General features: G+C 34.5%; 70 protein-coding genes, 5 tRNA genes and 8 pseudogenes (1 of these 83 running past the window's edge). 15 read left to right on the top strand and 68 right to left on the bottom strand.

Features of this window, described 5'->3' with window-relative positions:
* The 13 genes and pseudogenes from JCM14209_RS10585 to JCM14209_RS10500 all read right to left on the bottom strand — a co-directional run.
* Positions 1-4, bottom strand: a pseudogene (locus JCM14209_RS10585) (hypothetical protein) (its annotated part extends 74 nt beyond the left edge of the window); the annotation flags it as partial.
* A gap of 42 nt (positions 5-46) precedes the next feature.
* Entirely contained in the window at positions 47-304 is a 258-nt protein-coding gene (locus JCM14209_RS04130) for a hypothetical protein (RefSeq protein WP_025022316.1), read from the bottom strand.
* 403 nt (positions 305-707) lie between these two features.
* Positions 708-893 carry a hypothetical protein gene (locus JCM14209_RS04125; RefSeq protein WP_025022315.1) on the bottom strand — a complete coding sequence of 62 codons (186 nt, stop codon included), beginning with the start codon at positions 891-893 and terminating at the stop codon, positions 708-710.
* 206 nt (positions 894-1099) lie between these two features.
* On the bottom strand, positions 1100-1324 hold the full coding sequence (locus JCM14209_RS04120) for a hypothetical protein (RefSeq protein WP_025022314.1): 225 nt from the start codon (positions 1322-1324) through the stop codon (positions 1100-1102).
* Between the two features lie 6 nt (positions 1325-1330).
* A pseudogene (locus JCM14209_RS09880) lies at positions 1331-1459 on the bottom strand (polymorphic toxin type 50 domain-containing protein); the annotation flags it as partial.
* 19 nt (positions 1460-1478) lie between these two features.
* The gene (locus tag JCM14209_RS10510; RefSeq protein ID WP_081774056.1) at positions 1479-1652 is read right to left on the bottom strand and encodes a YjcQ family protein; all 174 of its coding nucleotides are present in this window, start codon (positions 1650-1652) and stop codon (positions 1479-1481) included.
* Positions 1621-1836, bottom strand: a complete 216-nt coding sequence (locus JCM14209_RS04115; protein WP_025022313.1) for a hypothetical protein — start codon at positions 1834-1836, stop codon at positions 1621-1623. The genes JCM14209_RS10510 and JCM14209_RS04115 overlap by 32 nt, the downstream gene beginning before the upstream one ends.
* Entirely contained in the window at positions 1823-2080 is a 258-nt protein-coding gene (locus JCM14209_RS04110; protein WP_155830675.1) for a hypothetical protein, read from the bottom strand. The genes JCM14209_RS04115 and JCM14209_RS04110 overlap by 14 nt, the downstream gene beginning before the upstream one ends.
* A gap of 427 nt (positions 2081-2507) precedes the next feature.
* A complete protein-coding gene (locus JCM14209_RS04105) occupies positions 2508-2717 on the bottom strand; it encodes a hypothetical protein (RefSeq protein WP_025022311.1) in 210 nt (69 codons plus the stop codon).
* Positions 2718-2851: 134 nt separating this feature from the next.
* Complete coding sequence (locus JCM14209_RS04100; RefSeq protein WP_155830674.1) at positions 2852-3055, bottom strand: hypothetical protein; 204 nt, start codon at positions 3053-3055, stop codon at positions 2852-2854.
* A gap of 24 nt (positions 3056-3079) precedes the next feature.
* Positions 3080-3268 (bottom strand): YjcQ family protein, encoded by a 189-nt coding sequence (locus JCM14209_RS09870; RefSeq protein WP_025022309.1) that lies wholly within the window; start codon positions 3266-3268, stop codon positions 3080-3082.
* A gap of 147 nt (positions 3269-3415) precedes the next feature.
* Complete coding sequence (locus tag JCM14209_RS04090; RefSeq protein WP_025022308.1) at positions 3416-3634, bottom strand: hypothetical protein; 219 nt, start codon at positions 3632-3634, stop codon at positions 3416-3418.
* Entirely contained in the window at positions 3631-3849 is a 219-nt protein-coding gene (locus JCM14209_RS10500) for a polymorphic toxin type 50 domain-containing protein (protein WP_025022307.1), read from the bottom strand. Before JCM14209_RS10500 ends, JCM14209_RS04090 begins: the two co-directional genes overlap by 4 nt.
* 309 nt (positions 3850-4158) lie before the next feature.
* Here JCM14209_RS10500 and JCM14209_RS04080 point away from each other — a divergent pair, with 309 nt between their 5' ends.
* Entirely contained in the window at positions 4159-4362 is a 204-nt protein-coding gene (locus tag JCM14209_RS04080) for a CPCC family cysteine-rich protein (RefSeq protein WP_035519894.1), read from the top strand.
* A gap of 116 nt (positions 4363-4478) precedes the next feature.
* A pseudogene (locus tag JCM14209_RS10495) lies at positions 4479-4559 on the top strand (IS3 family transposase); the annotation flags it as partial.
* A gap of 150 nt (positions 4560-4709) precedes the next feature.
* Here JCM14209_RS10495 and JCM14209_RS10380 read toward each other — a convergent pair.
* The 7 genes and pseudogenes from JCM14209_RS10380 to JCM14209_RS10485 form a co-directional block, all read right to left on the bottom strand.
* Entirely contained in the window at positions 4710-4835 is a 126-nt protein-coding gene (locus tag JCM14209_RS10380) for a hypothetical protein (RefSeq protein WP_263640350.1), read from the bottom strand.
* Between the two features lies 1 nt (position 4836).
* Positions 4837-5061, bottom strand: coding sequence for a hypothetical protein (locus tag JCM14209_RS04075; RefSeq protein ID WP_025022305.1), 225 nt, complete (start codon positions 5059-5061; stop codon positions 4837-4839).
* A pseudogene (locus JCM14209_RS10580) lies at positions 5061-5138 on the bottom strand (hypothetical protein); the annotation flags it as partial. The pseudogene JCM14209_RS10580 and the gene JCM14209_RS04075, both read right to left, overlap by 1 nt.
* Before the next feature lie 57 nt (positions 5139-5195).
* Complete coding sequence (locus JCM14209_RS04070; RefSeq protein ID WP_025022304.1) at positions 5196-5465, bottom strand: hypothetical protein; 270 nt, start codon at positions 5463-5465, stop codon at positions 5196-5198.
* A complete protein-coding gene (locus JCM14209_RS04065; protein ID WP_155830673.1) occupies positions 5458-5775 on the bottom strand; it encodes a hypothetical protein in 318 nt (105 codons plus the stop codon). Before JCM14209_RS04065 ends, JCM14209_RS04070 begins: the two co-directional genes overlap by 8 nt.
* 421 nt (positions 5776-6196) lie before the next feature.
* Complete coding sequence (locus tag JCM14209_RS04060; RefSeq protein ID WP_025022302.1) at positions 6197-6406, bottom strand: hypothetical protein; 210 nt, start codon at positions 6404-6406, stop codon at positions 6197-6199.
* Positions 6403-6606 carry a polymorphic toxin type 50 domain-containing protein gene (locus JCM14209_RS10485; RefSeq protein WP_225349683.1) on the bottom strand — a complete coding sequence of 68 codons (204 nt, stop codon included), beginning with the start codon at positions 6604-6606 and terminating at the stop codon, positions 6403-6405. The genes JCM14209_RS04060 and JCM14209_RS10485 overlap by 4 nt, the downstream gene beginning before the upstream one ends.
* A 170-nt stretch (positions 6607-6776) precedes the next feature.
* Here JCM14209_RS10485 and JCM14209_RS04050 point away from each other — a divergent pair, with 170 nt between their 5' ends.
* Together JCM14209_RS04050 and JCM14209_RS04045 are read left to right on the top strand one after the other, a co-directional pair.
* The gene (locus tag JCM14209_RS04050) at positions 6777-7064 is read left to right on the top strand and encodes a hypothetical protein (protein ID WP_025022300.1); all 288 of its coding nucleotides are present in this window, start codon (positions 6777-6779) and stop codon (positions 7062-7064) included.
* A 1-nt stretch (position 7065) separates the two neighbouring features.
* Positions 7066-7269: a hypothetical protein gene (locus JCM14209_RS04045; protein WP_025022299.1), complete on the top strand. Its 204-nt coding sequence runs from the start codon at positions 7066-7068 to the stop codon at positions 7267-7269.
* A 292-nt stretch (positions 7270-7561) separates the two neighbouring features.
* On the opposite strand, the pseudogene recQ reads toward JCM14209_RS04045, so the two are convergent.
* The 21 genes and pseudogenes from recQ to JCM14209_RS03935 all read right to left on the bottom strand — a co-directional run bounded on the left by recQ (position 7562) and on the right by JCM14209_RS03935 (position 24359).
* A pseudogene (recQ, locus tag JCM14209_RS09010) lies at positions 7562-9348 on the bottom strand (DNA helicase RecQ).
* A 127-nt stretch (positions 9349-9475) separates the two neighbouring features.
* Complete coding sequence (locus tag JCM14209_RS04035; protein ID WP_025022298.1) at positions 9476-10114, bottom strand: SDR family oxidoreductase; 639 nt, start codon at positions 10112-10114, stop codon at positions 9476-9478.
* Positions 10115-10278: 164 nt separating this feature from the next.
* Entirely contained in the window at positions 10279-13284 is a 3006-nt protein-coding gene (locus JCM14209_RS04030; RefSeq protein ID WP_025022297.1) for a DEAD/DEAH box helicase, read from the bottom strand.
* Positions 13274-13696, bottom strand: coding sequence for a (deoxy)nucleoside triphosphate pyrophosphohydrolase (locus JCM14209_RS04025; RefSeq protein WP_025022296.1), 423 nt, complete (start codon positions 13694-13696; stop codon positions 13274-13276). The genes JCM14209_RS04030 and JCM14209_RS04025 overlap by 11 nt, the downstream gene beginning before the upstream one ends.
* Before the next feature lie 468 nt (positions 13697-14164).
* Positions 14165-14331, bottom strand: a pseudogene (locus JCM14209_RS10240) (PBSX family phage terminase large subunit); the annotation flags it as partial.
* Complete coding sequence (locus JCM14209_RS10235) at positions 14318-14443, bottom strand: terminase small subunit (RefSeq protein WP_225349680.1); 126 nt, start codon at positions 14441-14443, stop codon at positions 14318-14320. The gene JCM14209_RS10235 and the pseudogene JCM14209_RS10240, both read right to left, overlap by 14 nt.
* Positions 14444-14560: 117 nt before the next feature.
* Complete coding sequence (locus tag JCM14209_RS10480) at positions 14561-14713, bottom strand: terminase small subunit (protein ID WP_225349682.1); 153 nt, start codon at positions 14711-14713, stop codon at positions 14561-14563.
* A gap of 591 nt (positions 14714-15304) precedes the next feature.
* Positions 15305-16141, bottom strand: a complete 837-nt coding sequence (locus tag JCM14209_RS04000) for an alpha/beta fold hydrolase (RefSeq protein WP_025022295.1) — start codon at positions 16139-16141, stop codon at positions 15305-15307.
* A 1-nt stretch (position 16142) separates the two neighbouring features.
* Positions 16143-17153, bottom strand: a complete 1011-nt coding sequence (locus tag JCM14209_RS03995) for an NADP-dependent oxidoreductase (protein WP_025022294.1) — start codon at positions 17151-17153, stop codon at positions 16143-16145.
* Positions 17154-17228: 75 nt separating this feature from the next.
* Complete coding sequence (locus JCM14209_RS03990) at positions 17229-17654, bottom strand: Rrf2 family transcriptional regulator (RefSeq protein ID WP_025022293.1); 426 nt, start codon at positions 17652-17654, stop codon at positions 17229-17231.
* Between the two features lie 95 nt (positions 17655-17749).
* On the bottom strand, positions 17750-18493 hold the full coding sequence (locus JCM14209_RS03985; RefSeq protein WP_025022292.1) for an ion channel: 744 nt from the start codon (positions 18491-18493) through the stop codon (positions 17750-17752).
* Positions 18490-19170, bottom strand: coding sequence for a DNA alkylation repair protein (locus JCM14209_RS03980; RefSeq protein WP_025022291.1), 681 nt, complete (start codon positions 19168-19170; stop codon positions 18490-18492). Before JCM14209_RS03980 ends, JCM14209_RS03985 begins: the two co-directional genes overlap by 4 nt.
* A gap of 146 nt (positions 19171-19316) precedes the next feature.
* A complete protein-coding gene (locus JCM14209_RS10375) occupies positions 19317-19451 on the bottom strand; it encodes a hypothetical protein (protein WP_263640349.1) in 135 nt (44 codons plus the stop codon).
* Between the two features lie 79 nt (positions 19452-19530).
* Positions 19531-19980 (bottom strand): phBC6A51 family helix-turn-helix protein, encoded by a 450-nt coding sequence (locus tag JCM14209_RS09000; protein ID WP_025022290.1) that lies wholly within the window; start codon positions 19978-19980, stop codon positions 19531-19533.
* Between the two features lie 134 nt (positions 19981-20114).
* Entirely contained in the window at positions 20115-20516 is a 402-nt protein-coding gene (locus tag JCM14209_RS03965) for a hypothetical protein (protein ID WP_025022289.1), read from the bottom strand.
* Positions 20506-20928 carry a DUF4417 domain-containing protein gene (locus tag JCM14209_RS08995; protein ID WP_476703329.1) on the bottom strand — a complete coding sequence of 141 codons (423 nt, stop codon included), beginning with the start codon at positions 20926-20928 and terminating at the stop codon, positions 20506-20508. Before JCM14209_RS08995 ends, JCM14209_RS03965 begins: the two co-directional genes overlap by 11 nt.
* Before the next feature lie 40 nt (positions 20929-20968).
* Positions 20969-21196 (bottom strand): helix-turn-helix transcriptional regulator, encoded by a 228-nt coding sequence (locus JCM14209_RS08990; protein ID WP_225349679.1) that lies wholly within the window; start codon positions 21194-21196, stop codon positions 20969-20971.
* Between the two features lie 651 nt (positions 21197-21847).
* On the bottom strand, positions 21848-22462 hold the full coding sequence (locus tag JCM14209_RS03950) for an MmcQ/YjbR family DNA-binding protein (protein WP_025022288.1): 615 nt from the start codon (positions 22460-22462) through the stop codon (positions 21848-21850).
* Between the two features lie 94 nt (positions 22463-22556).
* Positions 22557-22742 carry a hypothetical protein gene (locus tag JCM14209_RS03945; RefSeq protein WP_025022287.1) on the bottom strand — a complete coding sequence of 62 codons (186 nt, stop codon included), beginning with the start codon at positions 22740-22742 and terminating at the stop codon, positions 22557-22559.
* On the bottom strand, positions 22739-23059 hold the full coding sequence (locus JCM14209_RS08985) for a hypothetical protein (protein ID WP_025022286.1): 321 nt from the start codon (positions 23057-23059) through the stop codon (positions 22739-22741). The genes JCM14209_RS03945 and JCM14209_RS08985 overlap by 4 nt, the downstream gene beginning before the upstream one ends.
* Positions 23052-24359, bottom strand: coding sequence for a Y-family DNA polymerase (locus tag JCM14209_RS03935; protein WP_025022285.1), 1308 nt, complete (start codon positions 24357-24359; stop codon positions 23052-23054). The genes JCM14209_RS08985 and JCM14209_RS03935 overlap by 8 nt, the downstream gene beginning before the upstream one ends.
* A 199-nt stretch (positions 24360-24558) precedes the next feature.
* Between JCM14209_RS03935 and JCM14209_RS08980 the strand changes: the two are divergent.
* A pseudogene (locus tag JCM14209_RS08980) lies at positions 24559-26495 on the top strand (GTP-binding protein).
* A gap of 173 nt (positions 26496-26668) precedes the next feature.
* Here JCM14209_RS08980 and JCM14209_RS03925 read toward each other — a convergent pair.
* Positions 26669-27889 (bottom strand): RNA-guided endonuclease TnpB family protein, encoded by a 1221-nt coding sequence (locus JCM14209_RS03925; protein WP_025022284.1) that lies wholly within the window; start codon positions 27887-27889, stop codon positions 26669-26671.
* Positions 27890-28121: 232 nt separating this feature from the next.
* On the opposite strand from JCM14209_RS03925, the gene msrA reads away from it, so the two are divergent.
* Both msrA and msrB read left to right on the top strand, forming a co-directional pair.
* A complete protein-coding gene (gene msrA / locus JCM14209_RS03920) occupies positions 28122-28610 on the top strand; it encodes a peptide-methionine (S)-S-oxide reductase MsrA (protein WP_025022283.1) in 489 nt (162 codons plus the stop codon).
* A gap of 22 nt (positions 28611-28632) precedes the next feature.
* The gene (gene msrB / locus JCM14209_RS03915) at positions 28633-29064 is read left to right on the top strand and encodes a peptide-methionine (R)-S-oxide reductase MsrB (protein ID WP_025022282.1); all 432 of its coding nucleotides are present in this window, start codon (positions 28633-28635) and stop codon (positions 29062-29064) included.
* 47 nt (positions 29065-29111) lie between these two features.
* Here msrB and JCM14209_RS03910 read toward each other — a convergent pair whose 3' ends face one another.
* A complete protein-coding gene (locus tag JCM14209_RS03910; protein ID WP_035519892.1) occupies positions 29112-29924 on the bottom strand; it encodes a Cof-type HAD-IIB family hydrolase in 813 nt (270 codons plus the stop codon).
* Positions 29925-30003: 79 nt separating this feature from the next.
* Positions 30004-31443: a 6-phospho-beta-glucosidase gene (locus JCM14209_RS03905; protein WP_025022280.1), complete on the bottom strand. Its 1440-nt coding sequence runs from the start codon at positions 31441-31443 to the stop codon at positions 30004-30006.
* A 156-nt stretch (positions 31444-31599) separates the two neighbouring features.
* Between JCM14209_RS03905 and JCM14209_RS03900 the strand changes: the two genes are divergently transcribed.
* Positions 31600-32313 carry a GntR family transcriptional regulator gene (locus JCM14209_RS03900; RefSeq protein ID WP_051523381.1) on the top strand — a complete coding sequence of 238 codons (714 nt, stop codon included), beginning with the start codon at positions 31600-31602 and terminating at the stop codon, positions 32311-32313.
* A 340-nt stretch (positions 32314-32653) separates the two neighbouring features.
* On the opposite strand, the gene celB is transcribed toward JCM14209_RS03900, so the two are convergent.
* The 7 genes and pseudogenes from celB to JCM14209_RS03865 all read right to left on the bottom strand — a co-directional run bounded on the left by celB (position 32654) and on the right by JCM14209_RS03865 (position 39060).
* The gene (gene celB, locus JCM14209_RS03895) at positions 32654-34030 is read right to left on the bottom strand and encodes a PTS cellobiose transporter subunit IIC (protein WP_025022278.1); all 1377 of its coding nucleotides are present in this window, start codon (positions 34028-34030) and stop codon (positions 32654-32656) included.
* A gap of 16 nt (positions 34031-34046) precedes the next feature.
* Positions 34047-34532 (bottom strand): hypothetical protein, encoded by a 486-nt coding sequence (locus JCM14209_RS03890; protein WP_025022277.1) that lies wholly within the window; start codon positions 34530-34532, stop codon positions 34047-34049.
* 115 nt (positions 34533-34647) lie between these two features.
* Positions 34648-35012, bottom strand: a pseudogene (locus JCM14209_RS08975) (PTS lactose/cellobiose transporter subunit IIA).
* 39 nt (positions 35013-35051) lie between these two features.
* Positions 35052-35384 (bottom strand): PTS sugar transporter subunit IIB, encoded by a 333-nt coding sequence (locus JCM14209_RS03880; protein WP_025022276.1) that lies wholly within the window; start codon positions 35382-35384, stop codon positions 35052-35054.
* A gap of 288 nt (positions 35385-35672) precedes the next feature.
* Complete coding sequence (locus tag JCM14209_RS03875; RefSeq protein WP_025022275.1) at positions 35673-37070, bottom strand: SLC13 family permease; 1398 nt, start codon at positions 37068-37070, stop codon at positions 35673-35675.
* Positions 37071-37073: 3 nt separating this feature from the next.
* On the bottom strand, positions 37074-38057 hold the full coding sequence (locus tag JCM14209_RS03870) for a hydroxyacid dehydrogenase (RefSeq protein ID WP_025022274.1): 984 nt from the start codon (positions 38055-38057) through the stop codon (positions 37074-37076).
* Positions 38058-38178: 121 nt separating this feature from the next.
* Positions 38179-39060 (bottom strand): LysR family transcriptional regulator, encoded by an 882-nt coding sequence (locus JCM14209_RS03865; RefSeq protein ID WP_025022273.1) that lies wholly within the window; start codon positions 39058-39060, stop codon positions 38179-38181.
* Positions 39061-39185: 125 nt separating this feature from the next.
* Here JCM14209_RS03865 and JCM14209_RS03860 point away from each other — a divergent pair, with 125 nt between their 5' ends.
* Positions 39186-40517 carry an enolase C-terminal domain-like protein gene (locus JCM14209_RS03860; RefSeq protein WP_025022272.1) on the top strand — a complete coding sequence of 444 codons (1332 nt, stop codon included), beginning with the start codon at positions 39186-39188 and terminating at the stop codon, positions 40515-40517.
* 89 nt (positions 40518-40606) lie between these two features.
* On the opposite strand, the gene JCM14209_RS03855 is transcribed toward JCM14209_RS03860, so the two are convergent.
* The 7 genes from JCM14209_RS03855 to JCM14209_RS03825 all read right to left on the bottom strand — a co-directional run bounded on the left by JCM14209_RS03855 (position 40607) and on the right by JCM14209_RS03825 (position 42887).
* Positions 40607-41305: a TIGR00266 family protein gene (locus JCM14209_RS03855; RefSeq protein ID WP_025022271.1), complete on the bottom strand. Its 699-nt coding sequence runs from the start codon at positions 41303-41305 to the stop codon at positions 40607-40609.
* Positions 41306-41577: 272 nt separating this feature from the next.
* Positions 41578-42276: a YjjG family noncanonical pyrimidine nucleotidase gene (locus tag JCM14209_RS03850; protein WP_025022270.1), complete on the bottom strand. Its 699-nt coding sequence runs from the start codon at positions 42274-42276 to the stop codon at positions 41578-41580.
* Between the two features lie 179 nt (positions 42277-42455).
* A tRNA-Ser gene (locus JCM14209_RS03845) sits at positions 42456-42543 on the bottom strand.
* A gap of 9 nt (positions 42544-42552) precedes the next feature.
* A tRNA-Ile gene (locus JCM14209_RS03840) sits at positions 42553-42627 on the bottom strand.
* Between the two features lie 14 nt (positions 42628-42641).
* Positions 42642-42712: transfer RNA gene (locus tag JCM14209_RS03835), tRNA-Gly, on the bottom strand.
* Between the two features lie 4 nt (positions 42713-42716).
* A tRNA-Asp gene (locus JCM14209_RS03830) sits at positions 42717-42790 on the bottom strand.
* 7 nt (positions 42791-42797) lie between these two features.
* A tRNA-Ser gene (locus JCM14209_RS03825) sits at positions 42798-42887 on the bottom strand.
* A gap of 240 nt (positions 42888-43127) precedes the next feature.
* On the opposite strand from JCM14209_RS03825, the gene JCM14209_RS03820 reads away from it, so the two are divergent.
* From JCM14209_RS03820 to JCM14209_RS03805, 4 genes are all read left to right on the top strand, one after another.
* Positions 43128-43754 (top strand): Pr6Pr family membrane protein, encoded by a 627-nt coding sequence (locus tag JCM14209_RS03820; RefSeq protein ID WP_025022269.1) that lies wholly within the window; start codon positions 43128-43130, stop codon positions 43752-43754.
* Positions 43755-43826: 72 nt separating this feature from the next.
* Complete coding sequence (locus JCM14209_RS03815; RefSeq protein WP_025022268.1) at positions 43827-44768, top strand: sugar-binding transcriptional regulator; 942 nt, start codon at positions 43827-43829, stop codon at positions 44766-44768.
* Positions 44769-44818: 50 nt separating this feature from the next.
* Complete coding sequence (locus JCM14209_RS03810) at positions 44819-45130, top strand: hypothetical protein (protein WP_025022267.1); 312 nt, start codon at positions 44819-44821, stop codon at positions 45128-45130.
* Positions 45131-45249: 119 nt separating this feature from the next.
* Entirely contained in the window at positions 45250-46110 is an 861-nt protein-coding gene (locus JCM14209_RS03805; protein WP_025022266.1) for an aldo/keto reductase, read from the top strand.
* 43 nt (positions 46111-46153) lie between these two features.
* Here the strand turns inward: JCM14209_RS03805 and JCM14209_RS03800 are convergent, their stop codons facing one another.
* From JCM14209_RS03800 to JCM14209_RS08970, 10 genes are all read right to left on the bottom strand, one after another.
* Positions 46154-46423, bottom strand: a complete 270-nt coding sequence (locus tag JCM14209_RS03800) for a hypothetical protein (RefSeq protein WP_025022265.1) — start codon at positions 46421-46423, stop codon at positions 46154-46156.
* A 156-nt stretch (positions 46424-46579) separates the two neighbouring features.
* The gene (locus JCM14209_RS03795) at positions 46580-47371 is read right to left on the bottom strand and encodes a LytR/AlgR family response regulator transcription factor (protein ID WP_025022264.1); all 792 of its coding nucleotides are present in this window, start codon (positions 47369-47371) and stop codon (positions 46580-46582) included.
* Positions 47371-48648, bottom strand: coding sequence for a sensor histidine kinase (locus JCM14209_RS03790; protein ID WP_162148750.1), 1278 nt, complete (start codon positions 48646-48648; stop codon positions 47371-47373). The genes JCM14209_RS03795 and JCM14209_RS03790 overlap by 1 nt, the downstream gene beginning before the upstream one ends.
* Positions 48649-49128: 480 nt before the next feature.
* Positions 49129-50025 (bottom strand): ABC transporter ATP-binding protein, encoded by an 897-nt coding sequence (locus tag JCM14209_RS03780; protein WP_025022262.1) that lies wholly within the window; start codon positions 50023-50025, stop codon positions 49129-49131.
* A 2-nt stretch (positions 50026-50027) separates the two neighbouring features.
* Positions 50028-50219 (bottom strand): hypothetical protein, encoded by a 192-nt coding sequence (locus JCM14209_RS03775; protein ID WP_155830670.1) that lies wholly within the window; start codon positions 50217-50219, stop codon positions 50028-50030.
* 203 nt (positions 50220-50422) lie between these two features.
* Positions 50423-51277 (bottom strand): ABC transporter permease, encoded by an 855-nt coding sequence (locus tag JCM14209_RS03765; protein WP_025022260.1) that lies wholly within the window; start codon positions 51275-51277, stop codon positions 50423-50425.
* Between the two features lie 11 nt (positions 51278-51288).
* Entirely contained in the window at positions 51289-52026 is a 738-nt protein-coding gene (locus JCM14209_RS03760) for a hypothetical protein (protein WP_025022259.1), read from the bottom strand.
* Positions 52027-52092: 66 nt separating this feature from the next.
* Complete coding sequence (locus JCM14209_RS09995) at positions 52093-52254, bottom strand: hypothetical protein (RefSeq protein WP_155830669.1); 162 nt, start codon at positions 52252-52254, stop codon at positions 52093-52095.
* A gap of 492 nt (positions 52255-52746) precedes the next feature.
* Complete coding sequence (locus tag JCM14209_RS03750) at positions 52747-53772, bottom strand: threonine aldolase family protein (RefSeq protein ID WP_025022258.1); 1026 nt, start codon at positions 53770-53772, stop codon at positions 52747-52749.
* 21 nt (positions 53773-53793) lie between these two features.
* Complete coding sequence (locus tag JCM14209_RS08970) at positions 53794-54246, bottom strand: MerR family transcriptional regulator (protein ID WP_025022257.1); 453 nt, start codon at positions 54244-54246, stop codon at positions 53794-53796.
* Positions 54247-54535: 289 nt separating this feature from the next.
* On the opposite strand from JCM14209_RS08970, the gene JCM14209_RS03740 reads away from it, so the two are divergent.
* Together JCM14209_RS03740 and JCM14209_RS08965 are read left to right on the top strand one after the other, a co-directional pair.
* Positions 54536-55171, top strand: a complete 636-nt coding sequence (locus JCM14209_RS03740; protein ID WP_025022256.1) for an IS607 family transposase — start codon at positions 54536-54538, stop codon at positions 55169-55171.
* Positions 55146-55373, top strand: a 228-nt coding sequence (locus JCM14209_RS08965; RefSeq protein WP_035519888.1) for a helix-turn-helix domain-containing protein, incomplete at its 3' end; no start/stop codon positions are given. The genes JCM14209_RS03740 and JCM14209_RS08965, both read left to right, overlap by 26 nt.

Raw genomic sequence — 55373 nt, 5'->3', positions numbered from 1 at the left:
AAGTATTTCAAGATTTTAGTGGCTACTTGTTCGTAAATTGTCATGTTTAATTATCATTTTGCGTTGAACTTAATTCTATTGATTGGATTTGATAAAAAGGAAGTGCTTCATCAGCGTAATCATTAGCTCCGCTATTATTATAATAAATAGCACTTCCAGCATAATTATCGTCTTCGTAATCATTATCTACACTAACAACAAATACACGAAAGGGGGATTTATTATCTAAAAAAGAAATATTAACCCACTTTCCTTGAAATTTCTCTCTAACCACATCTTCGTTGCTAAAAATTGTAATTTCCAATATTTTCACCTACTCTAATTTATATCGTAATATTGTTGGAACTGCATGATATTGGTTATTTTTAGCCATATGGACTTTGATATATCTCGTAGGTTCCTCAACACCTTGTTTACTAATGCTTATTACAATAATTTTACCTGCATCTATATAAAAATAACTCTGATTTTTTTCTCATCTGCATGTTTCTTTACTATATCATCCAATGAATTTTCTGAAATAATAAAATAACTGGGGGTTAAACACAAAAATTTACTATTCGGATTCTTAGTAGCTTGTATACGATTATTATACTCTTTAATTCCTTGAAGATGATACTATTCCAGCAACCAAAGTTTTCTTACGTCTATTATCATTATCATCTTCTTCAAGTTTAACCGGATCTCCCCAACTAAGTTGTCATAATCTATAATATTTTCTTTATTTGCTCTAAAGAAACTGGTTTACCTTTTAACGTTAAATTTTCTAATTCTTCATTTTTATTTCCATAATCTGCTAAAAAATGAGAATCATCTAATTTGTCCAATAGAGTGACGATTTTTCCATCGATTAACTGAACCTCATCATACTCCTTAGGTTGTCTTTCTTTCATCTTTAGATAGCTCCTTGATATATGCTGTTACTAGTTTTGTTACATCTTCCTTACCCTTTGGCACAATATTTGACACAAATAAATTATACGGTTTTTCATTATCATACAACATTATCTTCTGTTCATAAAGTACGCCAAAACCATTATCGCCCTTTTCTTTTTAAGTATTTCAAAATTTTAGTGGCTACTTGTTCGTAACTTTCATACTAGTTACCTTTGTTATATTCAGAGTCAAACTCTATTGATTTGATTTCATGTTCCGTCAAATTAAACGGTCCTTCGGGATACTGTTTTGTGCCTACTAAATCAATTTCGTAACAATTTTCATCCGAATCACCTGGAATAGTTACAGCTTGAACAAATCCTTGATACACTTCTCCGTCAATATCAATTATATTTACATGTTTCCCCCAATATCCTGTTAAATTCATAATAAACTACTCCTCTTTAGACTTATAAGGCACAATGTGCGTTCTCTTTTTAGAATGGTGTATCTTTATCCAGTCGTTTTCTTTGTTGACATTATAATCTAATCCAATAATGCGGTCAACTTGAATAGTTTCTTTATTTGTTTTACTCCCAAAGCTAGGTTAAAGGAGACCAATCTTTAATTTCCTTTCGTTGCTTATATGTTTTTGTGATTAAACTGTTTTCTTTAAAATACTCAATTCCTAATCGAGTTATCCACCAATTAATTGGATCACTTACCCAGGTATCATTAGTCTTGTTAATATTTTGGATTATCCCGGAGCTTATCAATCATATCTCCAATAAACGTGCCTTCTTCGGTTTCGGTGTAACCGAGGTCCTCTTCGAGTTTATCGAGATTTTCATCTAAAATATCAATTTTATCATCAGCATATTCTTTTGTGTATTCTAAATGCGGTATATATGATTTTAATTTTTCAAACTCACTCTCAGTGGCAAAATCACTTATCTTCATCTTGATACACCCCATGTCTCTTTCTTATATTTCTTCTTGTTGGGTGCGTTGTTATAACATTTCCTGTATCTGGGTTGATTACAACCATTGTTATAGCACCACAATATCTTTTATTTGATTTGCCATCAGTAAATCTAGTAGGAGAAATTTCCAACGGATTAACTAATACGTCAATCATTGTTGATACGTCTCTATCTCTTTGTATTGTCCGTTCAACTAGATGCTTGGATATATTGCTAATCATGATTCCACCTGATGTTTCGAAGCCTATTAGAGCACTTTTTATCTCATTAGTTTGGAATTTCGAGTTAGCTGATACCATCCCAGCTAATAAAGCCTTGCTCCTTATATCTTCATCATCAACATAGTCAGACGGAACTCTCCGACAACGACAATTAGGGTGTGTGTCCTTGGAAATTCTTGCAAACTCATCTAGTAGATATACTCCTTGAAGTGGAATGCACTTTTTACATGATCCAGGTTCGTTAACAAACTTTATTTGTTTTACTCCCGAAGCTAGGTTACAACTTCAAAATGTCATCATACCGCTTGCCTGTAATTCGTAATGACTTAGCATTCAGAGATTTAACCCTAGGAACTTGCCCTGTTTTGTAACAGTCATTTAAGTATTTGAGTATCTTAGTGGATACTACTTTCATAACTTGTCATAGTTATTCAATCACTTCAACATTCACAACCTCATGTTCAAAACAACATACATATTTACCTTTCAGTTTTCCTTCAGTTGGAATGACAACAAGGTTTGCTCCATCTTCATCATCACATTCTTGCATAAAATCGGACGGTCTTCCGATTAACATTTCACCATCTGTAAAAGTTATTCTAATTAAATTATTTTTTAGGTATCTCTCTAGTTCCATTTTTTCCTCCAATCCAAGGTACTAAATGCTATCCCGTCTTACTATAATGTATATTCATTCCTATATTATCAATACCAACAACACGGCGAATATATACTCGCTCTATATTTCGTAAGTTTCCATTTTTGTCCGTTTCAAATGTAGTCGATATAAAGATCACGAACACCATAAATTAGCATGATTGTCATGATCAATTTAAATAAAGACCATACAAAGCCACTTGTAAATATAAGTAATCCTACTAGAATTAATAACCAAATTGTTAAACTAGCACCAAGTTCTGCTAGTTTTTCTTTTTCTTTGGTTTCATTTAACTTCTTCATAATCTTTACCTCCAAAAAGAAAAGCACCCATTATGAGTTCTACATCAACAGCAACCAATCTTTAGCTCCTTTAAGCGTATCGTATGCCTTTCTTATCAAAGAATTTTCTTCTAAGTACTGAATACCTTCACTTGTGATATACCAACTTCTAGGATGATTAATTTGACTCATCTCTGGTGGTATTACACCTAGAAACTCAATACCTTTAATATATTTCTCAGTCAACATCTTTAGTGTCTGGTAATATACTGTCTGTCTGAGATGCCTGATTTATTAGCGTTGAGCGATTCAATGTTTGGCTCTAAACCATTCTCGTAACAATCGTTCAAGTACTTTAGAATTTTAGTGGCTATTTTTGCATAACTAGATATGGGATTACTCCTGGACTAATTCTATTGATTTAATTTCATATTCCATTAAATTCAATAATCTATTTCCAAATTGTTTAGTTCCTCTTAAATCTATTTCATAACAGTTTTCTTCAGAATCGCCTGGAATAGTTACTGCATTAACGAAACCTTTATAAACAATATTATTAACATCTATAACTTCAACATTCTTCCCCCAATAAGTCTTAAACCCATTTAAAATCACCCCTTTGGTTTATAAGAAACTATGTGGATTCTCTTTTTAGAATAATGTATCTTAATCCAACCTGTCTCTTCACCTGAATTATAATCTGTCCCTATAATAGGGTCAACATGTACTGTTTCTTTATTTCCAAAACCTTTTCTATAACTCCAAAAGGAAAGTTTTTCTTGCGGAGCAGTATCTGCTAGCTCGTATAAATCAGAAGATGAAGGTAGCACTAATGACAGCAAAGAAAAAACGGTTATAATGGTGATGAGGATTTAGAATGGGAACAAGCAACGCTCCCTAGTCAAAAATCTTTTAAAGGTCACTATAAAAAACACGGCTTTCAGTTTAACGTTTCTACGAAAGAAGAGTTTTTACAAATAGCTACAAACCTTTTAAAGTTAGACACTAGCAGTGATGTGTTGGGGTATCAGACAAACGCGTGAGATTTGATTTAAATAATGGAACTTATGTTTTAGGTAATCCAGAAACATACACGGTAATTACTATGTTTAAGCCGGATGAAGGAGTTGAGTATTATTATGGAGAATTCAAAAAAGACATGGAAAATTGATGGATATACTTTGTTACATTGTCCCGTTTGCGGTAAAGAAGTTATGGATTACGATATTTGTGACAACTGCGGATGGCAAAATACAGGGATTATAAACCATGATGGCGGACCTAACTGTATGACTTTAGAAGAAGCTAAAAAAGCCTATGCTGAAGGTCGTGAAATCAACTAGCATAAAAGGAAATCAAAGATTGATCCCTTAAATTTAGCACTTACAGATTTGTGGTGCTTTTTTTATGTTCAAAACATGCTGACATCGTTAAAAGCTGCAAGGAATAAACAGTCAAACGGTATAATAATGACCGAATTTCGAACAAAACAAAAAACATGAGTCCGGTTGATTTCCGAACTCATGTCTTAGCTACTTAAAATATATTTTGTTTTTGTCTAACTTTTTTGTAGCATAATTTCTAGCGGTTAATTATATTTTTAGGAAACTTTGGGGAAATACTCTACAATTCGATAATCCCAGGACGAACATTTGTATCATGATTGGCTAAAGATGCCAGGCAAGAAGGGTTACTGCTTGCCTGTAATTCGTAATGACTTAGCATTCAGAGATTTAACCCTAGGAACTTGGCCTGTTTCGTAGCAGTCATTTAAGTATTTTAAGATTTTAGTGGCTACTTGTTCGTAACTTGTCATGTTAGTTACCTTTATGATATTCGGGGTCTAACTTGATTGATTTAATTTCGTGTTCAGTTAAAGTAAATAAACTTCCCTTATGCTTAACCACACCCTCTAAATCAATCTCATAGCAATTTTCATCTGAATCTCCAGGAATAGTCTCCACTGCAACAAACGCTTTATAAGTTACATTATCAATATCAGTTACAATAACATGTTTGTGGAAATACGGCCTTAAATCCATTAGCGTTCACTCCTATCTCTGTTAATCGGAACAATATGAGTTCTTTTCTTCGAATGATGTATCTTAATCCAATAAGTATTTCAAAATTTTAGTGATCACTTGTTCGTAACTTGACATGTTATTTTACCTATTGTTCAATAAATTTTCATATCTAATTTTTCCCATTGAGAAAGGATACTTTGTCCATTTTCCAGCAATGCCAACTGTAGCACCTCTTTAGGATTTATGCTGGCAATCTTTTGTCTACTAAAACTTTTATTGTTATTGAGAATCCAACCTTTTATGTTCAAATCATCTATATAGTCCGGTTCTAAGAAATAAGGAACATTATCACAATTAAATGTAATCTCCATTTGAGTTTCCATTGACTCAATTAAATCACTTAATTTATCTAACTTATTCATCTTGTTTCATCACCTTTCTAATAAATTCTAATTCTTTCTCAGTTGGCTCTCTACCATTCCCATGTATTATTTTACCACTCTTGTAATCAACCTTACTATCATGAATATATGGATTTTTATGATATTTAGAGTTCCCATGATCAGTCAAATCATAGTCTTTGTTGACATATCCTTTTTCATCAAAAACTCTTATTTTTTCTATTTGGTTATCTGTTCTTACTTTGAGAATAACATTTCTATAGTCTTCTTTCTTTGATGATGTCGGTATCCTATGTATATTTTCCAATGTTTGAATTGTGTAATCTTCCAAGTCATCAACATTATCCGGTTCATCATCAGAGTTATCGTTATCCTCTGATTTATTCGATTTAGCAGATACTGTCCCCGCAAGAAAAGCTTTCCTTTTGGTGCTGTCGCTCTTTTCATCATCTTCCGACTCAATCCGACAACGACAATTAGGGTGTGTGTCCTTGGGAATTCTTGGAGACTCATCTAGTGGATACCCCCCTTGAAGTGGGATGCACTTTTTACATGCTCCATGTTCGTTAACAAACTTTATTTGTTTTACTCCCGAAGCTAGGTTACAACTTCAAAATGTCATCATACCGCTTGCCTGTAATTCGTAATGACTTAGCATTCAACGATTTAACCCTAGGAACTTGCCCTGTTTTGTAACAGTCATTTAAGTATTTGAGTATCTTAGTGGATACTACTTTCATAACTTGTCATAGTTATTCAATCACTTCAACATTCACAACTTCATCTTCCATACATTGAACGTATTTTCCTTTTAGTTTTCCTTCAATCGGAATAACCAATAGATAAGCTCCCTCATCATTATCTTGTTCGCTAGTATACCCATATGGTTTGCCCTTAATCTCTTGACCATCGTAAAACTTAATATTAATTATCTTATTTTCATCAAATTTTTCTAAATTCATCTTTTATCATCCCTCCATGGGACTAAATGTACGCCTGTTTTACTGAAATGTATCTTAAATCCTTTTAATTCATTTCCTTTATTATCGATTCCTACAACTTTATCTGATAAACTTACAGTTTCTACGGGTTTAAGATTTCCGTTTCGATCCGTTTCAAACGTTCCGACTTCCTTATATTTATTATATAATCTCTTCGACATTAATGTCACTATCAAACAAGGACCTACTTTTTCCATCCTTTGATGATATCGGTAACCTATGTTTATTTTCCAATGTTTGAATTGTATAATCTTCCAAGCCGTCAACATTATCCAGTTCATTATCAAAGTTATCTTTATCGTCAAGCTTATTCGAACAAGCAGATATCGCATTGAGGTTAAGGGATGATTATGAGCTTAACGAAGATGATGTAAGTTATGATGTTTCTGAAAAAGAAGAAGTAAAGATGATTTTTCAACCTAATACGGTACTAGCTTTAACAGGATTTAGGGGATATAAATTTGGTGTAGTTGTCTGTCATAATGGAAATATTTACATCTATAGTGTTAAGAAACCATTGTTAGATAAGACAATTGAAAAATACAAGCAAGCACCGTATAATTTAGGTATAGAAGAAGCGCATTTTAAAGCTATAAAGACTTTGAAAGGTTTGGTTTGACATGCGTAAAGTATTAATGGAACAAGTAATTACTAAATGTTTAACGGGAAGTGATGAACCAGTTAAAGATGTAGTTCATTCTTTTTCAGAATTATTACCAAAAGGAGAGAAACCTTGGACTAAAGAAGAAGAAGAGTATATCTATAATCGTTTATGGGAAGAATCATTAAAATTAACGGATTGGATTCCAGTGAATTGTGGATGAGCACTTACGGTTGTAGGTGCTTTTTGTTTACGAGAAATTACTATGTCCAAAGAATTAGGACAGGAAAAAGAAAAACTAGCCTGGAATGTTGCTTCCGCCATTTCATTAATACTATTATCAATATGATTTAACCATAATTTATCAAGCCAAGGCACATATTCTTTTGCTTTTTCATCACTAAATACATAATCATCTTTAGTGATTTTTCTTGTCCCTGACTCTCTTTATTTTAGAATAAACAAAAAATATCCCTCACGTTACCTGCTTTAAGTAACTTGAGAGATATTTTTATTTACTCATGAGTAATTTTCCATTGTTCAATTGCTTCCATAAATTCGGGCCCGTAATTTTCAAGTTTTGATTGGCCGACCCCTTTGACGTTTAAGAATTCTTCATCTGTCGTTGGAAGCTTTTCGCACATATCTTTGAGCGCTTTATCCGAGAAGATAATAAATGGTGCGGTATTTTGATCGCGGGCAATTTCAAGCCGTAATTCCCGTAAACGTTCAAATAATTCATTATCGACTTCAACTTCTTTTTCAACGATGCGATCAACTTTACGCGTGACTTTTTCTTGACCTTTTAAGACTGCCAGTCCTTTTTGAGTCAATAATAACGTAGGAAATTGGCCGCTTTGGGTCATTAAATATTGCTAGCGGCCAAATAATCAATCAGATTTTCAATTTCTTTTAATGTCCAAGCTTTCATGATTCCATAAGTTGTCACTTCATCAAGGTTCATTTCTAAAATTCGTTGTGTACTTGATCCTTTTAGAACTTGGGCGACAATTTTCTTACCAAAACGTTGATTCAAACGCACCACACATGATAAGACTTTTTGTGCTTCGATGGTAATGTCTTCGGAATCGCGTTCATCCAAGCAATTTGAACATTTACCACAAGGCTCACAATCACCACCGAAATAGCGCACAATAAACTGCTGCAAGCAATCTTCAGTATTGGCGTAACGTCGCATCCACTCTAACTTGTCATACTCTCGTGTTCGATGAGCTTCATTCGCTTCTGATGCATCAATCCAGGTTCTTCGCAAACCAATATCAGCATCACGATAAAGTAAAATCGCTTCACTTTCCAACCCATCTCGTCCAGCTCTTCCAGCTTCTTGATAATAAGCTTCAATACTACCTGGAGTTTGTGCGTGAATAACAAAGCGCACATTACTTTTATCAATCCCCATCCCAAATGCGTTGGTAGCGACGATGACTTGAACACGGTCAAAAGTAAAATCATCTTGGGCTTCTTGGCGTTCTTCAGCAGTATGTTGGGCATGATATGGCTTTGCTTTAATCCCTAATTTTTGAAGGAAAACCGCAATGCGATCAACTTCCGAGCGGGTCGCTGCGTAGATTATCCCAGATTCTTTTTCGTGGCTGCGTAAATAATTAATGATGTAGTCCCGTGGTTGAACTCCTTTAATAACTTTAAAAGATAAATTATCACGAGCAAAACCAGTCTTTACTTCATTATTTGCGGGGATACCAAGATTATTTTTAATATCTAAAGCGACTTTAGGTGTCGCCGTCGCAGTTAACGCCACCACCGTTGGATTAGTAGTAATTTGAGGGATTACATTGCCTAATTCAAGGTAACTTGGACGGAAATCATGGCCCCATTGTGACATACAGTGGGCTTCATCAATGGCAACTAAGTCAATTGGCATCGTTTGCAACATTTCCATGAAGGCGGGATTTTCTAAGCGTTCAGGAGCGATGTATAGAAGTTTATACTTCAAATTTCTCGCATCCCGAATCGTTTCAAAAAAATCATCGCCTTCCAAGGAACTATTAATCATCCCCGCCGGAATTCCCATTTCTTTCAAACTATCAACTTGGTCTTTCATCAAAGAAATCAAGGGCGAAACAACAATGGTTAAACCATCCATCATTAAGGCTGGAATTTGATAACACATTGATTTTCCACCCCCGGTTGGCATAATCCCTAAAGTATTATTACCATTAACCACCGCACTAATAATTTCTTCTTGTCCGGGGCGAAATTCATCATATCCAAAATATTCTTTTAATAAAGCATGTGCTTGATCGGTATTATATTCACGCATGAGTTTTCTTCCTTCTTTTTAGTCGTTTTCTATTATAACATACGCAGAATTTTTAACTCTTTTTTAGAACTTCATTTCCCCACTAAAAAACCGAGAAAACCAACCGGTCTTCTCGGTAATATTCATCTTATTGGCATGAAGTAATGACAGAACCAAAGTCTGCTTTTCCATTACTGAATGGAATTACTTTGTGGAATGTTGCTGGGTTTTCAAGCACGTGCACTAATGCTAAGGCCACATCTTCAATCGCAACTGTCTTTCCAATATCTGAACCGGTTGCGTACATGTGGCTACCTTTTTCTTCAACCAAAGCAACTGGTTGCATGATTGTGTAATCCAATTCTGGCATGTGAACCAAGTGATAATCAGCAAAGTATTTTGCCATGTAGTATTCCTTTATTTGAGAATATGGTTCAACCTCAAATGCGGTTGGTTCAAGTGATTTGTATGCACTTAGCATGATGTAACGCTTGATTCCGTTACGCTTAGCTGCTTGCATTGTTTTAACGGCACCAAAGGCATCACTTTGAAGCAAGTCTTTTCCGCGTGAGCCAGCTGTAAAGTAAATTGCATCCACATCGCCAATGATTTCAGCGATTTCATCATATGATGCGTGTAAGTCAAGTTCTTTAAAAGTTGCTCCTGCAGCCGTAAGTTCTTCGTTTTCATGACGAGAACCGACAATAACTTCATGATCAAAATCTAGTAACTGACGGACTAAGCTAGCCCCAACACGGCCAGTCCCACCAATAACAAATACTTTCATATTTAAGTTCCCCTTACTATTTGAGATTATATCTTAGGTATATTTTACACTTTTTTAATTACCTTGGCAAAATCTCCTCTTTTAGGGAAATCTTAGTGGTAACCTCTATTGACTTCTCATATTAACTAGCGAACATATTTACTGTAGGCAACGTGATTTTCCTGCTAGTTAGCTGCACTTACAACAGTACGCGTGAGTGAGAGATAACGGTCCATTTCTACGGGAGCATCTAAACGTAAGTCCATTGATACGATTGGATCTGGCTTTTCTTCTTGGATTTGACGATATTCTTGTTTAACTGTGCCATCAACTACTTTGCATGTCCCAAGATAAAAGAAATCAGACCCTTCATCATCAGACTTCTTCACGAAAAGATGCATGGTAAGTTTTTGGTCACCTTCTGCTACTCCATCAAGGAATTTTTGCATTTCCGCTCCTTCGATTTTTCGTTTATTTTTACTATACCAATGCAAAATATTACGGTTCTTAAATTCATCTTCATAATTTATCGTTTCACTAATATCTTCACTCTTTTGGTAAGTAATGAAAATTGGACAAGTTTGGTTAGTTGAATTAATAAAGTATCCCCCAATATTTTGAGCAGTAATATTCTTTTCCCAATTCAATAAGCGACAAACATCCCGACGGCTGTAGCGTTTTCCAATCGTAAATTGACGATCTGATTTAAAACCTTCAGCTTTAAGTAAACCTGTTTCAATCGCATCCACAAACAACTTCTTCGCAAAATCATCAGCTAACATTTGTTTAAGCGGTTCGTTTAACCGATATTTTCCTTTTGAATGCAGAACTAAAGCATTATTGCCATAACCTTCTTTATTCGGAGAAGTTTTACCAGCGAAAAATTCTAAACTTAACATTTGATCAACCGAATATAAAACTTCATCATCAAGGTAACAATTATTTGCTTCTAATAAATCACGGTACTTTTCTTCAGAAATAGTTCCACTATCTTCCGATAAGGCCTTCAATAATAATAATTCGTGCTTGCGAATCCCATTTGCTAATTCGATTGTCATAAAGCGTAAAACCTTGGTTGTATAATCATCAATTGAAGGTATTTTTTCTTTCATCTTAAGCAAGAATGCTGCATAATCTTTAAACTTATTCGCAATCACACTTGCGTCAATTGATTCTTTTTGTAAATCGAACATCATTGGAATTCTGCCTAAACGATTTTTAATCGCTACATATTCATCCCTAATCTTCTTCATTTCCGATAAGTTCGTATTATTAATCGAGCGATAAATTCTTTCTTTAGCAACTTCTGTGAAGTTAATTGAAGAAAGTCCGTATAAAGGTTCTAAATCAACGGTATCCCGTGCATTGTCTTTGCTATGCGATTTATCGCCGGTTAAAGCAATTGGAATAAGGTAATTATTTTCATAATTCCCAATAAAATCAATAACGGTCACGAACTCTTTGTTATCAGATAAACGCAAGCCTCGCCCTAGTTGTTGGATAAAGACGATACTTGATTTCGTATTACGCAACATCACAACCTGGTTGACACAAGGAATATCGATTCCTTCATTAAAAATATCAACGGTAACAATATATTGAATCTCTCCTCTTTCAAGCTCGCTAATCACAGCTTGGCGTTCTTGCATGGTGTGATCACCCGTTAGGGCTTTGGCTTTGAAGCCTTGCTTTGTCAATTCTTTCGCTAAATCATAAGCTTCTTCTTTTCTTGAACAAAAAATTAATCCATGCAAAGTTTCACCTGAATATCCATAATATTCTGTTTGCTTGATGATATATTTTACTCGGTCTGGTGCAACTAAGCGCTCTAATTGCGTATTATCGTCGATGACTTGGCCGTCAATTTCATAATCCTCAATCCCATAGTAATGAAATGGTGTCAGCATATCTTCATTTAAAGCATCTTGCAATCGAATTTCATATGCGATGTTATAATCAAACAACTCATAAACATTGAAGTCATCCGTTCTTTCTGGAGTAGCGGTCATCCCCAAGATAAACTTAGGTTCAAAGTAATTGAATACCTTTTGTTGGGAGGGTGCTCCTAAGTGATGCGCTTCATCAAACAAAATATAGTCAAATGCCTTCTTGCCAAATAATTCCAGATTTTCATCTTTAGATAAAGTTTGGACAGTCGCAAAAACATATTTCTTATCTAAACCTTCTTTAGTTGTTCCACTAAAAATCCCGTAATCTTGCTTATTTCCACCTATTACTTGATAAAAACTTTCCAAAGATTTACGCAAAATTTGTTCTTGGTGGGCAACAAATAAGAAACGATCTGGCGCAAACTCTCTTACATCAAACGCTCCAAGATATGTCTTTCCAGTTCCCGTCGCTGAGATGATTAATCCTTTATTAGCCCCTGTACCACGTAATGCAAACAAACGTCTTAAAGCTTTATCTTGCATACGATTAGGATTAATCTCTTTGGATTTTTTATCCTTAACACGATATTTGCTTGCTTCTTCAGCAACATTTGTTTCAAAATCCTCTGCCGCATCAGGATTAGTTTGTTTCTTATAATCACTTAACTTCACGCGAACCGTCGCGTTTTTTGCAAAGTCGACCTTGTAATTTTCAATCCAACTATTAGTTAATGGCGTTGCTTCTTGCCATTCTGCTTCAATTTTTTCAGAAATTGCTTGGGTAATATCTCCATTTTCAAGCGAAGTTACCCGCAAGTTCCACTCATAATTACTAATAATCGCCGTATCCGTTAAGTTGGAACTCCCGATAATCATTGATTGATAACCTTCTTGGTGTTCAAATAAATAACCTTTGGCGTGAAACGGAACAGTTTTGGAACCAATTTTTCTTTCAAACACCCGTACCTCAACATTTTCAAGCTTCATCAAGTCTCTGAAAACTTCTGGCTTATTAAAATAAAGATACGTTGAAGTTAAAATGCGTCCTTTAACCCCTTTTTTCTCAAGATCTTTTAGAACTGTTTTTAATTGTCCTAACCCGCCTTGAGTTACAAAGGCGACCGCAAAAATAAAACTTTTAGCGACTTGGAGCTCAGCTTTCAGCGTGCGATAAACATTTGATTTACTTGAGGTGTTAGCGACTAATTGTGCCGACAAATTTCCATCCGCAATATATTTATCTTTATCAATGTAGTTACTTAGAACGGTATTCGTTAAATTATCTTCTAACTTACTTGTCATCGAACTTAACATCCTCAATTTTAATTTGCTTCATTGCTTCAACAATTGGAACATCGGCCGGTGCCCAAGTAATTTCATCAAATTCATCAACTGTGCGCCACTTAACTTCGCTATGGGCGATTAACTCGAAGTTTTTTGTTACTAACTTGGCGAAATACACGCTCAATTCAACAATCCCAAAGTCATATTCATAACTAGCTGTTGCGATATGATCACCAACGATAATTTCATCATCGAACTCTTCTTCTAATTCTCGCTTAAGAGCAGCCTGTGGTGTTTCATTGGGTTCAATCTTACCCCCAGGAAATTCCCACAAATCCCCTAAAATGCGATCTGAGTTTCTTTTCGTTGTTAAAATCTTGTCGCCGCTAACAAGGGCTGCGCCGACAACTTTAATTAATTTTTTAGCCATTTTAATCACCTATTCCTTGAAATTACCCTCATTGTACCAGGTTGATAATTTAATTTATAGATCTTGACCAGAAAAACTTTAATTTCCGTTAAACTTGTATGTACCAAAAATGGATATCATCCTTCTGAAATTATGATATTTCAACACAAACATATATATATCAAGGATCTATTGAATAAACACTTAAAAAGTGCATACTTTTTGCATACCAAGAAACTTCAAGAAGATTGTTAGCAAAAAAAGACACCTCGCTTCTACTTATATGATAGTAGAAACAAGGTGTCTTGTATTTTCTAAGAATAATAAAAAAACCTTTCTGTCAGAAGAACAGAAAGGAGTAAAATAAATGACACTACGGTAGCCAACCGCAAAAACTAGAGATAGCCAATCTCTATATGAAAAGAGGTAAAACCTCCTTGTCTACACTCTCATGTTATCTTTATTTATATAGTTTGTCAATATTTTTTATTGCTTTAGTGCTTTAAGAACCACCTTCTGAACAACACCGTATGACTTGCCAGAACTGGCACCGCCATACATACTTCTATGAACTTAGAATAATCTTCAAGACTATCGTAAATCTGCTTATTGAAAACTTTGCTAGGTTTAGGAAAATTAAGCTTAATCTTCTGCATCCCAATCACCTACCCCAACATCAATGTCTAATGACGCATTTATTTCTTTCTTATCAGTAAACATTCCATAAGATTTACCAAGTAATTCAGCAGTTTTAATCCTGTCTTTCATTGATACCGGAACTTCTACAATAGCCCACATTAGTTACTAATTTTTCAGTTTCTTCTCCTCGTATTACAGCAGTCATAAACTGTAATAGTTCTTCTTGAGTAGCAATAGAATCTTTTTTCATTTGTTCCATTCGTTGAGCAATTTGAGTACCAAGTTTTCTGGGCCCTGTTTATTTGGATGTTTATACCCAGCACAACGAGCCGTATCAGTAGCATTCATCTTACTCTCACCTAGATAGTAATTAATAAAAGCTTGTTGTTTATTAGTCAATTTTCCCAATACTACTCATCTCCTTTCAAATTTTGAATACAAAAAAGCATCCAATTTCTTGGATGCTTATAATAAAATAACATAATGAGGATGGGCAGGATTTGAACCCGCAACTGTCCGACTAGCTTACATGCTTTCCTTGACAAGAACGGCGGGCTAATTCCACTAGATAAACTCGCCTCTACAATAGCGGACTCTAAATACCATGCTAGTGGGCATATAGCATTAGACCAAATACGCAAATCCTGTGAACAAGTACTAAGTCATTTTTCTTGGTAAGTAGCCGTTGTTTTCCCTTTTAAAACTACTTCATCCTCATTTTCTATTGTTCCATATTTTCTTTACATATTCAACTAAATTTCTCTCCTTTTTTGTTAAACTTCTTGTCTTCGATCCTTGATGTTCATATCCAACATGAGTATGCGGGGGATCTATTTTTTTATTTCCCACATAATGTCCTTGGCATAATACTCCTTTTTTAAGAATAATGTCTCTATGAATAAGTTCCTACAATTCTTGTATGTACCAAAAAAGGATATCACCCCTTCTGAGATGATATCCTAAACATTAATTTGTATATTCAAATAAAACTTAATTTTCTAAGAATCCATTTAAAGTTTGAACGAATTCATCGGCATATTGAAAGATCGACCCGTGGCCCGCGTGCTTATAGATAATTAGTTGACTATTAGCGATTTTTTCATGCATTTGATATGAATTTTGAGTAGGAACTTCCATATCTTTATCACCATTAACAATCAGTGTTTGTTGCTTAATGAATGCTAAATCATCTGGGAATTTTTTCCCCCAAGCATTGATTGCTTTTAATTGGCGCATAAAACTAGTTACTTTCATCGGTTGATCACGATTTTCCTTTGTGCGTGATTTCATTTTATTCAATATTGTATGCGCAATTTTTCGCCCATGCTTATCGTGGGGATAAAAGATATAACGCTTAGGGTCTTGAAAAGTTACCATTGCTTTTAACATATACTTAAAAGTCTTTTTCGTAACTTGGTCAACTTCAAGTCCCCCTCTAGGTGCGGTTCCGACTAAAATTAAATGATCAACTAATTCTGATTTTAGTCTTACTAATTCTTGCGCAATCATTCCACCCATTGAAAGCCCGAGTAAATCAATTTTTCCATACCCTAAACTCTCAATGAAATCCAATGCTTGTTTAGCCATGGCTTCAATACTTGTTGCGACTTTCCCTTGGCTTTCCCCAACCCCAGGTAAATCGACAACGATAATCGTTCTGGATTGCGCCAATAAATCGATTAACTTCGGATCCCAATTATCCATCGTAGCCGCTAAATGAGTGAGCATCACTAAAGGTTTGCCGGCAGCTGGTTCATTCAAAATTCGATAAGCAATTTGTTGCTTATTTACTTCGATGAACTGATTTTTAGTTGTTATATAACTCAATTTATTTTTCTCCTTCAAAACTCAAAACCGTCTTTCCTTTAGAACGTCCATTAGCCACTTTATCTAAGGCTTCATTTACCTGAGCGAATGAATAGACCGTATCAATTGAAGGTTTGATTTGTTGTTGGCTTAAAATTTCTGCGACTTCTTGAAGTTGTTTACCATTACTTTCAACATTCATGAAATAATAGTGCACCCCATACTTAGCAGCCATGCGGTCAAATTTATGTCCTACCAACCCCAAAAGTAATTGCTTATATTTGGGTAACTGTGCTCTTTTAGCGAACGCTCCATTTGGCATCCCTCTTAATGAAACTAAATGTCCACCTTTTTTCATGATTGACATTTGCTTTTCAATTTCAGCACCACCTAAAGTATCTAACACATAGTCAATTTCACTGAGTTCTTTGGTGTAATCTTGGGTTTTGTAATCTAAGAATTGATCAGCTCCTAAATCAAGCACGCGTTGTTGGTTCATAACGCTTCCGTTCGTAATCACCTTCAAACCTTTTGCTTTGGCGATTGGAATTGCCATCGCACCCACACCCCCAGTACCTCCGGAAATGAAAATCGTTTTTTGCGGTTCGATTTGCATTAACTCAAAGGCCTGCATGATTGTGAGAGCTGTCAATGGAATCGCTGCGGCTTCAATATCGGATAAATATGTCGGAACTTTAGCGATAGCGTCCTGGTTTACGGCCACATAATCAGCGAAGGCCCCAATTTTTTCAAGCGGTAACCGCGAAAATACGCGATCTCCAATCTTAAATTCAGTGACCTCCTTGCCAACTTTAGTAATGGTTCCTACCACTTCATTGCCGGCAATTTGAGGTAATTTATATGGCAAAATAACTTTCATTAGGCCCGTTGAAATTAAATTATCAAGCGGATTAACCCCGGCGGCGCTAACTTTTACTAAAACTTCATTCGCTTGAATTGTTGGCGTATCAACTTCTTTCATTTGTAGGGTAATATCATTTTTCTTGTAGTTTGTGATTAATGCTGCTTTCATGTGTTCTCCTTTTTGACTTGTATCTAATACAAGTACAACTGTTTGTAAAAAATAACTGGCCATTAGCGGTCAGTTCTAGTATTTCTTTGATTCTTGATATAGATTATCGATAACATTTTGAAGGGTTTGATCCCCTAATTTTTGGCTTAATTGACTTTCTAAATCTTCAAAAATTGGTGAAACGGCTCCTTTAATGTACTTACCCACCGGACAGGTTCGATTGGTATTTTGATGAACCTGGAATAAATGTACCTGAGCAACTTCTTGGGTCGCATAATAAATTTCCAGCAAGCTCATCTTATCCGGATCCTTGGTGAGTTGATAACCCGATTTTCCTTGTTGCGAGCTAATTAAACCAGCATTTTTCAACAAGGCAATTACTTTTCTAATATATGAGGCATTGGTTCCCACACTATTCGCCAAAGAATTGGAGCTAAGCGTTTCTGTGGTTTCGCTAATCATCGTTAGAATGTGTAATGCCACTGAAAATTTCGTATCCATCTTTTCCTCCTTCAACTTGTATCTAATACAAGAACAAGTATAACGAAATTCAATTCTATGCGCAAGAAAAAAATCCTCCGTGTTTGGAGAATTTTCTACTTAATATTTAATAATTGCTTTTTCTTGGCGTCATACTCTTCTTCTGTGATTAATTCTTGTTCATATAACTTTTTGAGCTGCGTTAATTCGGCGCCTAATTCTTCATTCACGCGGCGCACATTAATCTTTCTGGCAGTAAAAAATGAAGCTAGCGTTGAGGTTAACGCCCCCACGAACCCAATTCCAACAATCATGAGAAATGTTGATAAAAGTTTGCCGGTATTGGTTGTCGGCGAAACATCCCCATACCCCACTGTTGACGAAGTGACAATCGCCCACCAAAGTGATTGTTTCAATGAAATTTTTTCGACAATTGAGTAAAACGAAGCTGTTACCACCAAAACCGAAACACTCGCATAGGTTAAGTAAATCACATCATGAGTTTTCATAATACGATTAATTTTGCCCAAAATTCCGACCATACGAACAAATTGTACTAGCTTCATCGTGTGGCCCACATGGATTCCAGCCAACCCCAAAAGGCCTAATAAGATACTTGTTGGCAAAATTGCTAATAAATCAAAGACGTTATGCTTGAAAAATAACCATTTGTTTTTGACCGCTAACAATCTACAAAAATAATCAAGCGCAAACACTATAATAATAAAACTATCGATCAAAACCCAGGGATACTTACCCAGATTAAGTGTTCCCATATAATATTGTAATGTCATGACAATTGAGATGAACCCTAAAGCTGACATGGTTAATTGATATATATTTTGTCGGGTTAATTTCACTTTTTTTCATCCTTTTTTAGATATTTTGAAGCCTCACGGATCGTTAATGGTGCAAGCTTTGTTTGATATTTGTCTAAATAAGCTTGCACAAAACTGGGATTAGTTTTGGAATAATCCCGCAAAATCCAGCCCATCGCTTTTCTAATAAAGAAATCTGTTTGTCCAAGGTTATTATTGAGAATTCTAGTTAAGAGTACTTCATTCATTTTTTCTTTGCGCAGCAATTGATGATCAATCGCTATGCGGCGCATCCAAAGATTATCCGCTACCGACCACTCTTCCATAATTTGATTTACTTCATCACTTGGATATTCAATATTTCCGATAATTTTATCTAGTGAATCAATGGTATCCCACCAAGATTTGGTCACGATGAAATATTGGAGTTGTTGATTAATATCAGCTGCCCGTAAGTTTGAGCGGAGTTCCTTGATCACATGGCAGACAAAATATTGCCATTCACGCTGAGGTTGGTTCCACATTTCTTTTAGCAAATCCCAATCTATCTTGTTTGTTTCTTTTAAACGTTTCAAATATGGCTTAAACATTTGGTTACGTTGTGGTGTTTTAATACCATAGAATTCAAATTGATTGCGCATGTAAGCGGCCATTTTTTGAGCGTTTTCTTTGTTTTCTAATCCTTCAAAATCTTGTCTTAATTCTTCAATTAATGTCATCTACATAATTTCCTTTTTAAATTTTCTATTATTATGATACTAGAAATTGCCCATCAAAAAAAGCCGAGTGCTTAACTCGACTTTAGTTTTTAATTAATTCAAAACTTTGAGCAATTAACTTAAGAATTTCATCATCTGTTTGAGATTCATCCAAAAGAATTGTCAGCAATGATTGCAAACTTATCTTGGTATTCCGGATACTGCCACCAAAACAATACTTGAAGTTGCTTCTTAGAGAATGATTTGAATGAGAATTTTAAATTAAGTTTCGATTTCACCATCAAAAATTCCCTCCATGCTTTGTTTTACAGCTCCCATTAAGTCGTCTGTCCTTTCTTCTTCATCGTTATCAGCAAATTCTTATTGTCTGATTTGTACTTCGTATTGAGCTAAGATTGCTTTAGATTTAGCAATATCTGCTTCTGAATTAGCTTTACGTAACTTAGCTTGGTCTAACTCAGGAGTACTATCTTCAGATAACATCCCTGACATTTTGAGAATTGTTGTAACAGCTTGTAGTTGCACCATTTCTGACTTGGCATCAATTAGCTTAATCAGCTTTCTTAATGCTTTACTCTCAAAATCTTTCTTGACGACTAATTTCTTATATTGCTCTTGTGCCGCTTTGAATTTATCATCATTTTTCCAATTATCTAATGTTGATCTTCTACGTTGGACATTTTTTGCAATTTCTTCATCTGTTAATTCATCTTCAAATAGTAATATAACAGCTTTTTGGCGCCTTTTATCTAATTCAAAAAAGGGTCCTATTTGTCCAGTTTTGTCCAATTTCTTACTACTTTTCTTCACTTCATATCACCCACCTCCATTCAAATTTTGAATACAAAAAAAGCACCCAATTTCTTGGATGCTCGACTAGAACGGGAGGGATTTTAACCCCCATAACAGAAATCTGTCGTTTTAACCTTTAAACTACATTCACTCTAGCTGTTTCTATTGTACCATGCTTCCTGCGCTTTATGTAATATTTTTCTATATCGTTTGTTTAAACTTTTAACTTTTGTATTTACATGATCATTGCCAATATGGATGTGGGGAGTATTAATTCTTTTTCCATCTACATAATGCGCTTTACCACTCACATCTATCTGCCAAGCCAATTTACCATTTTTTGAATATCCAGTAATAAACTTAACTTTTCCTTGATTATTAATAGTTGCATATATTCTTCTTTTATCAGCAGACATAGTTTCTAGTGGAACAGTCGTATTTCCAAAATTATACTTCACAAACTTAATATTGTCTTTAACTAATACAGAATGATATTCAGTCCCATATTTTCTTCCTTTATCACTTATACCAGATGCTGCACCTCTACCGCCCATTACTTATCCTCTTTAATCTGCTAATATTTTTATTTTCATAATATCTAACAACTATGTTTTTTGGAAATTGATAGTCTACTTCATCACCATAAATCATTAGCCTTCTGGGTTTACAACGTTCTATCATTTCATCTACACCACTTTGCCACAACTCATAATCACTTTGTTTTCTTCTAACACCAATTGTACTAATTGCTAAAGTACTTTCTTGTGGTAAGCCATCAAAACAAAAATCAAATGTTTTTTCATCTGCCCATGATACAGTTGGAATAACAATTATTCCTGCTTTCTGCATTAATTGACCAATTAATCTTGAACGGTATGTGTTCCAAATCATCATAGATTTTGGCATATCGCTATATAAACTAAAATCTAGAGTTAATACACAATCAAAGTCTTTTAATTTGTTGATATAAAATTCTGGTCTGTTCCATATTCTTTCTATCTGATAATCATCTAAAAAGAAATGTACTCCTAACTAGAATAATTAAATGCTGTAAAAAAATTTCTTCCTTTGGAACATGGAAGTAATCTTCTATTCTCTGCATCATAGCAGGTCTAGGAACACTTTTCCCACTTTCCCAAGTAGATATTACTTTTTGATTTGTTCCTAAAATTTCAGCTAAATCTCTTTGTGTTAAATCATGCTCAGCTCTCAAAACTTTTAATTTTGTAGCCATTTTTAATCATCTCTCTTTCTAAAAAATTATAATATCAATCAAATTTATTAATATCCATAATATTAGTAAAGCTATTATTATATTGTTTTGTGTTCTCTTTTTCATTTGCTTATACGGTTCTTTTTAATATATACTAAACCTAGGGGCCAAAGCACCTTAGTTTAGTTAGAAGAACCAAGAATGAATTTTATCAAGAACTTCTAAGATAAATCCTATAATTGTTAGTCGGTAGATTATCTTATTTTGTTTTCTTGTTTCATCTTGGTTCTTTTTTCTGTCCTTTTCAAGAACCTTTTCTCCTTTCTTTAATATTCATAAGGTATCAATCAACCTTAAATGAAAGTATGAAATGGGTTCCCTCGTAGGAACCTGCTAAAAAAGTCTTTCGTTCTAACATGTATTTTGTCTAATCGTATTGCTGATAGTTGTTCGATTTGCGAAACAAGATACTTAGACAAGGAAAATCAATCACAGAAAAATTATCAAAATTCGTTTCTTTTTAGTTTTTGTGGTAAGATTTTGGGTAGAAAATGAAAAAGGAGAAAAAACTCTCTATCTATTGAGTATTTTCTCCTTTTTAAACTTTCTATAATTTTCCTTAATATGACACTATAAATAACCCATCAAAAAAGCCGGTTTATAGGATCTGACTCACTTTTTAATTAATTCAAAACTTTGCTTAATCAACGTAAAAATTACATCATCTGTTTGCGATTCATCCAAAAGAACCGTCACCCAATGTTTTTTATTCATATGATAAGCTGGGTAAAATCCTGGTTTTGTTTGTAGGCGTAAAACTTCATCTGGATCAGCCTTAACATTTAACATATTGATGATTTTCGAATCATTCTTTTTGGTTATTTTTCCTTTTTCTAGCGGCCAAAACATCGCAAAAATTTTGTCTTTATATCCATTGTAAGTAGTTATCTCATGGTAAGTTTTAAAGGGATGTTTGGGTTTGAGTCCGTATTTTTCTTCTATTAATGCTTGAAGGCGTTCAACTTGAGGCCGTTCATAACATTTAGCGTGAATATCTTCTAAGATTGCATCCACTTTTTCTTTAACTTCCGCCACAAAACTTCCCGTTGCTTGTGACGATATAACATATTCCTCATCAAAATCTATGTTCCATAATTGAGTTTGCAACTTTTGATTAACCACCGTAATTTTGAGGTCAATTTGTTTTGGAATAACATTTTGTTGATAGCTTAATTGATTATCCCTATTTTTTTTGAACCCATATGCAATTAATTTCTCTTCTAACATAATTCATCCCCATTATTTCAGACTATCTTTACACACCGAAATCAAGACCATTCTTACACAACGAAAAGTAGACTATTTTTACACAGCGAACTTTTTACTTCGCTAAATCCTCAACATTGCTTGGTAAAGTACTTTGTTGCGCTGTTTTATTAACTTCTTTAATCTTGGTGGCATGATCTGAAATCATAAATCCATTCCATTTCATAATACCACGATCATGATAATCATGATTAAAGAAACTTTGCGCTAATTTTTCATCGCTTAGTTTTTCAATCTTCATATATCATAAATTTTCCTTCCATCATCCCAAGTTTGCGCCTCAAAATTTTCAAAACGCAAGGTAAAATCCACTTTTTGCTTTAGTTGGTGACACAGTTCTTCTAGTGCTTCCATTCGATAATCATGCAAGATTCCAATTGGTATCGAACGGGTGCGTTGCTTTTTTTTCGCGATTACAAAAAAGAAGTTATACTTTTTTTGATATGGATTATCAACAACTTGAATAGAGTAAATTGTATTGATTTTCTGTAATTTAAAATAAGGTTGCAAGTTTTCTAATATCCTTTTTACCATTTTGTCATATTTTTCATCATTCAAGCGTATTCCCTCCATTATGTCCCCCTACTAATGATTGGCGTTCAACATAGGTTCCACCTTTTTCAAGGCTGTTACCAAAATACAAAGCTGTTTTACCATGGCGTTTACGAATTTTATCCATAACCTGATTAAGTTTATTTTCTTTTTCCAGTTGTTTAGGATCGTGAAACAAATCCAGTTGGACGTAGCTTTTTTTCATCACACGCCCCACTGAAACGCCGACGTGACGGACCGGAAGTCCCGTCCAATATCGTTGCAGCATATATTTTAAATTCGCCAAGATTTCAGTCGGACTATCTGTGGGTGAAACCTTGATTTCATGAGCCCATCCATGAGTTTTTTCTTCACTTTGAACTGTCATTGAATATCCGATTGATAAACGAATCACTTGCGTTTGCATTTTTCTCTTTCGCAAACGTGCGGCAACTTGGCGGCCGATTTCGTCAACCACCACACTTACATCCCGATACTCGCGATAATCGCGCGGTAATACCTGGCTGTTGCCGATGCTCTTTTCTTTAACTTGAATACGTTGGTTCAATTGTGTGCGGTCAATCCCCCAAGCAGTCGCAAAAAGTTGGGTGCCGATAATCCCAAATTCTTCCTTGAGTTGATAAGGATTACTAAAGGCTAAGTCATGCATACTCTGAATTCCACAACGATTTAAGTGGTTGGCTGTTCTCTTGCCAATCCCCCAAATTTGCGCGAGTTCTTCAATAGGCCAAATTTTTGCTCCAAAAGATTGATAATCAAGCATCCCAATTAAATCCTTACTCTTTTTAGCAAACAAATCTAAAGCTAGCTTTGCTTGCGTAGGGTTTTCACCAATTCCAACCGTTGTATAGATGCCTAATTCTTCTTTAACGGCCAACTGAATTTTTCTGGCGACTGCTTCTTTAGTTTTCCCGAACATCTTCCAGGTTTTGGTCATATCTACCAGTGATTCATCAATTGAATACGGTAAAATATCTTCTTCGGCAGCAAAGCGACTGAAAATTTGATTAACTTTAAGATTCATTTCGATATACAAATTCATCCGTGGCGGCACCACTAATAAACGTGGATCTTGTGGCAAATCGCGCATTCGATCTACGTTTTTTAAATTAAAGAGCTTTTTTGCTTTAGGACTAGTCGCAAGCACCAAGCCACCACCGGTATTTTTAGCTTCTGACATTACCACTAGAATTGATTGGAGCGGATTTAAGCCGCGTTCAACACTTTCGACACTCGCGTAAAAAGACTTACTATCAATCATGAAAAATACCCCGTGCGGTTCTTTACTATAATCAAATGTTGTCATCTTTTCACCTGCCAATCTCGCCTAATAAAATTCCTATATGGTTATTATATTATTTGGAAATTTATCCGTCAATTATATATTTCCTTTTTGGTATATAACTATCAAAGTTATACCTCAAATATTTCCTTTCGTTTTAATTCAATTTATTAGCGAAATATTATAAAATATAGCTATACACTTTTGAGAAAGGACGATGCTTGTGAAAAATATCGTCACCGGAATTTTCGCGCATGTCGACGCCGGCAAAACGACCTTAACTGAAGTCCTTTTATATCAAGCAGGCAGTATTCGGAATCTTGGTCGTGTCGATAATGGCGATGCCTTTTTAGATAATAATGAGATTGAAAAAAAACGTGGAATTACCATTTTTTCTCATCAAGCAATTTTGCAAAATGATGCGTTGCAATTGGTGATTGAAGATACTCCTGGACACGTGGATTTTTCTTCACAGTTAGAACAAGTCATGCAGATTTTGGATTATGCCATTTTAGTTGTGAGTGCTAACGATGAAATTAAAGAACATACCCGCAAACTTTGGTCTATGCTTCAACACTATGGCGTGCCGACTTTTATTTTCGTTAATAAAATGGATATTACCAATTTGACACAAAATGAAGTCATGGACAAAATTAAAGCTAATTTAGCTGATGGTTGTATCGCCTTTAATCAATTTGATGATCTCAACAAGATGCCTGAAGATTCTTTTGAGGAAATTGCGATGCAAGATGAAAAGCTGCTCGATGAATTTTTAGAAACAGGCAAAGTAAGCGAAGAACAAATCAAAACAATGATTCAAAAACGCCAAGTATTTCCTTGTTTCTTTGGTTCCGCCCTTAAATTAATTGGCGTGGATGAATTTTTATTAGGAATTCAACATTGGAGCAAGAAAAACAATTTCCCGCTGAATTTAAAGCGCGTGTGTTTAAAATTACCCATGACAAAAATGGTGAACGCTTAACTTGGGTACGTGTTTTAGGTGGTCAAATCAGTGCGAAACAAGAGATTTTAGCTGGCCAAAAAATCAATCAGTTGCGCCTTTATAATGGCGAAAAATTCCAAACAACCGCAAGTGTTTCTGCTGGCAATGTCGTGGCGTTAACCGGATTAAATAACACTTATCCTGGTCAAGGATTAGGCGCTTTATCTGACAATGATTTAAGCTTGATTCAGCCCGTTTTGACTTATACGGTTGATCCAAAAGCTGAAGATATCCGCAATGTTTTAAAAGCTTTCCAATTATTAAGCGATGAAGATCCGTTATTAAACGTAACTTGGTCTAGTCAATTGGAAGAAATTCGCCTCCAAATTATGGGGAAAATTCAACTTGAAATTTTAGAACAAATTCTTTTAGAACGCTTTGGCTTAGAGATTGGATTCAATCAAGGAAGCGTGCTTTACAAAGAAACTATCACCCATCCGATTGAAGGTGTGGGACATTTTGAACCTTTACGTCATTATGCTGAAGCACACTTGATTATCGAACCAAACCCTGATGGTGGGATTGTCTTAGCTAAGGATGTGAAAACTGAAATATTGCCAATTAACTGGCAAAATCAAGTTATTTCTAATCTAAAAGCTAAAACCCATCTTGGAGTTATGACTGGAAGTCCGCTAACCGATGTTAAAATCACCTTAGTTAACGGTGCTTGGCACAATAAGCATACTGAAGGTGGCGATTTTAGAGAAGCAACTTGGAGAGCTGTGCGCCAAGGGTTAATGATGGCCAATCAGCAAGGTTGGAGTCAATTATTAGAACCTTGGTATGACTTTAAATTAACCGTTCCAAGCGATCAAGTCGGCCGGGCCATGACGGATATTCAACAAATGAGTGGAACCGCTGAGCCAAAAGAAACTAGCGGTGAACTCGTGACTTTAACTGGTAGTGCGCCGGTTTCAAAAATGCAAAACTATACTACTGATGTACGTTCTTATACGCATGGTTTGGGGATGTTAGAACTAAGTGTTTCAGGATATCGACCTTGTCATAACCAAGCAGAAATCATTGAAGAACGTGCTTATAATCCAACTGCCGATTTGGAAAACACCCCCGATTCTGTCTTTTGTGCACATGGGGCTGGTTTTCCAGTTAAGTGGGATGAAGTTCCTAGTTTTATGCACATCCCCTATTCAATATAACGAAGATTAACTCAGACCTAGTCCGTCAACTACCATGGGATAAATCCCATGGCTTGTAACTCACGACACTTGCGTGTCTGTAGTTCAAACGATTAGATAAAACTAACCTCCTACCTTAATGTGGTTATGTGGTTACGTTTGGGTGGTTGACAACACCCTTTATTACCAACATATCAGTCAGTAACGTTATTTAATTCAAATTTTGGTTTTTCAATTCCTGAAATATATTGTTTGCCTAATTCTTGCAAGTTCATTGCACCTACTCGGTCATCATTCGTTCTGAATCCGCAATTAACGCATTTATATTCATGTAAGGAATGATTACGGTTTTCTTTTCTAATCTGACCGCATTTCGGACAACGTTGACTAGTATATTTCGCTGAAACAATTAAAACCTGACTCTTACTTTTTTGAGCTTTGTAAATTAATTTAGTCTGTAAATCGTAAAATGACCATGAATGTAATTCTCTAGTCAGATTTTTATTAGCATTAGATTTTTCAAAAGTTACATCAGCAAGGTTTTCTAGCACAAACAAAGTATTTTGACCATATTGTTTAACAAGTGTCTTAGATAAGCAATGATTAACATTACTCATCCAACGGTTCTCTTGGTGTTCTAGTCGTTTTAACTTTCTCTTTGCTGATTTAGTACCTTTAGCTTGTAATTTGCTTCGCAAATAAGCATACTTTTTACGCTTATATGCAATACTTTTACCACTAACAAAATTAGTCTTACCTTTTTCATCATAAGAGGTCGTGAGAAAACGTAATCCTCTATCAATGCCAACTACATGTTGATTATCGTCTTTTTGCCACTCTTCAGTTTCGATAGTTACAGGAATGTGTAAAAACCAGTGTTCTTTCAATTTAACTAATTTGGCTGTTCCTAATTTATAGCTAGGATCAAAGAAATTAAGATAATCTCCATTAAAAGAAACTTTAATTCGTTCATCAAGAACGTTTAAAGAAATCTTTGTACCTTTTTGAACAAACGAGTAGTTAATATTGCGAACATAATCTGCTTGTGGTCTAGAAAACTTAATAGGATGTTGTAACCAATTTAAGTCACGGAATTCTCGATGCCATTCGTTGGTGTTGATATCTTTATACTTGTAAGGATGTTGGTATAATTGAGTTTCGACTGTTTTATACCTCGCTTCAACCGTTCGATAAGTTGATTGAATCATAGCAGAATTAACACGAGGAAACTTGCTCCGCAAAGGGTGGTACATTTCCTTGTTAAACTGCTTACGCTTGGCTACAAAATGATTATCAAAATACCATTGACTAACAATATTACAAATATCACGATATTCCCGTGTAATTGCTTCAAACTGCTGAATCTGCTCATGAGTTGGATATAATCTAACTTTAGCTGTAATAATTTGTTCCATTATCTTTCACCTCCTTTATCCATGGTATAATTATATCAAATCGGATAAATAAAGTGAAGAAAAAATGACCCTTTCGGGTCATTAAAGGGCTTATATCCCCTCACTAAAGTAAGGGGGTTTACGCCCCGTTTATACTAAAGATTAGGTCTCTTTTGTAAGCATATTTCTTGTTTTTGGTTATAAATATGAGGTAGAATACCTTAAAATATAATTATTAACTGGAGGAATTACGATGAAAGAAATTTATCTTGCAGGCGGCTGTTTTTGGGGTGTCGATGGCTATTTCGAACAACTTGATGGTGTTTTAGAAACATCTGTTGGTTATGCTAATGGTAAGTTTGGCCTTACAACTTACGAAATGGTTAAATTAACTGACCATACTGAAACAGTGCATATTAAATATAATCCAGAAAAGATTAGCTTAACTGATCTTTTAAAACACTATTTCCGCATCATTGATCCATTTTCTGTTAACCGTCAAGGAAATGATATCGGCCGACAATATCGTACCGGAATCTATTATGTGGATGAAAAAGATGCACCAGTTGCTCAAGCTATGTTAGATGAAATCCAACAAGAAGCTGGCGATAGAAAAGTTGCGGTTGAATTAGCTCCAGTTAACAATTATGTAACTGCAGAAGCATACCACCAAGACTACCTCAAAAAGAACCCTAACGGCTATTGCCATATCGACTTATCTTTAGCGCAAAAACCACTATAAACTAAGAAAACAGGTGAACAATATGGAAGAATCAAAAGAACAATTACGTCAACGCTTGACACCAGAACAATATGCTGTAACCCAAGAAAATGCAACCGAAGCACCATTTACAGGTAAATACGATGATTTTTACAAAGAAGGTATTTACCTTGATGTTGTCAGTGGTGAACCTTTGTTTTCATCCCTCGATAAATATGACGCCGGCTGCGGTTGGCCGGCATTTACAAAGCCAATCACTAAATTACAAGAAAAGCGTGACCAATCATTTGGGATGGAACGCGTTGAAGTTAGAAGTAAAGGCGCTGACTCTCATTTAGGTCATGTTTTTACTGATGGTCCCCTTGATCGTGGTGGCTTAAGATATTGCATTAATTCAGCAGCTTTGAAGTTTGTGCCATACAATGAACTTGATGAAGCTGGTTTATCTGAATATAAAGAGCTATTCAAGAAGTAAACAAAAAATCGAGGAATCTCTCGTAAAGGGATTATTCCTCGATTTTTTTATTTTAAAACAAATTTTTGAACGGCTTTAGCTAAACCGTCTTCGTCGTTAGTTGCGGTAACATAATCGGCTGCGGCTTTAATATTTTCTGCCCCATTGCCCATAGCAACTGAAAAACATGGACTTGTAATCATTGATAAATCATTTTGTTGATCGCCAGCTACCATAACTTCTTCTGGTTTCAAGCCAAAACTTTGAGCTAGTTGTAAGACCGCTGCTCCTTTAGTTGCTTTTTTATTCATGAAATCAAAGAAGATTGGATCTGTCCGAACACAGTCGTACTTATCGAAGAATTCTGCTGGGATCTTATCTTGAACAGCATCAATTCGTTCTTTAGTATCAGTCCAGGTTACCTTAGCGATATTTTCAGCTTCCGTGATTTCGTTTAATTCCCGCACGCGTAAATCCATGTGCGCGGTATAAGCATCATAAATCATATTGGAATTGACGTTACGTTGAAAGACGTACATCTTAGAATCGGTTGTCATCATACACATATCAACGTCAAGATTTTTAGAAAAGTTAGTAATTTCCTTAAAATCTTCATATGAAAGGAGATTTCGGAATAATGGTTGCGCTGATTTCGCTCTGACAGCTTGAGCTCCATTCTGCGTAATCGCAATACTTTCATCATTATGCAAACCTAATTTTTCAAGTAGTGGCACAATCCCACTTAAAGGTCTACCGGTACATAAGATAATTTTTACCCCTTGTTTGTGGGCTTGTACCAACGTTTTTATTGTTTCTTGCGTCAACTCTGCTTTGGAGTTAACTAAAGTTCCATCAATATCGGTTGCTATCATTTTAATCATAAAAAATCTCCCCCTTTGATTTTAAAAAGAACCAGCACACTACCATGTACTGGTTCTTTTTGAATATGGCTACTGTTTTCTAATCTAAATCAGCCCCATTTGACTTAATAACTTTTTGATACCAGTAGAATGAATCTTTACGTGAACGTTCAAGCGTTCCGTTTCCTTCATCGTCTTTATCAACGTAAATGAAACCATAACGCTTACTCATTTGACCTGTTCCTGCTGAAACTAAATCAATGCATCCCCATGGAGTGTATCCCATCAAGTCAACGCCATCTAAAACAACGGCTTTTTTAGCTTCAGTTAAGTGGCGGCGTAAGTAATCAATGCGGTAATCGTCATGGATACCGTCTGCTTCAACTTTATCGTATGCCCCCAAACCATTTTCAACGATAAACAATGGCACATGGTAACGGTCAGTTAATTCATTTAAGGCATAACGTAAACCAACCGGATCAATTTCCCAATCCCAATCACTTGCTTCAACAAATTGGTTACGGACAATTGCTTCTTCTGGATCAGCCAAATCATCAGGTGCTACCTTGTCTGATGAAACTGCCATTGATTGGTAGTATGAAAAACCAACATAATCAACTGTTCCTTCTTTTAAGACAACGCGATCTTCTTCTGTAATATCTGGACGGTAACCTTTTCTTTCGATGTAAGCTTCAACGTTTGATGGATAGTAACCCCAAACTTGAACATCTGAGAACCAGTTACGGCGTTGGTCCATGCGTTGAGCTAAAAGAACATCCGCTGGTTTAGAAGTTGCGGGATAAATTGGCGTAAAGGCAATCATTGTTCCAATCATGAAATCAGGATTGATTTTCTTTCCTTCTTTAACTGCTAAAGCACTTGCGACAACTTCATAGTGAGCTGCTTGATACATTGCAGCTTCATTTTTATTACCGTCTTTATCTAAAAGTAATCCTGAGTTAGTTGCCATTAAAAAGTCATTGTTAAAACTTGATTGGTTGTCAATTTCATTGAATGTCATCCAATATTTAACTTTATCCTTGTAACGTTTGAAGCAAGTTACAGCGAATTTAACAAAGAAATCAATCGTCTTACGATTACCAAAACCATTATATTTCTTCACTAAATTAAATGGCATTTCAAAGTGTGATAATGTAACAACTGGTTCAATACCATACTTCAAACATTCGTCAAACAAATCATCGTAGAATTTCAATCCTGCTTCGTTTGGAGTTTCGTCATCGCCATTAGGGAAAATCCGTGTCCAAGCGATCGAAGTTCTAAAACACTTAAATCCCATTTCAGCGAATAATTTAATATCTTCTTTATAGTGGTGGTAAAAATCAATTGCACTGTGGTTAGGATAGTTCTTACCTGGAATAACCCCATCGGTAATTTCTCGTGGGACTTTGTTGGCACCTGCAGTCATTACATCAGCGACACTAACCCCTTTGCCACCTTCTTGCCATGCACCTTCTAATTGATGAGCAGCAACTGCGCCACCCCATAAAAAGCCTTTTTTAAATTCCGTTTTTGTCATAGTACATCCACCCTTCTACGGTTAACTTTATTACGTTTTTTGTAAACGTTTTCTTTTACATTCATAATATAACATGTACCAACAAGTTATTCAAGTACCAACATATATATTTTTTATGGTATAATGAAAAAAAGTTTAAAAAAGAAGGTGAAACTTATGAAATATCTTGATATTGCTAATGAAATTAACCAACGAATTACCGATCGTGTATATGAAGAACAACTTCCAAGCGAAGCGCAGTTAATGGAAGAATTTTCTTCTGGACGTAATACAATTCGCAGCGCCATCAGCTTGCTAGCGAATCACGGGATTATCCGCCGCCATCAAGGAAGTGGGTATTTTGTAAATCAAGACCTCTTTGAAACTGGGCGTAACATTACCATGTTAACGAATAAAAATTCATTAAATACTAACCAACCAGATAAACAGATTAAATCTAAAGTTATTAACTTTACCAGTCGGTTAACTACGCCAAAAGAAGATCAAATTTTTGGTTGTCAAAAAAAGAGTCCCGTATATGAAGTTCATCGCCTCAGATATATTGTGGAGGACAATGCTTTTTTAAGTTTTGAAAAAGCTGTCTTTTTAAAGGAACTCATCCCTTATTTAGATGAAACAATCGCGCAAAATTCGATTTTTAGGTTTATCAAAAAACAATATGACATTGAGGTCTTGCATAGTGATGACTTCTTGTCTGTCGGTTTAGCTGATGAAGAGTTCGCCGAAAAAACCGGACAAGCGGTTGGTTCGCCTTATCTTTTAGTTAAAGAAATTAATTTCACCAAAAAAAATAAAGTTTTCAACTATTCGCATTCTTATTATTCACCCGATCGTGAGTATTACTATCACCTTGCTAATACGTTGAAATGATTTGTTGGCCGCAAGAATATTTGTTCTTGCGGATTTTTTTATCTCTTTATTTTTATTTATTCGAAGGTCAACAAAATTCTCAAAACACTCAACCAATTCAAAAAACACACAATCATCTGTTGCATCCCAAGCAACAAGTAGCGTAAACAGTGATGCATCAATGAGCTCACAAGACTCAAATAATTCTACTCTATAATGTAGTTTCTAATCGCCAATTTATTTTGGCGATTTTTTTTATTACTTCAAATATTTCTTCATAAAAAAACTCGCCCAGAAAACTGGACGAGTCATTCGACTAATTTATTTCAGTAAGTCTATTTTAATTAGGAAACATTTTTTATTATGCTTCTTTTGCAGAAGCAGCTTCTTGTTCACGCTTGTAAAGTTTGTTGTCGTAAGCTTTGATGAATGGGTACCATACTAAACCAGCAACGATTGTTGTTACAATGGCTAATACGAAACCTTTCCAACTTTGTGTTGCGATGAAACCACCTAAACCAACAGGTGTTGGCCATGGTTGTTGAACTGTAATCTTAGGTACCAAGTGAGTTGCGATACTGAAGTAAGCTACCATTGCTGAAGCCATAGGAGCTAATAAGAATGGTACAAGAACATCAATGTTGTAAACAATTGGTAAACCAAACAAGATTGGTTCGTTAATGTTGAATAATGCTGGAACAAAGGCTAATTTACCTAATTCACGTAATTGAACTGATCTAGCGCGGAATGCTAAGTATAAAATCATAACCAATGTAGCACCTGAACCACCAGTTGATACAAAGGCATTGAAGAATTCACCGGCCAAGACGTGGAAACCACCATTATTATTTGAAGCTAAGTTTGCTAAAACAAAGGCGTTTGTGAAACTTGTGATGATTGTTGCCCCGTGAATACCAACGAACCATAATGCACCGATAAGGAAGAAGATAACCAATACCCCGTACCATGAATCAACCAATTTACCTACGAATGAGAATGGGATGTATAATACGTTGAAGATATCTGTTCCCATGGCTACTAAAGCACCATCAATAATTGCAGTAATCAAGGCAACCGCAAATCCTGGGATTAAAGCAGTGAATGAATCAGCAACACCCTTTGGCACTGAGTCGGGCATCTTGATACCCCAGCCTTTTTTAACAATCATACGGTATGATTGAACGGCAATCCATGAGATGATAAGACCTGTAAAGATCCCTGTTGCACCTAAGCGAGCAAAACCTGATGAACTTGCACCGTAACCTGCGATAACTCCTGTACCGCCTTCAACAGCTTTCTTTGAAACATTTGTTAAGAATGCAACTTTACCATCTTGCCATGCGAATTGAGCAACTGTTAAGAAGAAACCAAAGAGTCCTAAGAACATCCCGTTAAGCGGGCTTAAATCTAGTTTTTCTTCTTTTTGATAAATCTTAGTGTATTCATATCCAAATGATCCAGCAAAATAAATTGCAATGAATCCCATTACGGCATTATAAATTGCTTGATACATATCACGGAAACGACCTAATGTTGCGTCGTAAAATGATACAAATGCTTTAGCTGTAATGATTAAATCTAAATTTGATAAAATTAAGAACATTGAACTAACGATTGTAAATGAGATAACTGTATATCCAGCACCCATAACGGCACGAACGAAACGAGCGTTCGCAAATTTACCCATTGGTCCAACTAAATGTTTGTTGATAAATTCTTGAAACTTACCTTGGTTCATATTAAACCCTCCCCTATTATTTTGATGTTTCCTTAAATTTTTGAATTACTGAATAGTATCTGTCAGAATTTTCTTGAATCCGATAAAGATTACTGATACTCTTTAATGCTAAGATCAAACCTAACAAGAGAATTGCTAAAATAATTGATTTGGCGTTGTTCGCATAAATGAATGGAAATGCAAGTTTACCAATTCCTGTAAATGAAATAATTGCTAAAACAACGTTTGTAAGCGCTTGTAAATAAAAGTATAAAAGCGTGATTGGTACACGGTTATTTTCTTTATGCGACAACTTCGAACTTAATTCAACCGAAGCTACAATTCCCCAAATCATTAAGACGAAAGGAAGAAGTGCTAACAGCCCACTATAAGAAAAATTAACAATTCCCCAGAAGAAATTCATAAATATATATCCGGCGATAAAATATCGCACAATCAAGTATCGGTTGAAGTTCATATACTTCAATGTTTCTTCCTTTTTAATTGCTTCATTATTTTTCATCACTATCTTCCTCTTTCCCCGCCATAATTAAACGCTTTCATTCCTTTCCGGAAATTAACATACTTAGTACTTGCGCAAGGATGTTAATTCTGGGAAGTTTTACGTTTGACTGATTTTAATCTTCTTCTTTTAAAGTACCTGATTTATATAACTTTTCATATAGATCAACCATTTCACCCGCCAAATCACGGAATGTAATTGCATTCATGATGTGGTCTTGTGAGTGAACCATCAATAAAGTAACTTTGGCATGATCGCTTGAGCTTCTTTTGTAAGCATATCAGTTTGAGCGTTGTGAGCTTCAACTAATGCCTTGTCAGCTGCCTTTAATTTTTCATGGGCAACATCAATGTGACCTTTTTTAGCTTCACGAATTGCTTCAAAAGCAAAACTCTTAGCGTTTCCCCCATTAATAATCAAACCCATAGTTACTTCAAGTTGTTTTTGTTCTTCTTCTGGACTTAACTTTTCTTCTGTCATTTCCAACACTTCCCTACTTTAAAGAAATTTTTATTTTACCTACTTCATTAATGAACGTGCTTGTTGTAAAACAGCTTCTCCATCCATCATACCGTATGAGCGCATGTCGATAACATCAAATGGAATATCTGATCCATCTTTAGCTTTACCAGCTAATTTTGTTTCAAAGTCAGCTCTCATGTATGAAACTTGAGGTCCTAATAAAACAACATCGATATCTTTTGTAGCTAACTTTTCTTCTGCTTCTGAAGCTGAACATGCAAAGATTTCATAATCTAATCCGTCCTTTTCAGCTGCTTGTTGCATCTTGTTAACTAATACTGAAGTACTCATTCCTGCTGCACAGTTGAGCATAATTGTTTTTTCTGCCATAGTAATGGCCCCCTTTAAAAATTTTTCTTTGCTTTTCTTTACACTCTTATATTAACTTGTCGGTACAAGTTTGTCAACGCTTTCATAAATAAAATTTTCATTACAATAAAATAATTATAGGTTTACACGAGATAAATCCCCATTAAATAAAGGTTTTGTTTTACTAAATTTTTTCAGTTTTATTTTAATCAAATAAGTTGTGGGGACATGTTTAGTTTTATTTTAGGTATAAAAAAAATGAGAACTTTCAGTTAAATTTGAAAATTCTCATTTTTTAGTATTTACTTTTTATACCAAGCCTAGCATCATCCAAACCGGAACACAAAGTAAGAGGCCTATGATATTAATAATCATATATCCTAGTGATGATTTAGCTAATCCAGAGCGAGATACCATGCTAGAATCTACCGCAGCTTGGCCTGTAATCACTGGGGCATCCATGTATGATAACATCCAAATATTTACACTAGCCGTAATGATTAAGATCAATAATGCTGGATTGTATGTCATCGAGTTAAAGAATGGCAATAAACATAATGTTACTAATGTACCGGTTGAAATTAGTGATACCACCACAAACTTCAATAAGTAGATAATTATTGGTAAAACAATAACGGTAATCCAGATATTACCTAAAATCGGACTGATAACTGGAGCTAAGATTTTGTATAGCCATGTCGTTAACCCAACTGTCTTCATAATATTTCCTAAAGCCATAACTGTACCAATGAAAATTACTGAACTCCAACTAATACGATTTTTAAAGTCATCAGCAGTAAAGACTTTTAGCATTACCAAGACTGACAAACCAACTAAAGCTACGATTGCAGCTTCAAGTTTAAGAGCTGAACCTAAAATCCAGAAAATGATTGCGACTGCGATAACAGTTGCGGTAATCTTTTCATCCCGTGACATTGGTCCTAATTCTTGCAATTGCTTTTCAACGAAGTCATGGCTAACTGCTTTATCTTCTTTTGGTTGGAATAATAATTTGATTAAGAAATATCCACCAACTAAAGCAACGATCGTCCATGGTAACATCATAACAAACCAATTTCCCCATGAAAGAACACTTTGATACTTACCTGGAATTAATCCCTTAAAAGCATAGTTTTGTGCGGTGGCACTTAAAAAACTTGCTTCCATTACAATAAATCCCCAAATCGCAGCCATGAATAATCCAGATGATGGTTTACTTTTTGGCTTGTAACCTAAAGCGTCACTAATCCCTTTAGCAATAGGCGTACTCATAGCAGCTTTAGGATGGGCACTTGGAATCATTGGAGAAATAATGGTTCCAGCTAACATAATCGCAAGTGATTGTCCTTTAAAGTTTGCAGGTAATTTTTTCATTACCATTAAGGCAATTCGATTAATTAATCCAGTCTTACTTGCAGCAGCCCCAAGAGCTAAACCACCAATAATAATCCACATTGTTGTTGATGAGAAAATTGCGAATGAGGTTTGAAAATCAACGGCTCCAAAGATTACCCATGAAGCTAACATCAAAATCCCAGTGATAAAACTAGGAATGACACTGAAAATCCAAAAGATATTTGCCATAATAATTGATCCAAGCACAATCATCCCTGCATGCGTCAATCCATGTGGAACTGGTACGACAAACGCCACCAGTGCTCCTAAAACTACACCAACTATTCCAGCAATTAATTTAAGATTTTTCATAATCTATTCCCCCTCTTCAAACACATCGGGATTTACTGGGAATTGAGGCATTTTACCATTTGAAAAATCAATAATTGCTTGAGCGGCACCAATTCCTAAAGATGCATTAGCTTCATGCGTTGTTCCAGCGATATGACTTGTAACAATCGTATTTTTACTTGAAAATAGTGGATTATCAGCTGCTGGTGGTTCTGGATTAAATGAATCAATCGCAGCACCAGCCAACTTATCATTATTTAATGCATCTGCTAAATCTTGTTCATTTACAATTCCCCCACGAGCTGAGTTAATCAGAATTGCTGTTTGTTTCATTAATGATAATTCATTTTTGGTAATCATATTTTCTGTTTGGGGAGTTAAGGGCATATTAATAGAAAGAAAATCTGCTTGCATGTAAATTTCTTTTAAATCATCAAACATTTCAACTGGAGCGTCCTTGACATATGGATCATAACCAATAACACGCATCCCAAATGCTTGAGCTAACTTAACTAATACTCTTCCGATTTGTCCTAAACCTAAAATTGCAAGAGTCTTATCTTTTAGCTGACTCCCATTTAAATTATTTTGCGTTGAAAAACCTGGTAATGATTTACCTTGAATTGTATCAATCTTTTCACGTAATAATTTATCCGTCATCATAATATTACGACTCAAAGTTAACATTGTTGTAATAACATATTCTGCAACTGCATATGCATTAGCACCATTAACCTTAGCAACTAAAACTCCATTATCACTTGCGGCTTTAACATCAACGTTATTAATTCCGGTTCCGTTTCGAGAAATAATCTTTAATTCTTTACCAGCTTCAATGACTTCCCGTGGTAATAATGATGAACGCATAATTACCGCATATGCATCGGAAATTTCTTTTTTCATTGTTTCAATATCAGTTCCAGCACTGACCTTGACTTCAAATCCAGCTTTTTTTAAAAGTTCAATTCCTTGATCATCAATTTTTTCACTTAATAATACTTTTTTCATGGATTTGACCTCCTGTTTATCTATTACAACTACATTCTAGTGAAAAACTTCACGAACTAACAGTTTAATTTAGGTCATCACATGAACTGTTAGTACATGTGCACAGTGATTTTTTGTACTCCTACCCTAATTTAGCTACAATTTTTTTAATCTCATCATTAGCATCTTTACGATAATATAGAGCTGATGAGTAAGCAATATTATTAGTAGTATCAAGATGTTTAAATTCAATCATTGGATTACGTGTCCGTTCAACATCAACAAAAACACTCGGATAAAATCCAATTCCTTGATTGGAAGCAACGTACGCATCGCGTAATTCAAGGGATGGCGCCCTTTTTATTTGTTCTTTTTTAAAATGATTTGGAAACTTTGCAATTAGCACATCTTGCATAAAAGCTGATTCAACTGGCGAATAATAAAAAATATCTCGATCTTCAAGATCTTCTACTTTCACATATTCTTGCTTACTTAAACTAGAATTTTTACTAATACCCACCACTAGTTCACCGGTAAACAAACTAATCATTTTAAGCGTTTTCATTTCTTCGTTATCTAAAAAATAATATGGTGTCACAATAAAATCGAGTTCTCCTGCTTGTAATAATTCAATTAAACGACGCCCGCTTTGTTGAATAAAATCAACAGTATATTCTTTATCAATCATCGGCAAAAGCTTGCGCTGTAAGGCAATTGCTTGATTAGAAGATGAAAAACCTAGGCGTAAATGCTTTACTTGATTCTTTTTTCGCGTATTGATTCGATTAATCTCATTAGTATAAGTATTCACAATATCCTCAGCAGTTACGATAAATTCATGACCATCTTCGGTGAGTTCTGACCGATTCTTTTTTCGTTCAAAGAGCTTAATTCCAAGTTCATCTTCTAATTGATCCATTTGTTTTGAAACTGCCCGTGGAGAAATATAAAAGTCTCCAGCCGCCTTTCTAAAGCTTCCGTAGCGCACTACCGCTAGAAAAGTTTTTAAATTATTAATGTCCATATGCTTTGCTCCTATCTTATCGACGTGAACTATTAGTTCGCCTTAGTACACATTTTAACTCTATTCATCATATTTTGAAAGCGCTAAAATTAGTTTGTAAATTAAATCACAAGAGGTGGAAGAATATGTCAAAAACACCAAAGATTACTAAAATGGAAGTCTATCCTGTAGCTGGATATGACAGTATGTTATTAAATTTAAGTGGAGCTCACGGTCCTTTCTTCACACGCAACATTGTTATTTTAACAACCGATGAAGGGGTTGAAGGTGTCAGTGAAGTTCCCGGTGGAGAAAAAATTACGCAAACACTAGAAGAAGCAAAAGATCTTGTTATTGGAACACCAATCGGTGATTACAAGCGCGTCTTACAAGAAGTTCAAAAGAAATTTGCCTATTTAGATGCTGGTGGTCGTGGTAATCAAACCTTTGATTTACGTATCATGGTGCATGCTTTAACTGCAATTGAGACTGCATTTCTTGATTTACTCGGTAAATATCTTCACGTTCCTGTTGCTGCTTTACTCGGGGATGGCCAACAAAGAGAACACGTTGGAGTTTTAGGTTATCTATTTTGGGTCGGTGATACTTCTAAAACAGACCTCCCTTATCTTCAAGATGATGATAATTCAGATGAATGGGGTCGTTTACGTCGCAAGCCCGCAATGGATTCTGAATCTCTAGTTAAATTAGCTAAGGCTGCATATGACAAGTATGGATTTAAAACTTTCAAACTTAAAGGTGGGGTTTTTGATGGTCAAAAAGAAGTTGAAGCTATCAAAGCCCTTCATAAAGCATTCCCAGATGCTAAATTAGACTTAGATCCAAATGGTGGATGGTATCTAAAAGATGCCCTTCGCTATGCTAATGAATTAAAAGGTATCTTACACTATATTGAAGATCCATGTGGAGCTGAAGATGGTTTTTCAGGTCGTGAAATCTTAGCAGAATTCCAAAAGAAAACACACATGCCAGTTGCAACTAACATGGTAGATACTGATTGGCGTCAAATGAGTCATGCAATTGCATTAAATTCAGTTTCAATTCCATTAGCAGATCCACACTTTTGGACAATGGAAGGTGCTGTAAGAGTTGCTCAACTTTGTTCAGAATTTGGGTTAAACTGGGGGGTACACTCAAACAATCACTTTGATATTTCACTTGCAATGGTCGCAAACGCTGCCGCTGCAGCACCTGGTGAAGTTTACGATGTTGATACTCACTGGATTTGGCAAGATGGTCAATACTTAACTAAGAATCCTTATGAAATCAAGAATGGTGAAATCTATGTTCCTAAGACTACTGAAGGTTTAGGAGTAGAAATTGATCGCGATGCTATTATGAAAGCTCATCAACTCTACGTCGATAAAAAACTTGGCGCTCGCGATGACTCTAAGACAATGCAATACCTCATCCCAGGATGGAAATTCGATCCAAAACGCCCTGCTTTAGTGCGCTAAAATAAAAATCACAAAATAAAAACGCTAGAAAATACGTTAATTAAACGTTAAGTTCTAGCGTTTTTTATGTTTCTTTGATTATTTTAATATTAGCTATTTGATGACTTTGGCAAGTATGAATCAACTGTCTCTGCCAAACTTCTAAGGTTACGCGTTTGAATCAAAACGCGCCCGTTTCCGTGAAAGACATTAACTAAACCTTCGCCAGTTGTAAAACCAAATGTCCCAGACGCAACTTTGATGTTGTAATCTAAACTACTATCCCAAGCAATAACGTGTTCATTATCAATAGTTAACGGATGATCAGGCGTTACTGTAAGTTCGATAATATCACCGAACGCTGAAATTAACATTTCTCCTTGCCCTTGAGTTTCCATCACAAAAAGTCCACCGGTACCACCAAAGAAGGCCCCACCGACATTTTGGGCCACCATGTTATAACCAACAGAGCTATCGCATGCTAGAAAAACACCGGTATTGAGGCGATATTGATTAGGGCCAACCGTCAAACTCGTAATTTTACCCGGAACAGCTGGAGCAATCCCGATAAAAGCTCCGTCAGCTTGACCGGTAGCGTGAGTCATAAAGAAACTTTCTCCACTCGTTAAACTACGACCTAAAGCGCTAAATAACCCACCGATACCACTTTTATTCGTGTTCATCTTTCCTTGCAAATCAACATTTGATGAATAAGCCATGGCGCCGCGTTCAACTTGAATCGTTTCGCCATAACCAAGGTTAACTTGTGCGAGTGGACAATCAGAGTCGCCCAAAATTTGATAGTTCATATATTTACCCCCATTAATTAATTATTTTCTATATTTTAGCATGGATTAGTTCTAGCAGCCACATTTAGTTATCTAGAGTTGAAAGTTGATATATATAAGAAAAAATATAAATTAGTTATACACAAAAAGAGACTGAAAAAACTAGCTTTTTCGAAACAAATATAGCAATAGCAAAATAAAAACCTTAAGAAATCAACGTTTTAGGAAACATAATTTCTTAAGGTTTTGAATTATAAGACTTTTTTCCAGCCTTTTATTAGGAATATTTTACTTTAATTATTTTCTAAAAAATCTAACAAACGATCCCAAGATTTAATCGCATAGGTTGGACGGGCACTTGTATGGTTGACCTTCCAAGATGGGTTATACCAGACAGAATCGATGCCTGCATTATTGGCCCCTTGAATATCTGATGATAAACTATCACCTAAAACTAAGCTGTTTTCTGGAGTTGCATCACTATTTTGGAAGACATAATCAAAGAATTCTTTTTGTGGCTTTTGATAACCAACTTCTTCTGAGATAAAGACCTTTTCAAAATATTGATCTAACCCCGAATCTTTCAAACGTCGATTTTGAGCTTTAGCGGCCCCATTAGTGACAACAATCATATGATAGCCCTTTTGCTTCAATGCTTCTAGGACTTCTTTGGCTTGGGGCATCAATTCATGACCACTTCCAAGCCATTCTTGGTATTCTTCATTTAATTCATGAACGTCATCAATGTCAATATCGTACTTACGCTTAGCAAAAGCCGCAAAACGACGAGCAAACAAATATTCACGGCTGATATATCCGCGTTCTAAAGCTTCCCACATAGCACGGTTGTAACGGTGGTAACTATCCCGCGCTTCTTTAGTGTCACCAATCCCCGTTACTTTCAAAAGTTCGCTTAAAGCATAGCGTTCACTTGCTTGAAAATCCATTAAATTATCATCTAAATCAAATAGCAAATATTGATATTTACTCAAATTTCCCACATCCTTTTTCTAAACAACTTCATTTTAGCAAGATTATTGATAAAACAAAAGACCCTTAGATCAAAAGTAACTCTTCATATTCGTTTACTACTCCAACTTTTTCTAAATCATAGAAATTTATACAAAAAAAGCAAGCTTGTTAGCTTGCTTTTTTACGCGTATTTCTCAAACGGAGAAAGAGGGATTTGAACCCTCGCGCCGTGTTACCGACCTACACCCTTAGCAGGGGCGCCTCTTCAGCCACTTGAGTATTTCTCCATATATATATGGGCCTAAATGGACTCGAACCATCGACCTCACGCTTATCAGGCGTGCGCTCTAAACCAGCTGAGCTATAGGCCCATTGCACAAAAAAAAGCGGGTGACGAGAATCGAACTCGCGACAACAGCTTGGAAGGCTGTGGTTTTACCACTAAACTACACCCGCATAACGGTCCATACCGGATTCGAACCGGTGGTCTCCTGCGTGACAGGCAGGCGTCCTAACCAACTAGACCAATGAACCAACTCTAAGGAGGATAAGAGATTCGAACTCTTGCGCGGTTTGACCCGCCTGACGGTTTTCAAGACCGTTCCCTTCAGCCAGACTTGGGTAATCCTCCATAAAATCTGTAACACCTTATCGGCTACAAGAAATATAATACCCTGTTTTTGATTTTAATGCAACAGTTTTTTCAAAAAAAATTAATTTTATTTATCTTTATCTTTCTATCCCTTACTATATCAACCTTTCTAACGAAAATTTTTTTATTTTTTCTGCTATATTCTTACTTTATTTTGCACAATTCAACAAAAAGTCTTATCATTAATAACATAGTTTTAATATAGAAAGGAATAACAACATGACTAAAACACAATTATTTCGTGCTTTAATCGCGCTGCTCGGAATTATCGGTGTTAGTATGCAAATCGCTAAAGATGGTTTTGGAATGTTATTTTACTACACTGTTTTATCCAACATCTTAGTTTTTTGTTTCTTGATATACCTTGTAATTTATGAAGGAAAACATGGTACCATTAACCATAATGATAACTTGCTTCGTGTTAAAGGTGGCGTCATGATGAGTATCACCATTACTTTTGTGGTGTATCACTTCATGATTGGCCCTTACGCTAAGCCGGAAGATTATTGGAACATTCGAAACTTCTTAGTACATTACATCGTTCCGATTGCATTTATCTTCGATACCGTTGTTTTAGATAAGAGAAAAGCTTACAAAAAATTTGATCCCTTCTATTGGATGGCAGCTCCGATTATTTATTGTATCTTTGCCATCTTTAATGGATACGTAACTCAATTTGCGATTCCAGGAGCACCTGACAGTCCTTATGCTTACTGGTTCTTAAACATCCCTAAATACGGATTACCAACAATTTTAATGAACATTTTAGGCATTACAATTGGATACGGTGTGGTCGGATATCTACTATATATAATTAAAAAATACGTGGGACCCAAAAATGCATAACAAAATCTCGAGGTTAGGTTAGCTAGCCTCGTTTTTTTGTTATAATAGAAAGAAAAAATTAGGAGGTTAATTATGAATGTTAGTAACGAACATGCTGAATTCCTTGGAAAGATTGCAGTTGATTATTATCTCAATAAGATGAAACTCAATGATATTACTGAAAAATATCAGATTAGCCGCTATCATCTTGGCAAATATCTTGATGAAGCTTTAGAAAATGGCATCGTCGAGATTAATATTCATTCTGGGTCAGCACGTAATTTTGACTTAGAATTACAATTTAAGCAATATTTTGGAATTAAACATATTTTCATTATTAAAAATCCATTGCAACAAAACCTGCAAAATTCAAGCGTTCCTTCTTTTGCGGCAAAATACATCCAGGAAATAATTAATCAAAGTAAAATAGTTGGCGTTGCTTTTGGAAAAACTTTATCCCAGACAATCGCACATTTTGACAGTCACATCCGTAATGATTTAATTTTCACGCAATTTATGGGAGAAAATCCAATTCATACCCGTGATAATAGTATGTTTTTGGTGCAACGACTTGCTGATTTATACAACGCTCAAGCCTCCCCTATGCTTGCTCCACTTTATGTCGCCGATGATGCAACACGAGCAGGACTTAAAATGGTGCCAGGAATTTTTGAGGCACTCTCCAACAGCAAAGAATGCGACGTTATCTTGAGTGGTATCGGGACAGCGGATTCCATTATCAACCTCCCTCAGACTGAGGAAATTTTCCCAAATATCAACCTTAACCAAGTTGCTGGTGTGCTTTATGGGCGGCCATACGACATCAACGGGAAGTTTCTCAATTCCATTTTAGACAAGACCCTTTCTTATCCCTTAACCAAAATCCTCGACGTAAAACGACGCTTTGGAGTTGCCGAGGGAGTCAACAAAGCGCCTGCAATTTTAGGCGCACTCAACGGGAATTTATTTACCGATCTTGTCATCGACGAAATGCTCGCTTTACAAGTCTTAGATCTTAAAAAACGAGGCACTTGATTAATTCTTTCTTCCTGCTAAACTAAAAATGAATTAAGGGGGCAAAAATTATGAAATTATCAGACTTTAGTTTATTTGATCAAAAACAAATTAAGGAAGGTAAACCTAAAACTAGCGAGGTTGATCCAGTAGCGATGGAAAAAATTCTCGCCCTTTTGCCAGACGGATACCTCAAGAAAATTCCATTTTTCGTCCGCAAGCACGCAACTACTCGAACAATTGCTCGCATTGCTAATGAACATCCTGATTTATACGAAATTGCCAAGCAACCTGGCAGTCTACCACAAGATGCCAAAGAAGTCCTTCAAAAAGAAGTTACTGCAATTTTCGATGAAAAAATGAATAAGCATAATATTAAATAAGTATTTAGCCAGCAAGAAACGTTATCTTGGTGGCTTTTTTAATTTGAGATTCATATCATTTGCAGTTAGAGCCAACTAGAATGTTATACTTAATTCATCGAGTAAAGGAGGAATTTATGATGCAAAAATTAACATCACTTACAAGCCCATTAGAATTAAACAATGGCGTTAAGATCCCCGGTCTTGGTTTTGGAACTTACCAAACACCAGCTGACGTAACTTATGACGTTGTAACAAAAGCTTTAAAAGCTGGTTACCGTCACATTGATACTGCCTTTTTATATGGTAACGAAGAAGGCGTTGGTAAAGCTATCAAGGATAGTGGCCTTGCTCGTGAAGAAGTTTTCGTAACAAGTAAGTTATGGAACACAGACCGTGGTTATGATAAAACAATGGCAGCTTTTGAAAAAACAATGGCTAACCTTGGTTTAGATTACCTTGATCTTTACTTAATTCACTGGCCTGCAAACCACAAGCAATTTGGTGATGAAGCTGAAAAAATCAATGCTGAAACATGGCGTGCTTTTGAAGACCTTTACAAAGCAGGTAAAATCAAAGCTATTGGTCTTTCAAACTTCATGCCCAACCACATCGATGCATTATTAAAGACTGCAGAAATTAAGCCAATGGTTAACCAAATCGAAGTTCACCCCGGCTGGCCTCAAACTGAAGCTATCCGTTACAACGAACGTCACGGTATCTTAACTGAAGCTTGGGCACCACTTGGTGAAGCTGCAGCTTTATCTAACGAAACAATTGCGCAAATTGCTGCCAAATACGGCAAGTCAACTGCACAAGTTTGCTTACGTTGGGGCATCCAACAAGGTATCTTACCATTACCTAAATCAGTTCACGAAGAACGTATCATCCAAAATACAGACATCTTCGACTTTGAATTAACTGAAGACGAAATGGACATTATCGGTGCATTACGTAACCTTGGTGGTCAATGCAAGGTCCCAGACCAAGTAGATTTCTAATCAAAAATTAGGCAATAAAAAAGGAGGCGTCATGCCCCCTTTTTTAATTTTCTGATTCAAACTTCTTAATTACTTCATCCAGATCATCTTTTTGATCAATATGGACCGTCAAAAATTCATAAAAGACTGTCAAAATTACTTCTCTAATTTCAGGTTCTTGCATACATGATTTAAAAAAGTAATCACGATAATGCGGATTAGCCATCAACATATCCTCTAAATCTAAGAATAACTCCTCTCTTGGCGTTAATTTTTGATTATCCAAATCCTCTTGTGATTGATAAAAAACTTCTTTTTTGTTTTCTTTAGTCATTTCACTAACCCCTTTCAAGCATCTATTCATTAATATACGTTTTTTTAGGGGGATTTGAAAAAATTTGCTAAAAATAAAAGGATTTGTAGGTTTTCGTTTTTCAACGATAAATTACAAATCCTTTTGGTTATCAAATTATATTTCGTAAATATTTTATCATTTACTAAAATTCAAATTCTGCCATTTTTCTGGATATTTTTTTATCATTTTCTTAATTTCTCTTGCACGCCTAATTGATGTCGGACAATAGATTTGATTTTTTTGTCCATAAAAAATTCTTTTTTGTAAATGATCATACTCAGTTGCTGTTTTTAAATTCGCTAAATATTGGCGATGACATCTAAAAAAGTCAGTTTCATTTCTTTTTTGAATATCTTTTAAATTACCATCAATTTCAATAACTTTGTCTTTTGCATGTAATATAACTATATTATTTTCATTAGACAACGATTCAAAATAGTAAACTTCTTCTGCTTTGATTTTATAGTACTTATTGTGAATTTTATAAGAAAAATAATTTTCATCCAACTGGGTATTTACAACCTCTGATTCTAAAGATATACTAATATCTTTACGAATGGATTCCATCATCTTTGCCATATCTTTTTTAATGATATAATCAAGCGGACTTACTCGATTTTCTAAAGCCAATAAGGCTAATTCATCATGTGAAGTTAAGAAAACAATTTTTGCTAATGGAAGATGTTGGCGGATTTGTATCGCTAAATCGAAGCCTGAGTTATTTCCTTTCTCTAACTCTATATCTAGAAAAAATAAGAAATTCGTAAATTTGTCCATCTTTTCAATTAGATCCAACCGAAAATCTGAACCATCTGATTCTAGTGCCACTGCAGCATCAAGTTCTTCAAATTTTAAATATCTAGCTAATAATTGAGACAAATCGCTTCTCATCTCATTATCATCATCAATCAAAACAATTCCTAACACTATTTCCCCTCTATCCTAATTTGAAAATTAATGGCATTATCTTCAATCCCATACTGTAATCTTATCATAGGATTTTTTTCAATTAAATTCTTAACGATGTTAAGGCCATTCCCTCTATTCTCTCCTTTAGAGCTAACATCTTTTTTCATCCAATTATCAATATTTACATCATTCACATTATCTAATAGATTCTTTATTATAATTTCCGTATTTTTTTCATAGGTCATCAATGCAATTTCTACGCCTTTATTTTTTTGCTGCGCCGCACTTTCGATAGCATTGTCTAAAATATTTGAAATTATCCGCGTTATAACTAATTCTTGTATTTGGAAAAACTTCACTTTCCCATAAATACTTAAATTAATATTTATCCCTAACTTGTTGGCTTGCGAAATTTTTGAAAATAAAATACTTTGAATTCGCGGGCTTTCAATATTTTGAATTTTGCTAAACATGATGGCACTAATTCCTGAATTCAAATTACGATTAGAATAATCTGTGATTTCTTGAAAATATTCAATCAATTCTGTATTTTTAGTACTTTCAATCTTTCTACCTAGCGTTAGCAACATGTTTTTATAATCATGTCTAAAGGCAACCACATCTTCATAATAATCATAAATTTCTTTTAAATGCTTTTTAAAGACTCTTTCTTGATCCTTTTGTTCTTGCAGAATAATCTTATTCTTGTATGCTAAAGCCTTCATATATATAATCCAACCTACAAGAACAAAGATTAATAAATGCACTACTGAAATTAAGCTAAATACCTTCTGAGATAATCCTAAAACGTCACACACAATATTTAGAAACGTCACCGAGAACATAATTCCAAAGGCAATTACTTCTAAAATTTTCTTTTCAAACTCACTTACATAATGAATTTGGTTAAAGTCAACATTATATTTATTTAATTGAAATACTGTAATCAATCCCTGAATTGAAGTACAAAGAATTATGTAAGCAATCACACTTATTTCTGATAAATCAAAAATTTTTTGGATTAATAAGAATAAAATACCTAAGACATTTTCTAAAAAGAAGATATAAATACTAGCTATCAAAAAGTATGTCCCTATTTTTTCTTTTTTATATCTATTTAAAATTAAAATTGCAATCACACTAATCAAATATCCTAATGATTCATATGATAAAAAATAATAGACTAGCAATGCTTGAATTATAGTTATAAACATACAAGTAATAATATTTTTTAGATTCAAATGCTTTGTCAATACTAAAAAAATCATCCCAACCAAGAAATAATTTTCAAACATTGATACTACTGCTAATAATTGTTCTGTAAAAATCATTTTTTCTTAAACCCTAAAACTTCCCGGAAAAGTATAAAAAAGTGATATATATATACTAAACATTTTATTTTCTCCCTATAATTTATATAATATTTGCATCTTTTAAATTGTGATAATCAACGTTATGATCAATCACCACAATTAAAAATAACCATTTTCCCTTTACAATCTAATAATGCTCTACATATTTTTATCTTTTGAATTTGTCCAAGACTTAATTCATCATACTTATTGTTGATAAATTCGTGTATATTTAATATATTTATAAGCTCATCCAAAAATTACATTTTCCAAGTTAATATATTCTTCGCGGTAGCATGTCATCAACCACATATTTTAAACTATATGGATACCCTACTGAACAAAGAGCAATTATAACAATCATCATAAATACTAGTACAAATTGTCCTATATTCTTCCTAACTAGTTCTTTCATCCCAAATTTCATGATTTTTCTCCTGTTTTTAATTTGAAAATTTCATCTAGTGTTGGATATGATTGCTCAAAAATTGGTATATATCCTTGATTTCTAACAATATCTCTAAAAATACTTTCCCCTAATTTTTCTGAATCTAGTTTTAAACTTAATGTTCCATCAGTATTCCTAATAACTCGCTTAATCCCTAAATATTTACTTAATATATTCTCGTCTTTTAATCCACCTAATCTCAAGTTCAATCTTTGATATTCTTCATATATATCTGTTATCGATCCATTTAAGACAGTTTGCCCGTGTTTTAACATAACAATTTTATCTGCAATTTTTTCAATATTTTCCATATTATGAGTAGAAAAAATTATCACAGCACCGTCTTCTTTTGCTCTTTGAATTTCTTTTAATAGAAAATTAGCATTTACAGGGTCTAGACCTGAAAAAGGTTCATCTAAAATCAGCAACTTGGGTTTAAATAACATAGTTGCGATTAATTGAATTTTTTGCGCATTCCCCTTAGATAGTGACTCTATTTTATCTTCCAATTCACCTACAACACCCAAACGTTTCATCCATTCTTTTAATTCAATCCGCATTTTAGCGCGGGGCATCCCATGAAGATCTGCAAAATAATTCATCTGATTAATAATGGTTTCTCTTTGATACAATCCTCTTTCTTCGGGCATAAAACCAATTGAAATTTCTGAACGAACAAATTCTTGATTGTCCCATAATATTTTTCCTGAATCCGGTTTAATAAAATCTAAAATCATACGAAATGTAGTAGATTTCCCAGCCCCATTTTGTCCAATTAGCCCCAATATCTGTCCTTCTTTAACTTCAAAGTTCAAATTACTAATCGCAACTTTATTGCCAAAGGTTTTATTAATATTTTCAAGTTTTAACATGATTAATCCCCCAATGATAATCTTCCAGTATACATCGCAGCGGCAAAGCTCGTCCCAAACTGTCCGCTATACATTTTCTTAAATGTCGGATCACCTGCAACAATTATTTTTACATTTTTTCTAGCAGCTAAGCCCACCATATCATTTAATATTCTTTTATTAGTTCTATTAGAAACATTCATCAAAGTATTCATAAGCTTCTTTATTAAAATTATTATTTAACTCGTCATTAAAGTCATCAACTATATATCTAATCAAAAAATTCCATATAACTTCTAACATATTTCCGTCATTATTTTCACATTCAAAATCTAATAAGACGCTTCTGCATACGTTATCCACTAATGCTTCAATCTTTTTATTTTTTCATCTAAACAATCTCCTTAATTTAATACTGTCATTTAAACCAGTTTCTAAATAGCACATGTCTTTGATTATTAGAAATTGATCCTACTCTATAATTCTTAATTGCTCTTTTTAGCATTAACCATAAAAATACTAACTGTACAGTCTCTGTTAGATACGCTTCAAAATATGTAAAGTTATAATTAGAAACTAAAGTTGTTATGATGACTGAGCCAATTGCTGGGGCACATGCTGGAATATCAAATAAAATATGTGTGATTAGATCAACCTCTCCGCCAGAATTTAAAACTAAATACCAAGATAACAACGTTGCTTGCCCTGTTAAAAATAATGATGGCATAATTGCTAAAAATGTTTGTTCTTTATCATTTACAAAAACTCCTATCTCAACTGTCCAAATTAAACACGAAATTAATGTCAAAATCATTGAAATAATTAAAAGAAGGATGTATTGTTGCTGTCCTAAAACCAATACTTTAATAATATTAAATCCCAAAATACCGCTAACATAAGAAATTATTACAAAATACACGGTAATGTGTGCAAATAATAAAGTTAGCACCCCTAGAAACTTTCCAACGATTTGTGTTTTCGCATCAACAATAGAAAGCATAATTTCTGAAATTCTCGAGCTTTTATCATTAACTACTTCATTCGCTAAAACTGAAGTATAAAATACACAAAAATAAAATGTAAATAGCGGTAAGATTTGATATATAACATGTAGCAAGCCGTTTTCACTTAGATTTAAAATATCATCTTTGAAGTGGTACAAACTTAATAAGATAAAAATTAACGGAACAACAACCCCATTCCAAAAGATTCCATTTTTTAAATTTAAACTCCATTCATGACGAATAATCGCAAAAATTTGATGAAATTTCATGAACATCACCCCTACGAATAATTAAATATATTTTTACAGTAATACTTAAAACTCCAATTTTGATATATAAATAAAAATATGATTTGAGTTATTATTATTCCAATCCACATGAAGTTATTCACGTAAATACCACTTATTCCTCCAAATCCGGGAAGAATGTAAGATATACATGGAACTCCTGTTGAAAAATACATACCAATTCCAATAATTAAATTCAAAATTAATATGAAAATAAATGCAGCTAATTGAAGTTTTTCTTCGTTATTTATGAAAAATCCGATATTTCCAATAGTTATGCTGAGAAAATATATAAATATGACTCCGCCAATTATGGATTTTAAAATTAACATGTTCGAAATATTATCTAAATTAAATAGCGTAATCTTATCATTTAAAAATATGAGCACGTACAACGTAACCGCATCCACCAATATTTGAATTATTATACTTGTTAAAAGTTTGCCATAATATTGATCATGTTTGTTGCTCATACTTAATATAAATTCGCTTATCCTTGTGGTTTTACTTGCCATAAATATTGGAAATATTACCACACAAATTAAAGAGTTTAATGTGAATATTATTGCAGCTATTAATATTGGTATTCTGCTATACTTTAGCATTCCAGGTAAGAATACCGAATACATTGAAAATAAGACTATTAATGGCCATATAAATACACTCCAAAACAATGGCTTTTTCAAAATACGTATTAACTCAAATTTTGAAATAATGAACAGCATTCTCATTGTTAATCACTTCCCGTCTATAAATATAAGAAAAAGGTTAAGAGAAAATCCCCTAACCGTCATTTATTATTTACGCTTTGATCTAGATTTTGATTTATACCATGTATATCCTGCAGTAAATGTAAATTCAGTTACTGGGATTGTCCATGTTGAACAAACGTTTAATTGTCCATCGGACATTTTTACAATCTTTTCTAAGCGTTCAATATTTAATTTTTGATTCTTCATATAAACGCTCCTAAGAAATACTTGTCAGCTAACATTTTTTATTATAGTACGAATTAAAAATTTCAAACAATTTATTTTTTCCGTTAACTTTTTTATTTTTCCGTCAATTTTACGTTTCGATATGTATTTAATCATCAATTTTTTCTCCATCCCCTTCAAAAAAGAAGAAACTATGAAGAAATTCACAAAAAATTCATATTTTTGCAAAAAGTTATTGCAAAATATTTATTTGTAAGGTAATATAATACATGAAAGTAATTCACTTATGTGGTTACTTTTCAAAGTATGATTTATAGCATACTTTCACGTTTTACTGTTTACCTCACACAAACAGTAAATCTTTTGTTTTTTTCACATTTATCTTTATTACACTTTTCGTCCCTACTGATCATAGGGGCGTTTTTATTTACCGTTGGTTACTTGGACCCCCAAGGCCAACGTTTTTTATTTGTAACAAAAAAACTAGACCACCCAAAAGTGATCTAGTTTTCATTAAATAATTGATAATAAATAATCTACATTTTCTTCTAAAGTCGCCCAACATGTAACGAAGCGGTATGACATTTTTTCATCATCATAACGTTCCCATGTGGCAAACTTAACTTTTTGCGCTAATTTAGCGGCTTGTTCATCTGACATCACTACAAATTGTTGGTTCGTTGGCGAATGCATTAATAATTGATACCCTTTTTCTTCAAAGCCTGCTTTAATTCTTTGTGACATTTCAACGGCGTGGCGACTAATTTCATAGTACAATCCATCTGTAAATAAGGTATCAAACATTAAACCTAAAAAACGCCCTTTAGCTAATAAAGCTCCATGTTGCTTAACTTGAGTCATGAAGTGCTTAGGTTCATTATTCTTTGTAAAGACCACTGCTTCTCCAAATAAAGCTCCAATCTTTGTAGCTCCGATATAAAAGACATCACAAATTTTGGCCAAATCTGCCATTGTCATATCAGCTTCTTTGCTAACCAAGCCATATCCAAGACGGGCTCCATCGACAAACAAGGGAATTTCGTATTCATGACAAACATCCGCTAAAGCTTTCATTTCTTGTTTACTGTATAAAGTACCATATTCAGTTGGGTATGAGATATACACCATCCCCGGATAAACCATATGCTCTTCATTTTCATCTTCATAGAAACGTTCAATGTACTTCTTAACATCACTTGCAACTAGCTTTCCGTTTTGGTGTGGGATTGTGAGCACCTTGTGACCCGTTTTTTCAATCGCTCCTGCTTCATGTACGGCAATGTGCCCCGTATCTGCTGCAATCACACCTTCATACTTGTTTAAAACCGCATCAATTACCGTTTGGTTAGTTTGCGTTCCCCCAACTAAAAAAGTAATTTGGGCATCAGGACAATCAATTTCTTGTCTGATTTTTTCTTTGGCAGATTCTGTAAAACTATCAAACCCATAGCCTGGTTCTTGTTGCATGTTAGTTTCCACTAAACGTTCGATAATTTTTGGATGCATTCCTTCTGAATAATCATTAACAAATGATATCATTTCATTTTCTCCTTTATATAATCAATTATTCGTATCAGGCTCAGATTGATTGAGGATATTCTTGCGATAATATTCTTCCATCTTTTGGTGACGTTTAGGATCATCAATTGAGACAATTGTGCCTAAATTTTTATAGTACCATTGTTTAAACTTAGTTAATTCTATGCTTTGTTGTAAATGCTTTAATCTATCTTCAAGAATTTTTTGTTGACGTTCAAATAGTTCTACTCGTTGCTCATAATTATTCTTTAAATCACTAAATAAATTTACATTTTCCTTAATCTCTTTTAAAGTTAAGCCGGTTTTCTTTAAACATTCAATCATTTCTAACCAGCCAAGATTTTCTTCTGTATAATAGCGGCGCCCTTTTTCATCACGCCTCACATTATATAAAATACCTTCAGTTTCATAATAACGTAGTGTATAAGTTGATAATCCTGTCATTTTAGCAATTTCGCTAATCGAATAGTGCATATTCTCACTTCCCACTTGACTTATAGTAAACTGTAACCGCTATGATTACAATTGTAGAAGTTTAATCTAAGAATGGCAGTTTGGAGGAACATATATTAACCAAAATACACTAACTCCAAAATTTCTCTAATTCTTTCAAGCTGATACTTCCATATTTTAGAGTATACTATCTACATTTTATTTACAAGTATAAAGGAGATGAATAACTGTTAACATAAATGTAGACAATTATAGACGAAAATAATATAATATAGTCATGGAAAGATAATGAAATGTAGGTGGCTATATTATGACAATATTAAAACCTAAAGAGATGGCTGAACGCTTAGGTGTTACTGTTAGGACTTTACAACGTTGGGATAAAGAAGGAACTTTAAAAGCTTATCGGACTCCCACTAATCGAAGATATTATACAGAAGAACAATATTTAAATTATATAGGTCAAGCATCAACTATCAAACGCAAGAATGTTGCTTATGCTAGAGTATCAACTAGCGGACAAAAAGACGATTTGAAAAATCAGATTGACTTCATTAGACAATATGCTAACGCCAAAGGAGTAATTCTTGATGAAACAATTACTGATATTGGCAGTGGGCTTAATTATAATCGTAAAAAGTGGAATAACTTGTTAGAAGATGTAATGAATAATAAGGTTGATACGATTTACATTACTTATAAAGACAGGTTTATCCGTTTTGGTTATGAATGGTTTGAGCGTTTGTGTAGAATGCATAATACAGACATTATTGTACTAAATAATGTTGATACAAGCCCTGCCCAAGAAATGGTTGATGACATGATTAGTATTGTTCATGTATTTTCTAGTCGTTTATATGGTTTACGAAAGTATAAAAATAAACTTAAAAACGATGAATCTTTAAAAGGTGGTAAGGTTGATGGTAGTGCGAACGCAAAAAGTTAGACTTTACCCTAACTCTGAAATGCGACAAGTTTTAGATGAACTGTGTGACTATCGTAGATATTGTTGGAATGAAGGTTTAGCTCTTTGGAATGATATGTATGAACAATCTTTAATCTTAGAGGATAAAAAACTGAAACCAAACGAATATAAGGTTCGTAATGAATTAGTTGCTCAAAAAGAAGATTGGCAATATCAATTATCC

Origin of the sequence: Ligilactobacillus hayakitensis DSM 18933 = JCM 14209 (assembly GCF_000615845.1) — a bacterium.
GTDB lineage: Bacteria > Bacillota > Bacilli > Lactobacillales > Lactobacillaceae > Ligilactobacillus > Ligilactobacillus hayakitensis.
This window is presented reverse-complemented; position numbering and strand designations above follow the sequence as displayed.

Excerpts from the sequence above, each read along its gene's own strand:
- JCM14209_RS04125 (WP_025022315.1), bottom strand. The coding sequence starts at position 893 with ATGAAAGAAAGACAACCTAAGGAGTATGATGAGGTTCAGTTAATCGAT.
- JCM14209_RS04120 (WP_025022314.1), bottom strand. The coding sequence starts at position 1,324 with ATGAATTTAACAGGATATTGGGGGAAACATGTAAATATAATTGATATT.
- JCM14209_RS04115 (WP_025022313.1), bottom strand. The coding sequence starts at position 1,836 with ATGAAGATAAGTGATTTTGCCACTGAGAGTGAGTTTGAAAAATTAAAA.
- JCM14209_RS04110 (WP_155830675.1), bottom strand. The coding sequence starts at position 2,080 with ATGATTAGCAATATATCCAAGCATCTAGTTGAACGGACAATACAAAGA.
- JCM14209_RS04105 (WP_025022311.1), bottom strand. The coding sequence starts at position 2,717 with ATGGAACTAGAGAGATACCTAAAAAATAATTTAATTAGAATAACTTTT.
- JCM14209_RS09870 (WP_025022309.1), bottom strand. The coding sequence starts at position 3,268 with ATGTTGACTGAGAAATATATTAAAGGTATTGAGTTTCTAGGTGTAATA.
- JCM14209_RS04080 (WP_035519894.1), top strand. The coding sequence starts at position 4,159 with ATGGAGAATTCAAAAAAGACATGGAAAATTGATGGATATACTTTGTTA.
- JCM14209_RS10380 (WP_263640350.1), bottom strand. The coding sequence starts at position 4,835 with ATGACAAGTTACGAACAAGTAGCCACTAAAATCTTAAAATACTTAAAT.
- JCM14209_RS04075 (WP_025022305.1), bottom strand. The coding sequence starts at position 5,061 with ATGGATTTAAGGCCGTATTTCCACAAACATGTTATTGTAACTGATATT.
- JCM14209_RS04070 (WP_025022304.1), bottom strand. The coding sequence starts at position 5,465 with ATGAATAAGTTAGATAAATTAAGTGATTTAATTGAGTCAATGGAAACT.
- JCM14209_RS04060 (WP_025022302.1), bottom strand. The coding sequence starts at position 6,406 with ATGAATTTAGAAAAATTTGATGAAAATAAGATAATTAATATTAAGTTT.
- JCM14209_RS10485 (WP_225349683.1), bottom strand. The coding sequence starts at position 6,606 with ATGTCGAAGAGATTATATAATAAATATAAGGAAGTCGGAACGTTTGAA.
- JCM14209_RS04045 (WP_025022299.1), top strand. The coding sequence starts at position 7,066 with ATGCGTAAAGTATTAATGGAACAAGTAATTACTAAATGTTTAACGGGA.
- JCM14209_RS04035 (WP_025022298.1), bottom strand. The coding sequence starts at position 10,114 with ATGAAAGTATTTGTTATTGGTGGGACTGGCCGTGTTGGGGCTAGCTTA.
- JCM14209_RS04030 (WP_025022297.1), bottom strand. The coding sequence starts at position 13,284 with ATGACAAGTAAGTTAGAAGATAATTTAACGAATACCGTTCTAAGTAAC.
- JCM14209_RS04025 (WP_025022296.1), bottom strand. The coding sequence starts at position 13,696 with ATGGCTAAAAAATTAATTAAAGTTGTCGGCGCAGCCCTTGTTAGCGGC.
- JCM14209_RS10235 (WP_225349680.1), bottom strand. The coding sequence starts at position 14,443 with ATGAAAGACAGGATTAAAACTGCTGAATTACTTGGTAAATCTTATGGA.
- JCM14209_RS03995 (WP_025022294.1), bottom strand. The coding sequence starts at position 17,153 with ATGAAAGCAGCATTAATCACAAACTACAAGAAAAATGATATTACCCTA.
- JCM14209_RS03990 (WP_025022293.1), bottom strand. The coding sequence starts at position 17,654 with ATGGATACGAAATTTTCAGTGGCATTACACATTCTAACGATGATTAGC.
- JCM14209_RS03980 (WP_025022291.1), bottom strand. The coding sequence starts at position 19,170 with ATGACATTAATTGAAGAATTAAGACAAGATTTTGAAGGATTAGAAAAC.
- JCM14209_RS10375 (WP_263640349.1), bottom strand. The coding sequence starts at position 19,451 with ATGGTGAAATCGAAACTTAATTTAAAATTCTCATTCAAATCATTCTCT.
- JCM14209_RS03965 (WP_025022289.1), bottom strand. The coding sequence starts at position 20,516 with ATGGGCGGTAGAGGTGCAGCATCTGGTATAAGTGATAAAGGAAGAAAA.
- JCM14209_RS08990 (WP_225349679.1), bottom strand. The coding sequence starts at position 21,196 with ATGGCTACAAAATTAAAAGTTTTGAGAGCTGAGCATGATTTAACACAA.
- JCM14209_RS03950 (WP_025022288.1), bottom strand. The coding sequence starts at position 22,462 with ATGTTAGAAGAGAAATTAATTGCATATGGGTTCAAAAAAAATAGGGAT.
- JCM14209_RS03945 (WP_025022287.1), bottom strand. The coding sequence starts at position 22,742 with ATGAAGATTGAAAAACTAAGCGATGAAAAATTAGCGCAAAGTTTCTTT.
- JCM14209_RS03935 (WP_025022285.1), bottom strand. The coding sequence starts at position 24,359 with ATGACAACATTTGATTATAGTAAAGAACCGCACGGGGTATTTTTCATG.
- JCM14209_RS03925 (WP_025022284.1), bottom strand. The coding sequence starts at position 27,889 with ATGGAACAAATTATTACAGCTAAAGTTAGATTATATCCAACTCATGAG.
- msrA (WP_025022283.1), top strand. The coding sequence starts at position 28,122 with ATGAAAGAAATTTATCTTGCAGGCGGCTGTTTTTGGGGTGTCGATGGC.
- msrB (WP_025022282.1), top strand. The coding sequence starts at position 28,633 with ATGGAAGAATCAAAAGAACAATTACGTCAACGCTTGACACCAGAACAA.
- JCM14209_RS03910 (WP_035519892.1), bottom strand. The coding sequence starts at position 29,924 with ATGATTAAAATGATAGCAACCGATATTGATGGAACTTTAGTTAACTCC.
- JCM14209_RS03905 (WP_025022280.1), bottom strand. The coding sequence starts at position 31,443 with ATGACAAAAACGGAATTTAAAAAAGGCTTTTTATGGGGTGGCGCAGTT.
- JCM14209_RS03900 (WP_051523381.1), top strand. The coding sequence starts at position 31,600 with ATGAAATATCTTGATATTGCTAATGAAATTAACCAACGAATTACCGAT.
- celB (WP_025022278.1), bottom strand. The coding sequence starts at position 34,030 with ATGAACCAAGGTAAGTTTCAAGAATTTATCAACAAACATTTAGTTGGA.
- JCM14209_RS03890 (WP_025022277.1), bottom strand. The coding sequence starts at position 34,532 with ATGAAAAATAATGAAGCAATTAAAAAGGAAGAAACATTGAAGTATATG.
- JCM14209_RS03880 (WP_025022276.1), bottom strand. The coding sequence starts at position 35,384 with ATGGCAGAAAAAACAATTATGCTCAACTGTGCAGCAGGAATGAGTACT.
- JCM14209_RS03875 (WP_025022275.1), bottom strand. The coding sequence starts at position 37,070 with ATGAAAAATCTTAAATTAATTGCTGGAATAGTTGGTGTAGTTTTAGGA.
- JCM14209_RS03870 (WP_025022274.1), bottom strand. The coding sequence starts at position 38,057 with ATGAAAAAAGTATTATTAAGTGAAAAAATTGATGATCAAGGAATTGAA.
- JCM14209_RS03865 (WP_025022273.1), bottom strand. The coding sequence starts at position 39,060 with ATGGACATTAATAATTTAAAAACTTTTCTAGCGGTAGTGCGCTACGGA.
- JCM14209_RS03860 (WP_025022272.1), top strand. The coding sequence starts at position 39,186 with ATGTCAAAAACACCAAAGATTACTAAAATGGAAGTCTATCCTGTAGCT.
- JCM14209_RS03855 (WP_025022271.1), bottom strand. The coding sequence starts at position 41,305 with ATGAACTATCAAATTTTGGGCGACTCTGATTGTCCACTCGCACAAGTT.
- JCM14209_RS03820 (WP_025022269.1), top strand. The coding sequence starts at position 43,128 with ATGACTAAAACACAATTATTTCGTGCTTTAATCGCGCTGCTCGGAATT.
- JCM14209_RS03815 (WP_025022268.1), top strand. The coding sequence starts at position 43,827 with ATGAATGTTAGTAACGAACATGCTGAATTCCTTGGAAAGATTGCAGTT.
- JCM14209_RS03810 (WP_025022267.1), top strand. The coding sequence starts at position 44,819 with ATGAAATTATCAGACTTTAGTTTATTTGATCAAAAACAAATTAAGGAA.
- JCM14209_RS03805 (WP_025022266.1), top strand. The coding sequence starts at position 45,250 with ATGCAAAAATTAACATCACTTACAAGCCCATTAGAATTAAACAATGGC.
- JCM14209_RS03800 (WP_025022265.1), bottom strand. The coding sequence starts at position 46,423 with ATGACTAAAGAAAACAAAAAAGAAGTTTTTTATCAATCACAAGAGGAT.
- JCM14209_RS03790 (WP_162148750.1), bottom strand. The coding sequence starts at position 48,648 with ATGTTTGAAAATTATTTCTTGGTTGGGATGATTTTTTTAGTATTGACA.
- JCM14209_RS03780 (WP_025022262.1), bottom strand. The coding sequence starts at position 50,025 with ATGTTAAAACTTGAAAATATTAATAAAACCTTTGGCAATAAAGTTGCG.
- JCM14209_RS03775 (WP_155830670.1), bottom strand. The coding sequence starts at position 50,219 with ATGAATACTTTGATGAATGTTTCTAATAGAACTAATAAAAGAATATTA.
- JCM14209_RS03765 (WP_025022260.1), bottom strand. The coding sequence starts at position 51,277 with ATGAAATTTCATCAAATTTTTGCGATTATTCGTCATGAATGGAGTTTA.
- JCM14209_RS03760 (WP_025022259.1), bottom strand. The coding sequence starts at position 52,026 with ATGAGAATGCTGTTCATTATTTCAAAATTTGAGTTAATACGTATTTTG.
- JCM14209_RS09995 (WP_155830669.1), bottom strand. The coding sequence starts at position 52,254 with ATGAAGAATCAAAAATTAAATATTGAACGCTTAGAAAAGATTGTAAAA.
- JCM14209_RS03750 (WP_025022258.1), bottom strand. The coding sequence starts at position 53,772 with ATGATATCATTTGTTAATGATTATTCAGAAGGAATGCATCCAAAAATT.
- JCM14209_RS08970 (WP_025022257.1), bottom strand. The coding sequence starts at position 54,246 with ATGCACTATTCGATTAGCGAAATTGCTAAAATGACAGGATTATCAACT.
- JCM14209_RS03740 (WP_025022256.1), top strand. The coding sequence starts at position 54,536 with ATGACAATATTAAAACCTAAAGAGATGGCTGAACGCTTAGGTGTTACT.